At 38.7% G+C, this 55,847-nt stretch carries 71 protein-coding genes, 2 tRNA genes and 1 pseudogene (2 of these 74 cut by a window edge); 15 read left to right on the plus strand and 59 right to left on the minus strand.

The features are described from left to right. A protein-coding gene (gene leuS / locus IC007_RS07460; protein ID WP_054845004.1) for a leucine--tRNA ligase crosses the window boundary here: on the plus strand, window positions 1–191 show its 3' end. It extends 2,647 nt beyond the left edge of the window; 191 of the gene's 2,838 nt are visible here — the last part of the coding sequence; its start codon lies beyond the left edge, outside the window; it ends in the stop codon at window positions 189–191. 10 nt (window positions 192–201) lie between these two features. Here leuS and IC007_RS14200 read toward each other — a convergent pair whose 3' ends face one another. Then, on the minus strand, window positions 202–477 hold the full coding sequence (locus IC007_RS14200; protein ID WP_149528570.1) for a zinc ribbon domain-containing protein: 276 nt from the start codon (window positions 475–477) through the stop codon (window positions 202–204). Between IC007_RS14200 and IC007_RS07470 the strand changes: the two genes are divergently transcribed. Then, window positions 478–1,404, plus strand: a complete 927-nt coding sequence (locus IC007_RS07470) for a nucleoside hydrolase (RefSeq protein ID WP_054845003.1) — start codon at window positions 478–480, stop codon at window positions 1,402–1,404. It abuts the gene before it with no gap. Here the strand turns inward: IC007_RS07470 and IC007_RS07475 are convergent, their stop codons facing one another. The 3 genes from IC007_RS07475 to IC007_RS07485 all read right to left on the minus strand — a co-directional run bounded on the left by IC007_RS07475 (window position 1,405) and on the right by IC007_RS07485 (window position 4,734). Next, on the minus strand, window positions 1,405–1,563 hold the full coding sequence (locus tag IC007_RS07475; RefSeq protein WP_054845002.1) for an AbrB/MazE/SpoVT family DNA-binding domain-containing protein: 159 nt from the start codon (window positions 1,561–1,563) through the stop codon (window positions 1,405–1,407). It lies immediately after the preceding gene. Window positions 1,564–1,642: 79 nt separating this feature from the next. Beyond that, a complete protein-coding gene (locus IC007_RS07480) occupies window positions 1,643–3,631 on the minus strand; it encodes an acetate--CoA ligase family protein (RefSeq protein ID WP_054845001.1) in 1,989 nt (662 codons plus the stop codon). Window positions 3,632–3,768: 137 nt separating this feature from the next. Continuing rightward, window positions 3,769–4,734, minus strand: a complete 966-nt coding sequence (locus IC007_RS07485; protein ID WP_149528571.1) for a hypothetical protein — start codon at window positions 4,732–4,734, stop codon at window positions 3,769–3,771. Window positions 4,735–4,809: 75 nt separating this feature from the next. Here IC007_RS07485 and IC007_RS07490 point away from each other — a divergent pair, with 75 nt between their 5' ends. From IC007_RS07490 to IC007_RS07500, 3 genes are read left to right on the plus strand one after another with little or no spacing between them, the layout of a single operon-like run. Then, the gene (locus tag IC007_RS07490; RefSeq protein WP_054844998.1) at window positions 4,810–5,127 is read left to right on the plus strand and encodes a hypothetical protein; all 318 of its coding nucleotides are present in this window, start codon (window positions 4,810–4,812) and stop codon (window positions 5,125–5,127) included. A gap of 40 nt (window positions 5,128–5,167) precedes the next feature. Continuing rightward, window positions 5,168–5,527, plus strand: coding sequence for a hypothetical protein (locus IC007_RS07495; RefSeq protein ID WP_054844997.1), 360 nt, complete (start codon window positions 5,168–5,170; stop codon window positions 5,525–5,527). A gap of 45 nt (window positions 5,528–5,572) precedes the next feature. Then, window positions 5,573–6,121 carry a hypothetical protein gene (locus IC007_RS07500; protein WP_156303715.1) on the plus strand — a complete coding sequence of 183 codons (549 nt, stop codon included), beginning with the start codon at window positions 5,573–5,575 and terminating at the stop codon, window positions 6,119–6,121. A gap of 20 nt (window positions 6,122–6,141) precedes the next feature. On the opposite strand, the gene IC007_RS07505 is transcribed toward IC007_RS07500, so the two are convergent. From IC007_RS07505 to IC007_RS07515, 3 genes are all read right to left on the minus strand, one after another. Then, window positions 6,142–6,342 carry a hypothetical protein gene (locus tag IC007_RS07505; protein WP_054844995.1) on the minus strand — a complete coding sequence of 67 codons (201 nt, stop codon included), beginning with the start codon at window positions 6,340–6,342 and terminating at the stop codon, window positions 6,142–6,144. Between the two features lie 81 nt (window positions 6,343–6,423). After that, entirely contained in the window at window positions 6,424–6,858 is a 435-nt protein-coding gene (priX, locus tag IC007_RS07510) for a DNA primase noncatalytic subunit PriX (protein WP_149528572.1), read from the minus strand. Window positions 6,859–6,869: 11 nt separating this feature from the next. Continuing rightward, complete coding sequence (locus tag IC007_RS07515; RefSeq protein WP_054844993.1) at window positions 6,870–7,820, minus strand: TIGR00269 family protein; 951 nt, start codon at window positions 7,818–7,820, stop codon at window positions 6,870–6,872. 60 nt (window positions 7,821–7,880) lie between these two features. On the opposite strand from IC007_RS07515, the gene IC007_RS07520 reads away from it, so the two are divergent. Beyond that, window positions 7,881–8,579: a hypothetical protein gene (locus tag IC007_RS07520; protein ID WP_054844992.1), complete on the plus strand. Its 699-nt coding sequence runs from the start codon at window positions 7,881–7,883 to the stop codon at window positions 8,577–8,579. Window positions 8,580–8,844: 265 nt separating this feature from the next. Here IC007_RS07520 and IC007_RS07525 read toward each other — a convergent pair whose 3' ends face one another. The 4 genes from IC007_RS07525 to IC007_RS07540 all read right to left on the minus strand — a co-directional run bounded on the left by IC007_RS07525 (window position 8,845) and on the right by IC007_RS07540 (window position 11,562). Further along, complete coding sequence (locus tag IC007_RS07525; protein WP_149528573.1) at window positions 8,845–10,566, minus strand: hypothetical protein; 1,722 nt, start codon at window positions 10,564–10,566, stop codon at window positions 8,845–8,847. A 240-nt stretch (window positions 10,567–10,806) separates the two neighbouring features. Further along, window positions 10,807–10,929, minus strand: a complete 123-nt coding sequence (locus tag IC007_RS14080; protein WP_256202471.1) for a hypothetical protein — start codon at window positions 10,927–10,929, stop codon at window positions 10,807–10,809. A 242-nt stretch (window positions 10,930–11,171) separates the two neighbouring features. Continuing rightward, a tRNA-Glu gene (locus tag IC007_RS07535) sits at window positions 11,172–11,272 on the minus strand. A 44-nt stretch (window positions 11,273–11,316) separates the two neighbouring features. Beyond that, window positions 11,317–11,562, minus strand: coding sequence for a hypothetical protein (locus IC007_RS07540; RefSeq protein ID WP_054844990.1), 246 nt, complete (start codon window positions 11,560–11,562; stop codon window positions 11,317–11,319). Window positions 11,563–11,669: 107 nt separating this feature from the next. Here IC007_RS07540 and IC007_RS07545 point away from each other — a divergent pair, with 107 nt between their 5' ends. After that, entirely contained in the window at window positions 11,670–12,875 is a 1,206-nt protein-coding gene (locus IC007_RS07545) for a hypothetical protein (protein ID WP_149528574.1), read from the plus strand. A gap of 113 nt (window positions 12,876–12,988) precedes the next feature. Here the strand turns inward: IC007_RS07545 and IC007_RS07550 are convergent, their stop codons facing one another. The 3 genes from IC007_RS07550 to IC007_RS07560 are packed head-to-tail and all read right to left on the minus strand — an operon-like array spanning window position 12,989 to window position 14,716. After that, entirely contained in the window at window positions 12,989–13,342 is a 354-nt protein-coding gene (locus tag IC007_RS07550) for a PaREP1 family protein (RefSeq protein ID WP_149528575.1), read from the minus strand. Window positions 13,343–13,353: 11 nt separating this feature from the next. Further along, entirely contained in the window at window positions 13,354–13,890 is a 537-nt protein-coding gene (gene rfbC, locus IC007_RS07555; RefSeq protein WP_054844987.1) for a dTDP-4-dehydrorhamnose 3,5-epimerase, read from the minus strand. A 1-nt stretch (window position 13,891) separates the two neighbouring features. Continuing rightward, window positions 13,892–14,716 carry an SDR family oxidoreductase gene (locus IC007_RS07560; RefSeq protein ID WP_054844986.1) on the minus strand — a complete coding sequence of 275 codons (825 nt, stop codon included), beginning with the start codon at window positions 14,714–14,716 and terminating at the stop codon, window positions 13,892–13,894. A gap of 200 nt (window positions 14,717–14,916) precedes the next feature. Between IC007_RS07560 and IC007_RS07565 the strand changes: the two genes are divergently transcribed. The 3 genes from IC007_RS07565 to IC007_RS07575 are packed head-to-tail and all read left to right on the plus strand — an operon-like array spanning window position 14,917 to window position 16,849. Beyond that, a complete protein-coding gene (locus tag IC007_RS07565; RefSeq protein ID WP_054844985.1) occupies window positions 14,917–15,441 on the plus strand; it encodes a helix-turn-helix domain-containing protein in 525 nt (174 codons plus the stop codon). After that, window positions 15,438–16,403: an aminotransferase class I/II-fold pyridoxal phosphate-dependent enzyme gene (locus IC007_RS07570; RefSeq protein ID WP_054844984.1), complete on the plus strand. Its 966-nt coding sequence runs from the start codon at window positions 15,438–15,440 to the stop codon at window positions 16,401–16,403. The genes IC007_RS07565 and IC007_RS07570 overlap by 4 nt, the downstream gene beginning before the upstream one ends. 11 nt (window positions 16,404–16,414) lie before the next feature. Further along, on the plus strand, window positions 16,415–16,849 hold the full coding sequence (locus tag IC007_RS07575) for a GtrA family protein (RefSeq protein ID WP_232048872.1): 435 nt from the start codon (window positions 16,415–16,417) through the stop codon (window positions 16,847–16,849). Here IC007_RS07575 and alaXM read toward each other — a convergent pair. The 3 genes from alaXM to IC007_RS07590 all read right to left on the minus strand — a co-directional run bounded on the left by alaXM (window position 16,846) and on the right by IC007_RS07590 (window position 20,058). Continuing rightward, complete coding sequence (gene alaXM / locus IC007_RS07580) at window positions 16,846–17,538, minus strand: alanyl-tRNA editing protein AlaXM (protein ID WP_054844983.1); 693 nt, start codon at window positions 17,536–17,538, stop codon at window positions 16,846–16,848. The genes IC007_RS07575 and alaXM overlap by 4 nt on opposite strands. Window positions 17,539–17,654: 116 nt before the next feature. After that, window positions 17,655–19,364 carry an ATP-binding protein gene (locus IC007_RS07585; protein ID WP_149528576.1) on the minus strand — a complete coding sequence of 570 codons (1,710 nt, stop codon included), beginning with the start codon at window positions 19,362–19,364 and terminating at the stop codon, window positions 17,655–17,657. A gap of 1 nt (window position 19,365) precedes the next feature. Beyond that, window positions 19,366–20,058, minus strand: a complete 693-nt coding sequence (locus IC007_RS07590) for a DNA double-strand break repair nuclease NurA (protein ID WP_054844982.1) — start codon at window positions 20,056–20,058, stop codon at window positions 19,366–19,368. Here IC007_RS07590 and IC007_RS07595 point away from each other — a divergent pair. Beyond that, entirely contained in the window at window positions 20,058–20,969 is a 912-nt protein-coding gene (locus IC007_RS07595; protein ID WP_054844981.1) for a thiamine-phosphate synthase family protein, read from the plus strand. The genes IC007_RS07590 and IC007_RS07595 overlap by 1 nt on opposite strands. Here IC007_RS07595 and IC007_RS07600 read toward each other — a convergent pair. Beyond that, complete coding sequence (locus IC007_RS07600) at window positions 20,947–23,421, minus strand: MMPL family transporter (RefSeq protein ID WP_054844980.1); 2,475 nt, start codon at window positions 23,419–23,421, stop codon at window positions 20,947–20,949. The genes IC007_RS07595 and IC007_RS07600 overlap by 23 nt on opposite strands. A gap of 326 nt (window positions 23,422–23,747) precedes the next feature. On the opposite strand from IC007_RS07600, the gene IC007_RS07605 reads away from it, so the two are divergent. Beyond that, a complete protein-coding gene (locus IC007_RS07605; RefSeq protein WP_149528577.1) occupies window positions 23,748–24,221 on the plus strand; it encodes a hypothetical protein in 474 nt (157 codons plus the stop codon). Between the two features lie 8 nt (window positions 24,222–24,229). On the opposite strand, the gene IC007_RS07610 is transcribed toward IC007_RS07605, so the two are convergent. The 3 genes from IC007_RS07610 to IC007_RS07620 form a co-directional block, all read right to left on the minus strand. Continuing rightward, window positions 24,230–26,062: a cation:proton antiporter gene (locus IC007_RS07610; RefSeq protein WP_054844978.1), complete on the minus strand. Its 1,833-nt coding sequence runs from the start codon at window positions 26,060–26,062 to the stop codon at window positions 24,230–24,232. 181 nt (window positions 26,063–26,243) lie between these two features. Further along, window positions 26,244–26,948 carry a phosphorylase family protein gene (locus tag IC007_RS07615; protein ID WP_149528578.1) on the minus strand — a complete coding sequence of 235 codons (705 nt, stop codon included), beginning with the start codon at window positions 26,946–26,948 and terminating at the stop codon, window positions 26,244–26,246. A 557-nt stretch (window positions 26,949–27,505) separates the two neighbouring features. Next, window positions 27,506–28,831 (minus strand): APC family permease, encoded by a 1,326-nt coding sequence (locus tag IC007_RS07620; protein WP_054844975.1) that lies wholly within the window; start codon window positions 28,829–28,831, stop codon window positions 27,506–27,508. A gap of 304 nt (window positions 28,832–29,135) precedes the next feature. Here IC007_RS07620 and IC007_RS07625 point away from each other — a divergent pair. Then, a pseudogene (locus IC007_RS07625) lies at window positions 29,136–29,258 on the plus strand (putative integrase); the annotation flags it as partial. Window positions 29,259–29,333: 75 nt separating this feature from the next. Here IC007_RS07625 and IC007_RS07630 read toward each other — a convergent pair. Continuing rightward, a tRNA-Phe gene (locus IC007_RS07630) sits at window positions 29,334–29,407 on the minus strand. Window positions 29,408–29,459: 52 nt separating this feature from the next. Here IC007_RS07630 and IC007_RS07635 point away from each other — a divergent pair. Further along, complete coding sequence (locus tag IC007_RS07635; protein WP_149528579.1) at window positions 29,460–29,975, plus strand: zinc metalloprotease; 516 nt, start codon at window positions 29,460–29,462, stop codon at window positions 29,973–29,975. On the opposite strand, the gene IC007_RS07640 is transcribed toward IC007_RS07635, so the two are convergent. From IC007_RS07640 to IC007_RS07810, 35 genes are all read right to left on the minus strand, one after another. Then, a complete protein-coding gene (locus tag IC007_RS07640) occupies window positions 29,972–30,388 on the minus strand; it encodes an archease (RefSeq protein WP_054844974.1) in 417 nt (138 codons plus the stop codon). The genes IC007_RS07635 and IC007_RS07640 overlap by 4 nt on opposite strands. A 274-nt stretch (window positions 30,389–30,662) precedes the next feature. After that, window positions 30,663–31,448, minus strand: coding sequence for a DNA import protein CedA (gene cedA, locus IC007_RS07645; protein WP_149528580.1), 786 nt, complete (start codon window positions 31,446–31,448; stop codon window positions 30,663–30,665). Window positions 31,449–31,460: 12 nt separating this feature from the next. Beyond that, window positions 31,461–31,700, minus strand: a complete 240-nt coding sequence (gene cedA1, locus IC007_RS07650; RefSeq protein ID WP_054844971.1) for a DNA import protein CedA1 — start codon at window positions 31,698–31,700, stop codon at window positions 31,461–31,463. Window positions 31,701–31,730: 30 nt separating this feature from the next. Then, window positions 31,731–32,279 (minus strand): (d)CMP kinase, encoded by a 549-nt coding sequence (cmk, locus tag IC007_RS07655; RefSeq protein ID WP_149528581.1) that lies wholly within the window; start codon window positions 32,277–32,279, stop codon window positions 31,731–31,733. Then, complete coding sequence (locus IC007_RS07660) at window positions 32,276–32,539, minus strand: 50S ribosomal protein L34e (protein ID WP_054844970.1); 264 nt, start codon at window positions 32,537–32,539, stop codon at window positions 32,276–32,278. The genes cmk and IC007_RS07660 overlap by 4 nt, the downstream gene beginning before the upstream one ends. Before the next feature lie 13 nt (window positions 32,540–32,552). Next, window positions 32,553–32,909 (minus strand): hypothetical protein, encoded by a 357-nt coding sequence (locus IC007_RS07665; protein WP_232048873.1) that lies wholly within the window; start codon window positions 32,907–32,909, stop codon window positions 32,553–32,555. Window positions 32,910–33,004: 95 nt separating this feature from the next. Continuing rightward, complete coding sequence (locus IC007_RS07670) at window positions 33,005–33,592, minus strand: adenylate kinase (protein ID WP_054844968.1); 588 nt, start codon at window positions 33,590–33,592, stop codon at window positions 33,005–33,007. 2 nt (window positions 33,593–33,594) lie between these two features. Continuing rightward, entirely contained in the window at window positions 33,595–34,992 is a 1,398-nt protein-coding gene (secY, locus tag IC007_RS07675; protein WP_054844967.1) for a preprotein translocase subunit SecY, read from the minus strand. A gap of 15 nt (window positions 34,993–35,007) precedes the next feature. Continuing rightward, the gene (locus IC007_RS07680; protein ID WP_054844966.1) at window positions 35,008–35,442 is read right to left on the minus strand and encodes an uL15 family ribosomal protein; all 435 of its coding nucleotides are present in this window, start codon (window positions 35,440–35,442) and stop codon (window positions 35,008–35,010) included. A gap of 2 nt (window positions 35,443–35,444) precedes the next feature. Beyond that, window positions 35,445–35,909, minus strand: coding sequence for a 50S ribosomal protein L30 (locus IC007_RS07685; RefSeq protein ID WP_149528582.1), 465 nt, complete (start codon window positions 35,907–35,909; stop codon window positions 35,445–35,447). 6 nt (window positions 35,910–35,915) lie between these two features. Continuing rightward, window positions 35,916–36,560 (minus strand): 30S ribosomal protein S5, encoded by a 645-nt coding sequence (locus tag IC007_RS07690; protein ID WP_054844965.1) that lies wholly within the window; start codon window positions 36,558–36,560, stop codon window positions 35,916–35,918. A 2-nt stretch (window positions 36,561–36,562) separates the two neighbouring features. Next, window positions 36,563–37,153: a 50S ribosomal protein L18 gene (locus IC007_RS07695; protein ID WP_054844964.1), complete on the minus strand. Its 591-nt coding sequence runs from the start codon at window positions 37,151–37,153 to the stop codon at window positions 36,563–36,565. Next, a complete protein-coding gene (locus tag IC007_RS07700; protein ID WP_054844963.1) occupies window positions 37,150–37,608 on the minus strand; it encodes a 50S ribosomal protein L19e in 459 nt (152 codons plus the stop codon). Before IC007_RS07700 ends, IC007_RS07695 begins: the two co-directional genes overlap by 4 nt. Then, complete coding sequence (locus tag IC007_RS07705; protein ID WP_054844962.1) at window positions 37,605–38,015, minus strand: 50S ribosomal protein L32e; 411 nt, start codon at window positions 38,013–38,015, stop codon at window positions 37,605–37,607. The genes IC007_RS07700 and IC007_RS07705 overlap by 4 nt, the downstream gene beginning before the upstream one ends. Window position 38,016: 1 nt before the next feature. Continuing rightward, window positions 38,017–38,562, minus strand: coding sequence for a 50S ribosomal protein L6 (locus tag IC007_RS07710; RefSeq protein WP_054844961.1), 546 nt, complete (start codon window positions 38,560–38,562; stop codon window positions 38,017–38,019). 12 nt (window positions 38,563–38,574) lie between these two features. Further along, entirely contained in the window at window positions 38,575–38,976 is a 402-nt protein-coding gene (locus IC007_RS07715) for a 30S ribosomal protein S8 (RefSeq protein ID WP_054845194.1), read from the minus strand. A 5-nt stretch (window positions 38,977–38,981) separates the two neighbouring features. Continuing rightward, window positions 38,982–39,146 (minus strand): 30S ribosomal protein S14, encoded by a 165-nt coding sequence (locus tag IC007_RS07720; protein WP_084739604.1) that lies wholly within the window; start codon window positions 39,144–39,146, stop codon window positions 38,982–38,984. 2 nt (window positions 39,147–39,148) lie between these two features. Next, window positions 39,149–39,694, minus strand: coding sequence for a 50S ribosomal protein L5 (locus IC007_RS07725; RefSeq protein WP_054844960.1), 546 nt, complete (start codon window positions 39,692–39,694; stop codon window positions 39,149–39,151). 2 nt (window positions 39,695–39,696) lie between these two features. Beyond that, window positions 39,697–40,416 (minus strand): 30S ribosomal protein S4e, encoded by a 720-nt coding sequence (locus IC007_RS07730; protein ID WP_054844959.1) that lies wholly within the window; start codon window positions 40,414–40,416, stop codon window positions 39,697–39,699. Window positions 40,417–40,429: 13 nt separating this feature from the next. Beyond that, window positions 40,430–40,834 (minus strand): 50S ribosomal protein L24, encoded by a 405-nt coding sequence (gene rplX, locus IC007_RS07735; protein ID WP_054844958.1) that lies wholly within the window; start codon window positions 40,832–40,834, stop codon window positions 40,430–40,432. Window positions 40,835–40,846: 12 nt separating this feature from the next. After that, window positions 40,847–41,263: a 50S ribosomal protein L14 gene (locus IC007_RS07740; RefSeq protein ID WP_054844957.1), complete on the minus strand. Its 417-nt coding sequence runs from the start codon at window positions 41,261–41,263 to the stop codon at window positions 40,847–40,849. A 5-nt stretch (window positions 41,264–41,268) separates the two neighbouring features. Further along, complete coding sequence (locus IC007_RS07745) at window positions 41,269–41,604, minus strand: 30S ribosomal protein S17 (protein WP_149528583.1); 336 nt, start codon at window positions 41,602–41,604, stop codon at window positions 41,269–41,271. Between the two features lie 6 nt (window positions 41,605–41,610). Beyond that, complete coding sequence (locus tag IC007_RS07750; protein WP_054844955.1) at window positions 41,611–41,862, minus strand: ribonuclease P protein component 1; 252 nt, start codon at window positions 41,860–41,862, stop codon at window positions 41,611–41,613. Window positions 41,863–41,991: 129 nt separating this feature from the next. Next, window positions 41,992–42,219, minus strand: coding sequence for a 50S ribosomal protein L29 (gene rpmC, locus IC007_RS07755; RefSeq protein WP_054844954.1), 228 nt, complete (start codon window positions 42,217–42,219; stop codon window positions 41,992–41,994). After that, complete coding sequence (locus tag IC007_RS07760) at window positions 42,216–42,938, minus strand: 30S ribosomal protein S3 (protein WP_054844953.1); 723 nt, start codon at window positions 42,936–42,938, stop codon at window positions 42,216–42,218. Before IC007_RS07760 ends, rpmC begins: the two co-directional genes overlap by 4 nt. A 1-nt stretch (window position 42,939) precedes the next feature. Next, window positions 42,940–43,413 carry a 50S ribosomal protein L22 gene (locus IC007_RS07765; protein WP_054844952.1) on the minus strand — a complete coding sequence of 158 codons (474 nt, stop codon included), beginning with the start codon at window positions 43,411–43,413 and terminating at the stop codon, window positions 42,940–42,942. Window positions 43,414–43,417: 4 nt separating this feature from the next. Beyond that, window positions 43,418–43,837, minus strand: a complete 420-nt coding sequence (locus tag IC007_RS07770) for a 30S ribosomal protein S19 (protein WP_054844951.1) — start codon at window positions 43,835–43,837, stop codon at window positions 43,418–43,420. A gap of 33 nt (window positions 43,838–43,870) precedes the next feature. Continuing rightward, entirely contained in the window at window positions 43,871–44,584 is a 714-nt protein-coding gene (locus IC007_RS07775) for a 50S ribosomal protein L2 (protein WP_054844950.1), read from the minus strand. Window positions 44,585–44,595: 11 nt separating this feature from the next. Continuing rightward, on the minus strand, window positions 44,596–44,847 hold the full coding sequence (locus IC007_RS07780) for a 50S ribosomal protein L23 (protein WP_149528584.1): 252 nt from the start codon (window positions 44,845–44,847) through the stop codon (window positions 44,596–44,598). Continuing rightward, complete coding sequence (gene rpl4p, locus IC007_RS07785) at window positions 44,844–45,638, minus strand: 50S ribosomal protein L4 (RefSeq protein ID WP_054844948.1); 795 nt, start codon at window positions 45,636–45,638, stop codon at window positions 44,844–44,846. The genes IC007_RS07780 and rpl4p overlap by 4 nt, the downstream gene beginning before the upstream one ends. 9 nt (window positions 45,639–45,647) lie before the next feature. After that, entirely contained in the window at window positions 45,648–46,661 is a 1,014-nt protein-coding gene (locus IC007_RS07790) for a 50S ribosomal protein L3 (RefSeq protein ID WP_054844947.1), read from the minus strand. A gap of 63 nt (window positions 46,662–46,724) precedes the next feature. Next, a complete protein-coding gene (locus tag IC007_RS07795; protein ID WP_149528585.1) occupies window positions 46,725–47,543 on the minus strand; it encodes a putative RNA uridine N3 methyltransferase in 819 nt (272 codons plus the stop codon). Beyond that, window positions 47,486–50,629: an isoleucine--tRNA ligase gene (gene ileS / locus IC007_RS07800; RefSeq protein WP_149528586.1), complete on the minus strand. Its 3,144-nt coding sequence runs from the start codon at window positions 50,627–50,629 to the stop codon at window positions 47,486–47,488. Before ileS ends, IC007_RS07795 begins: the two co-directional genes overlap by 58 nt. Window positions 50,630–50,785: 156 nt before the next feature. Further along, window positions 50,786–51,799, minus strand: coding sequence for an isocitrate/isopropylmalate family dehydrogenase (locus tag IC007_RS07805; RefSeq protein WP_149528587.1), 1,014 nt, complete (start codon window positions 51,797–51,799; stop codon window positions 50,786–50,788). A gap of 14 nt (window positions 51,800–51,813) precedes the next feature. Beyond that, window positions 51,814–52,389, minus strand: coding sequence for a DUF447 domain-containing protein (locus IC007_RS07810; RefSeq protein ID WP_149528588.1), 576 nt, complete (start codon window positions 52,387–52,389; stop codon window positions 51,814–51,816). A 7-nt stretch (window positions 52,390–52,396) separates the two neighbouring features. Here IC007_RS07810 and IC007_RS07815 point away from each other — a divergent pair, with 7 nt between their 5' ends. Next, window positions 52,397–53,860: a M28 family peptidase gene (locus tag IC007_RS07815; protein WP_149528589.1), complete on the plus strand. Its 1,464-nt coding sequence runs from the start codon at window positions 52,397–52,399 to the stop codon at window positions 53,858–53,860. Here IC007_RS07815 and IC007_RS07820 read toward each other — a convergent pair. Further along, window positions 53,843–54,568 carry an HAD family hydrolase gene (locus IC007_RS07820; protein ID WP_054844942.1) on the minus strand — a complete coding sequence of 242 codons (726 nt, stop codon included), beginning with the start codon at window positions 54,566–54,568 and terminating at the stop codon, window positions 53,843–53,845. The genes IC007_RS07815 and IC007_RS07820 overlap by 18 nt on opposite strands. Continuing rightward, a protein-coding gene (locus IC007_RS07825) for an elongation factor EF-2 (RefSeq protein WP_054844941.1) crosses the window boundary here: on the minus strand, window positions 54,569–55,847 show its 3' portion. 935 nt of this gene lie beyond the right edge of the window; the window shows 1,279 of its 2,214 coding nt (coding positions 936–2,214); the start codon falls outside the window, past its right edge; it ends in the stop codon at window positions 54,569–54,571.

Raw genomic sequence — 55,847 nt, forward strand, 5'->3', positions numbered from 1 at the left:
TAAGAGGTCTTTTAGCAAAATATGCAAACGCTAGTGAAATGGAGATTTTAACTAAAAACGTTAACTACCTCATGAGAAAACTAAACGTATCTGAAATTTCGATCTTTGATTCAAATGACCCCATGTCTCCAGACATAAAGGGAAAGAAGAGATCTGCACTACCTTTCTCTCCTGCCATTGTAATAATCTAATTCTTTTTTATTAAGCTTCATTTTCTCTAACTATTTTTATTATAGTTGGAAGTGGGACTCCGCAATTGGAACAGAATTTTGCTGTAACCTTGTTCAAGTTGCCGCATCTCTCGCACTTTATGTAGCGAGAGGGATATCCACACTGAGGACAGAAATTAAAGTCCCTAGAGTCCTCATAACTGCAGTTATAACATTTCATATTTTTACAGTTAAAGCCCCAAATTTTTAAATATAACTGAGAAGAGTATGAGATCGGTTTTATTTTTCCAGATTTAAAAGAAGACATGTGAGAAGTTTCATTATAGATTGTGATACCGCAGAGGACGATGTAGCAAGCATATTCCTCTTAGCTAAGAACAACATGAAAATAGTTGGAGTTACTGTTGTAGAGGGAAACATAGACTTCGATCAAGAAATAATAAACGCTCTATGGGCGTTAGAGAAAGCCAACGTAGACGCACCTGTTTTCCCTGGATCTAGAAGACCCATTGTGAAGGACTTCACAACAGTTGAGGAAGTTCACGGTAAATACGGTTTAGGGGAGATACACGCTACCACATCAAGGAAGCCCTCACCTAAGCATGCTGCTCAAGCTATAATAGACGCATCTAAAGAACTCGAAGGAAAACTAGAGATACTTGCGATATCTCCCCTCACAAATCTGGCTATGGCTTACCTTTTAGATCCGTCCCTCCCTAAAAGGGTAAAAAAGGTATGGGTGATGGGAGGAACTGCATTCGCTCACGGAAACATAACACCGGTAGCTGAGTACAACTTCTGGGTCGACCCAGACGCCGCGAGAATAGTTTTCAAGGCTGGCTTCAACATAACAATGGTTCCCTGGGACGTAGTTACAGAGTATACGATAAATGACCAAGAGTGGAATGAAATCTTAAACATGAAGACTCCTCTATCTGAAATCTATGTGAAGATGTTTTCCCATTACAGAAAATACGATAAGGATGTCCAGAAGTTAGATGGACATCCGCACCCTGACCTGATTACTACAGCTGTGGCGATAAACCAAGATATAGTAGAGAAAAGCAAACACGAATTTGTGATTATAGACAATTCGGACTCATTAACTAGAGGAATGACCTTAATAGACCATCTAGACTCCGACAAGCCTTGGTCGTCATCCCCAAATACAGAGATAATTTATAGAATAAAAAAGAATATTTTACTTGAAATGATCAAGAAAATGCTTTCCTGATCACACGTTTCTCAGAGGGACTATCTTCACTGCACCGTCTTTATCATCAAATATTACCTTTACTAAGTCCCCTTCTTTTACCTGAAACTTTTGCCTAATTTTTGCGGGTATGGTAACCTGATAGTTTCTTGATACTTTCACTACTTCTTCTGCTGACATTTTTATCAGGAAATAATATAGACATGTAGTTTATATGTTTTTCATAAAAGGAGCATTGTGAATAAGAAAATGCGATTTCTTATTTCAATATTAATCTTGTGTCTACTGCAAAAGCACCTCTCTCGTTCACAATTAACGGATTTATATCGAGTTCCTTTATGTCTAGATCTACCATCATCCTAGACACGGCAACAACAGTTCGTATTACACTGCCCACATCGTAACCCCTCTTTCTTGCGTTCAATATATCGTAAACCTTGCTCTCCTTTAGCATATTCAGTACTTCGTCCTCATCAACGGGGCATATACCGTAGCTCACGTTTTTCATGACTTCGACGTAGATTCCTCCGCTTCCTACAACAACAGTATGACCGAAGACTGGGTCCTTGATGCCTCCCACAAACAGTTCCAGACCGTTAAGCTGTTCCTGTAACATGACTCTCTTCGTTATTTTAGTCAATGCTTGGAAAACTTGTTTTACCTGATCTTTCTCCACATTCATGTAAACTCCCTTCATCTCCGTCTTGTGGACCGGAGTATCTGCAGAAATCTTCATGACTAGAGGATACCCTATCCTATTCGCTTCCTTTTCGGCTGAGTCTTCATCCTCTACTACGCTCCATTTCGGAGTTCTTATTCCATAGATTTCCATTATCTTCATCGATTCATAGTCCTTCAAGAAATCCTTTCCTTTGACTATTTCCAATGCCGATTCCATGGGTTGAGAAATCCTTATTTTCTTCCTAGGTGGTTCCCTAGAGGTAAGATACTTTATGGCTTTTATTGCGTCTTCAGGGAAGCTAAAGCAAGGTATGTCAGCTGAGTCCATAATTCTAGCGGAATAGTCCTCGTCTCCTCCCATGAAGACTCCGACTATTCCCTTCCCCTTGAATGGAAGTACTGCCTTAGCTACCTCTACAGTACTAAGGAAAGGTAAAGACTCAGCTATCACAACCTTAGTGCAATCTAGGTCGCTTACCAACTTGAGGGCTTCGGAGTATCTATCTTTCCCAGCATCCCCCGTCAAGTCGAGGGGATTCCTTATTGAACTCGTTGGGGGAAGTATCTTTCTTAGATCGTCCTCTATTCTGGGCGGTAAGGATATCATTCTGAGCCCGCTTCTCTCAATCGCGTCTGATGTTAAAACGCCGTGACCACCGGAGTTAGTGATTACTAAAACATCAGATTTCAGCGGTTCTGAGGACTCTACCAGTTTAGTTAAGTTGAGGAAATCCCTGAAGTCCTCAATTAATATACCTCCTGTGGACTTCACGGCTGCCTTAAAAACCTCGAATGATCCAGCCAAGCTTCCAGTGTGAGACATTGCGGCCTTAGCTCCTCTGTCAGTTATTCCACCTTTGATGAAAATTATAGGCTTCTTGCTGGCAGACTCTGGCATCGTATCTAAAAACTTTTCACCGTCCGATATCCCTTCGACATAGGCGAAGATTGCCCTAGTCTCTGGGTCTTCTGATAGGTACTGGATAACTTCGTACTCTTTCACATCAGCCTGATTTCCCATAGTGACGAGATAACTGATCCCGGTACCGCTCTTATGGGCCCAGTCAAGCATGTATGCCCCTATCCCTCCGCTTTGCACTACTAGAGCTATGTTTCCTCTCCTCATGTCAGCGAACGCAAAAGTACCGTTATAACTAGGCGATACTAGCCCCATGGTATTTGGGCCCAGGAATCTTATGGAGTATTTCGATGCGACTCGCTTGAGCTCTTCCTCTAGCTTTACTCCGTCGCCTCCAACTTCTCTGAATCCTGCAGTTATAACTATGGAGGCCTTCACCCCTTTCTCTCCGGCCTCCTCCATGACTTCTATTGATGCTTCTCTGGGCACTGATACTATAGCCAGATCAACGTCATCTTTTATGTCCTTAATTGACTTGTATGCTGTTAAACCTTCTACTGACTCTGCCTTATTGTTCACTGGGAATATTTTCCCCCTAAACGTTGAAATCAGATTTCTAGTGATCACGTTACCTACTTTCTCCTTGTTCCTAGATGCACCTATTACCGCTATGTTTTTCGGTTTGAAAAGTGAGTCTAATTCTTGCATATATATTGAAGGTAGCAGTCTGATTTAAACGTTCTTATTTAAATATGTTAATTGACTTTATTTATAAAAATAAGAGAAATCTTATTACCTATTAATTGATTTATATTCTAATATATGCACGCTTGTTTTAAATTTTACTATTTATTTTTAAATTCAATATATTTTTCATAAAATTCTACTGCCTTCCTCAAGTTGTCTACCTCGTTTTCCGTTTTTGAAAGTTCTCTGTAACCTCTAGCAAGGAAGAGCCAGTCCCCTTGTTTTTCTGCTATCCTTATAGCTTCCTTCAGAAGCGAAGATATTTTAGTTCTTTTATACATATCATATAGTATTTCCTTTTTATCGCTCTCTCCTAGCTTTTCGACCACAGAAAGGGCTTCGGGTAATCTATCCTGTTGGAAGCTGGAAAGCAAATATAAAGCCCTCGCTTCTCCCCTTACGTCACCCGTCTCTCTAAATATTGACAGAGCTTTTTCCAGAGATCGGAGGTCACCTTTTACCAGAAGGGCTTCAGCTAAGAGCTTCTTATCTCCATTTTCCTCGGCTAGCTGAAGCGCTTTTTCTATTAACTTTTTATCATGATCCTTAGCGAGAAGAATGTAAGATAGGATTAATTCCTCTACTGGCTGATCCAGACTCTCAAGGAGAGGAACTGCCTCCATCACGTAACTTAAATCTCTTTTAGAAAGTGAAAGGCATACCCTTCCGAAAAGCCGTATGAAATGAGGATCCTTCTTCTGTTTCAGTAGAGACTTAATCACAATGTATGCCTCCGACGGTCTATTGCAATTCAAGAGAGCCAATGAATAATTGAAATCAAGCATGTACTCGTCCTCGTTTTTACATACTTCCCTTGCTGAATTGAATACTTCCATCGAGTCTTCACAATTACCTAAATACATGTAACAAAGGCCTAAGTTATTGAGGACTACACAGTCCTTTTTGATAACTTGTGAGTAAAATGAAATTGACTTCCGTATTAGTTCATCCTTACGTTCCTTTAGGTAAAGTTGCAAGTAGTAATATCCAAGCTCACGGAGAGCGACATCCCTTTCCTTGGCTTTAAGCTTGGGAATCCTTGCCTCGAGCTCGCTTGGGTTCATCACTTTTAAATGGCAACGTTAAGTTATAACTTAAGCTCATGAAAGGTAATTAATCATAATGTTGTTATTTCTATTATGCTAAAATACGCGGAATACACACGACATTCCCTTACCGAGCCAATCCTTAATGTAATAGTTTACAAGAAAGTAGAAGATGGGAAAATAATTGGTGCTTTTAGATTTCTTTACTATAAAAATAATATAATAATTCTTTACGAAGATGACTCCTATAAGGGGGCAGATTTGATAGAGGTAAGTGATGCATCGTTAAACAAATTAATAGAAAGTATCAGGAGATTTTACGACGAAGAGAACGACGACATGTCTTTAATAGGCGAGAAGGCTCTGCTTGATGAAGTGGTCAGGAAGATTTATCCTGATGAGGAAGAGTAGGAAAAATAAATATTAGTATGAACTACTTACCTTTTCTTCAATGAAAAGAGATAAAATTATCAAGTTAGTAAACTCATTGTTACTCATAGTAATTCTTATCTCCCTTTTCCTATATTACGGAGGCATCAGCGGAATATCTCAATCAATAAAGCAAGGAGAGAACGACGTCCAGTCTGAGGTACCCTCTTTCTCGCTTTACGAAAATCAAAGCGGAGCTTATTTGAATGTGACCAACAATTTTGATGAACCTATCACGGTAAGCGTAGATAACAGTACTGCTAACATTGAACCGCATAACTTCGCTACTTTAAAACTTAACAAAGACATACTTGAATCTAAAGTGCTACCTTTGCAAGTTAGATATCTAAATGCTACTCTATGCTTTAATGTAACTTTGTGATTAAAAATGGATAAAAAACAGATCTTAATTATAATCTCTTCTATTATGACATTAGTAGTAGTCTCAATGCCGTTCCAATGGTGGTATACTTCTATTGGAGGTATGATCCAGATACAAGATTCCCCTTTCTTTGTCTGCATGGACGTAGCTCAGGCTAATTTAAATTATACTTTAATGCTGCCCGCGAATATTATCTTGATATCCTTCAGGATAACTGAAATTTTTACCTCTATGATCTACTTATTTTATGCCTTATTTCCGTCTGGTTCTAATAATGTAAGAAAGGTCTCCATGTTCCCATTTTACGCCTCTATTTTCTACCTTATTGACATAGTACTCTTTATGATAATAGTTTACGCAACGTCAGGTAACGTTGTAATGCCCTTGGGCTCTTTCGACGAAAGGATATCAAGCGGATCTCCAATAATTAGCTCAGTTTTATCTATGCTAGGTTTATCTAGTCCTGAATTTAGCGCCAATTTCGTCGTGCGAAACTATCCTCTGTCGATGTTCTATGTGGCTCTTGCGACAGGAATATTTAGCCTGATTACTAGAATAGTTTCTAGTGATGAGAAGAAAAACAATGATAGGTGAGTTTTCCATTCATGCACTGATTAGAACAGAACTTTACCAAACTTATGCCTCCAAAATACTCCAGCCACTCCAAATATTATAGCAAAGGCAAGCGCTATGGGAGCTATCGGCCTATATGTTGGGTTAGCATACAAAACTGAAACTACCCATATAGTGAGAGCAAAGAAAGCGACTATAGGACCTAAAAGTAGTATCCAAGTTGATATACTATACTTTTCCATATGACTCTTCTCGTTTAACGAAGTTAAAATATTATCTCTAAGAAAAAGTAATGAAGTGTACATTTGTTCATATTTTCGTTACTATGTATTGTTTATGACTTTATTTATCTCGTCATACATTTCTTTATCTATTTCCTGAATTTTTTTAAGAGACCACGGAAAAAAGCCTTTCTCCTTTACTCCCCTTAAGACAGACCTCACCCAAGCATCATAAAGCTTACCTGACCCTTTTTTGTAATAAAAATCTTCGATGAGCCTAAGGGCTTCATCCTCATCTACCTTCTTCACGTTCATCAGATAACGAGATACAACAAACAGAATAAACCTCTTCCTACAATCTCTTAAACCTCTTGACATGACTTGGTCTATCCAAGAGTAATCCCTCATCTTTGGAGGAAACCTTCCTTTAACCTCAAAGAGGAGCTCTCCCTCCTCGTCATATACCTTGGATGTCTTACCGTCATAATCTACGTAGCCACCCTCACTTCCGTCTGGATAGTAGATCTTTTCTTTCATCGTCTCGCCCATCAAGTGAGGCTCTTAACTTTCTTCATCTTTATCCTAACCGCACAGAAGGAGCAGATGTCTCTGTCTTTAGAAGTAGGCATGCCGCAGATCTTGCATTTTCCGACTTCCTCCTTTTTCAAGTACTTCTCCTCCAAGGCAGGCCTTATTTTCCTTTCAAAGCTCTCAACTAAGTTAAGCATGTATCCAGGGACCTTGTCCTCCATTTCTTCAAGATTTCTCCTGATGGAATCTTGAGTCCTACCTCCTACCCTAAATGTATTCGGACAAGAGTCCAGTATGAAAGGGATCTTCTTTAGCAAAGCATAAGTTAGGGTTTCCTTCTCATATGTCAGAAAGAGTGGCTTAATCTTCTTTATTAGGCCGTTTTCTGAAGGAGCTACACTCCTCAACCTTGACAAGTTGCTCACGTCGCCGGTGAGATACCCCATCATTATGAACTGAGCATTGTCGTTAACGTTATGACCCGTTGCTACTGTGTCCAGTCCTTCCTCTAACGCTACCCAGTTAGTGATATACCTCTTAGAAAGTCCGCAAGTGCTGCAAACGGGTCTGTGTATTCCCCTCTTCGCTTCATCTATGGAAAAACCGTATTCACGCTCTAGGTTTACTATGCGGTACTTGATACCAAGCATTTCAAAGTTCTTCAGAGCCATCTCAGTGCTCTTGGACGAATACAGCTTACCCTGGTCTATTCCGAGGTCTACGTTTATTCCTAATATTTCAATCCCCTTCTTATCGGCTATTTTCTTCATCACATGGAGAAGCGTAGTGCTGTCCTTTCCTCCAGAAACCGCAATTCCCAACCTTTTAGTTCCCTCTAACATCTTGTATTTCTCTACTGTTCTTTCAACTCTTTCTTCTAACCACTCGATGAAATGAACTGAGCAAAGACTAAGATTTGCATGAGCTATCCTGATTACTGCTTCACCGTTACATTTAGAACAATTCAAGGTTAATGGATCATTCTCTTAGCTCATAAAAAATATTACCCTCAACAAGGAGTAACCCTGATGAAAATTTTAGCTGAGATACATCCAAAAAAGAAGCTTGAGAAATTAAAAGCTCAGTTGGAGGACATACTCAACTCATTCGACGGAATAGATATACCAGACTCGCCCATGGGAGAGCCTTCCATGATGCCAGTCTCGATTGGGAGTATCGCTAGAATAGTAAGTAAAGAGGAGAAGGATATCATAATTAACCAGAGGCTGGCTGACGTGAATGAGTTATTCGTTAGGTCACTGTCAATCACCGCTCGCACATTCAACTTAGCTATAGCTTTCACCCACGGAGATCCTCCTAGGTTCGGAAGGGAAACTGGATACTTGGCCTCAGAGGAAGCCATTAAGATATCCAAGGAGTACGGAGTTTCCTCTGGCTTAATGCTAAGCTTTAACAAGGATATAGATGAAATGAAGAAAAGAGCTTTGAAGGCTAAAGAAGCTAATTTCTTCTTTTTACTCAGGGCGACAACTGAGAACGTGACGAAAATAGGAAACGAAGTTATCAGAAAAGCCATACCTTATGTCATAGTGAAAACTGAGGCAAATTCCGCTTTTATCAAAGAGATATCTCAGCCTTTCGTTGAAGAGAGAAACCTGCTAGAAGAAATAGAGACATACAGGAGGATCGGAGTTAACGTTGTGTTGATCTCAACTCTTGGAAATAATGAGTCCATGAAGGAGGTTTCTAATAAGTTGTTCCATTAACTAAAAGTGATAAAAATGAAAGGCCTTACTCTTTCTAGCGTCTTCTCACGATAGCTCGTTTTTTATGTGTCTAAGACGCTTATGAAAATACTATTCTTAGTTTATTTTGAATAAGAGCACTCTTCTTTATCATTCTACAATAGTACTGCTTTCTAAAAATTATTGTTACATTTCTTTAGTTAATTTAATATAATTATAATTTATATTATCTTAATATAAAATAAGGAAAAACAGATTATATTAAAGTAATAAAAATTCTGAATTACTAAATATTGACAACCGTATAACCTAACAGATTTCCATAGTACGCATTTATCTCGAACTGCTGAACTGGAAAATCTTCATTTTCCAGATAAGGCGTAATTTTGACAATTTCCCATTCTCCCTTAGTAAGGGAGGTAGAGTTAGATTTCCACAATAGACCATTTAATGAAAACATACCATTGTAAGGGAAGATCCTGAATAGCGGTTTTATTTCCTTCAACCCGTCTGGGTCGTTCACAAAGGATACATTTGCTAAAATGCACTTGACTACCCCCTCTTCTTCCCTAACGTGAATGACTTTCACATGAATAGCATTGTCATATGATAGAAAGCTGTAATGAAACAAAACTGCGAAGGAAATTAGAAGCAAGAAAACTGTACTAACCACTTTGGTCACCCTTACCATGTTAGCTCTTCCACCTTTGACGTTCAGGCCGAAGAAGAGGAAAGGCCAATACACGAGGTAGTTCCAAAGAGATCTATAGTTAAATAAAAAGATAAAGAAGGGAAACCCTACCCAACTGTCCTTAAAGAAATCATATTCTTTTACAAATAAATAAAACTCACTTATGAATATTATAACCATAGCTACATCGAAGAACGGCTTAAAAAGAAAGAAAAGATTTCCAGCTGAAATCTGTGATATACCATCACTTATGAGCAGGAGATTCTTGGTTTCAGGGGATATGATATCGCTAAAGTAATAGAGGGGAGATTTTACTATAAAGTAAAGGTTGAATACAAAAAAGGTAATCAGAGAATAAACAAGGAACTCAATTACATTATGTCTCTCCTTCTTCAAGTGATAAAGATAAAAAGGCAATAAAACTAGCGGAATCTGTTTTAACGACAAAGCTAAACCGTAAAATACTCCTTTCCAACTATCGTGACTCGACTGAAGCGAGAGAAAAGTAAAGAAAGTCCAGATTATGTCCGTAACTCCCCCCTCTGAGAAGTAGAGGTAATTCGTGTTAATTAGAATCGGTAACGCTAAGAAGGGAAATAGATCTTTAACTCCTCTCTTATTCAAAGAAATGTATAATGCAATGATAAAGGCAAAATAGAAGAATGTATTTACATAATTCGGGTTGAAATGAAATAAATTAGATGGAATCTGTATGAGAAATGCGAGGGCTGGGTATCCCAGACTAGTAACTACTCCTCTAGTAGTTAAGGGGGTACCATAAAGTACTGGGCTAAAGAAAGGGAAGTGGGAATATACCGACGCTGTAGTAGATGTAACATAAGGGTTCATGCCTTCAAGGAAAACATGTGCTGAGTAATAGTCTATCATCTCTTCATCAGTACCTAAACGTGCAAACGAAGAGAAGAGTAAAGAGACTACTATCAAATATATCAAAGTGAACTCTGGAACCCTATCATAGATCCTTGAGAGCAGGAAAATAGAGACAAAGAGTATTATGAACAATAATAAAGTAATTAAGAAAAATTCTTGATAGTAAAGTGGATTAATAATCTTGCTAATTATAACGCTATACCTAAAATAGAAAATCTCAAATAGAGAAAAGAAAAATTCTATATCAATTAGCAACCATGAGTTAGGCATGTTAAGTCTTGTAAATAGAAAAAATCCTGCAATTATTAAGATAATTAGATTACCTGCTATAATGAAAACATTAAGATAAGAATTATTATAAATCAACATTGATATGCTCATGAGGATCATAGAAACATTGACAGCGTTTGCTTTGCCGTAGTCCACGCCAATCTTGTTACATGAAAATTTATAGATCTATCCAAAATCCGATTGAACTAATTCGAGAGTAATCGTAATACGAGATAGCTAAGTCCATTTTTTCTATAGCCTTCTCAATATGCTTATTTTTGCTCATTATCAAGTTTGTTTACGTCAACCTTTACTTTGATAGGACAGAGTATTATTAAATGGCGAAAGTGTTGCAAAAATATCCTTCTTCGTTGTAAATACCTTATCTTTGTGAACTCACCCCGCCCTCACGGACAAGGCTTCCTGCTTCCCAGCTCCACCTTGCCAGTACCGAAGTACCGGTAGAGGGCGGAGCTCCACAGGCCCTAAGGGTCGTTCCAACCCCGATCTTGCGAACATCTCACGTGCCCGGAGTACTAATGATTGGAGCAGAAGCGTACCACATCGACCCTCGCTTTAACCAAGGCGTCTCGGTGACGCTTACTCCGTCGATCACTGTCATTAATATAGACGCGAATTTTTTCATATTTAAACTTTATAAAGGGGCTATCCATCCCCTCCCTGACGGAAGGGGTCTTCCGCCCCCTTTGAACCCCCATTAAGATAAAAAAATGTAACTTTCTTTCAATTCAAGCGAAAAATGGTGCCGCGGCCGGGATTTGAACCCGGGTCATGGGCTCGAGAGGCCCGCATACTCTCGGTGCATGCCACGACATGCTTGACCGGACTATACTACCGCGGCTCTAATAGGTGTTTAATTTGACAAGTATAAAAAGTCGTTTTTTCCTATTTCAGACAAAGTCTAACTACTTCGACTAACCTTAGTACCTCGTTAACATCTATGTTACCCACGAACACCTCCCAGCTCTCATTGAGAGATGGGAATCTTTTTATCATCTTCACTATATCTTCACATACTTTCTCATTAGTATTTATCGAAGATTCGTTATTTATTACAAAGTCCTTTAAGAAATTCATTGCAGAGAACATCCTTCCTGCTTTAGCTAGCCTTACTACATCGTCAAGTTCCATGGTGTTACATCGGATACAATTAAATACGCTTAAGCCAAATAAGTGAAGTGGTTCAAGATCCCTTTACTCTCTTGTCATACTTGATCGAACATGCCAATGAGAGTTCTATGGTGCCTCTGAAAACTTCCAAGGAAATAATGATCCTTGTAAAGGACAGCAAGTATTCATTTAGCATTTATCTCCTTGAGGGAGAAAACGTAGCTAGGATAAGGAAAGATTTCCTTCCTACTACTTTACATAAGGTAATATATGAGGTAATAGACGACTTGAAGGAGAGATTGTCTAGTGACCTCTCTGATCTAGAAATAGCAAGAGATCTAGACACAGCTAAAATGATGGAGATGTTGAACCCAAGAAGGAGGGAAAGGAAAGAGGAGAGGAAGGAGAAAGCTAAACAAAAGGAGAGAAGATCTTCCAGCGCGCTGGAGAAATTAAAGGTAAACAACAACGTGCACATTTTCCCTCTCCTAAAGGTAGGAGGGTCTTTCTTTTCCATAGTTTTAGAGACCGTATCTGGGGGAATTTTCAATATACCTGAATCCAGACCGTTCTTAATAAAGGGAGAGGAAAGGGAGCCCTACAATGTCCATAACCTGAAATCTATCTACTTGCTCTTATCACAAGTTAAGATTGATACTTTCAGAGAGGGAAATCCAATTACTGACGTGGAAATAGAAGGCGGTAAGCTGACCTTCTTTTCAGCTCTGTTCTTAAACGAAACTGAGAAGGACGAGGGAATGAAGGAATTCACGTTTATGGGAAGGAAAGCGAAAGGCCTGGAGAGGGACTACCTTTTCTTTAGACTTTCCCGTTCTGGTTCGGTTAGGGCATACACAAGGAAAGCTATTTCGGTAGCCCCAGACTTAGATGTAGGTATAGGATTCTTCTTTTGGGACGGAAAAACACTAGTTAGAACAGGGGGAATAGACATAGTTAAGTCCCATGAGGATAACATGCTTACCCTGAACGAGTATATCTTGTCCGCTTCGTTGATGATTTCGAGCTCACTATCTACTTATAGTAGGGCAATGACGGGGGTCATGAACATGGGAATTTCTAAGAGGATTCCTTCTCACTTGGTTAAAGACATAATGGAAATAGATACAAATCCTATGAGCATTAGCCCTCTTGTGGAGAGCGTTTCGAAGGATGAGATATCGTATTACGACCCAGTGGAATACTGGTACGCCGTAGAAGTCCTTGGAAAGGATGAACCTTGTCATTGTAATGAAGTATCTAACTACGTTAACCTCAGGAGAACTGCATTAAGTGAGTTGATAGCCTCAGGGTGGTTTAAAGATTTCCTAATATAAGAATTCATCGTCGGAAGGTAGAAATTTTCCCTTCTCCTCTCTTTTAAAAAGGATAAATTTGGGATCTACTTTTCGTAATAAATTACTAATAAGACTAGATTATTTTCTCACCTTCAAGTACTTCCCTTCTTTGATAGCTCCTCAGAGATCTCTATCAATTTGAGCACGTCTTTGGATAGCTCTTGGGTGAGCGCTGGAGTACCGTCGCAGTTAAGGATAACCATAGCTGAGTTCCAATATCTTCTCACATGTATCCCCCTCTCTTCGGCCTCTAGAATTACTTTAAACAAATCTTGAACCTCCCAAGTTCCCTTTTCCTTAATATCGTCCAATATGGAAGCGCCTATTCTCTCGCCTATGACCTTTACTGCCTCTACTGCTGATCTAAAGAAGATCTCGCAGGAGTCCTCCATTATCCCCTCGTTAAGAAGGTCATTGGCCAGGTTGAACAGATCTCTAGCCTTCATGAAATCACTGTTCAGATGAAGTTGATTTCGGCAGAGGATAGCTTTGGACAAAGAGCATCTTTATCGCTTAATATCCAGTTCTTCAGTGGCCAATCTATACCTATTTCCTCATCGTTCCAGTTTATGCACCTTTCATGTTGAGGAGAGTATGTAGAATGTGTAATGAAGTAAATCACAACAGAGTCCTCCATAGCTTGAAAACCGTGAGCGAAACCCGGGGGTATCCATAACATTCTCCCAGGGGTAAGCTCAGCTTTGACGAACTTACCGAAAGTGGGGGAGCTTCTCCTTATGTCTACGGCTACGTCCAAAATTCTCCCATTAGCTACTGTGACCAGCTTCCCCTGAGGAAACGGATTGATCTGATAGTGCAACCCTCTTATTACACCTGCTACTGAAAAGCTCATGTTACCCTGAACGAAATTAGGTATACCTTTCATCTGATTCTCCTTAAATAGCTCCACGAAAAATCCCCTCCTGTCATCGAACTTTCTTGTTTCTACTAACAACACTCCTTCTATCTCGGTTTTCTTGAACTCAAACGGCATCCTAGACACCCATCATAAGGTTCTTCTCTGTGTCATAAAAATCGAAAGAAATGATCGACTTTGCCCTGCTTATATCTAAAGATGAGTCTCTGGGCCTTCTTGCCTTCCATTTCATTTCACTGTCTGGAACTACCGAAATCAAATTTTCCGCACCTAACTTCCTAGCTATCATCAAGGCTAAATCTTCTCTTGATATTCTTTCTCCTGCTATGTTCAATATCCCTGTTCTCCTCTGTGGGAGTATCTCTACTATTGCCTTAGCTAACATCTTTGCGTGAATAGGGGAATAAATCGACCTGACCACTTTTACAGGATTGCCCCTCTTTAAGTTCTCCATTACGAATGTTGGAAAGTTAGATTTGCTACCAAATACTCCAGATGTCCTAATCACTAAAGATAAATCGTAAGAGAGAACGTATGTTTCGCCTAAGAGTTTCGTTAACCCATAATAGTTCACTGGATTTGGTAAGTCGTCTTCCTTATACATCCCCTTCTCACCATCAAAGACGTAATCCGTAGATATATGAACTAGATAAGCCCCAACCACAGATGCAGACCTAGTTATGAATTTTGCAGAGACTGCATTGACTTTATACGCTAGCTCCCTGTCTTCTTCACATTTATCCACGTTAGTTATGGCTGATGTGTTTATTATGACGTCCGGCCTGTTCTTTAAAATGAAGTCACTCACTTGAAGTTCATTGGATACATCTAGCTTCACCCCAGAGGGTATTGGAGTAGAATTGTAAGTCAATAAAGAACCTGGAACTAAAGATGCGATTTCCCTTCCTAGCTGTCCTGAGGCCCCGATTATAATTACCTTCACTGCAAATAATGATACGAGCAATCCATATATAAAAACATCTACTTTTACATTAATTGTATAGAGACTTCAAATTAAACCCGGAAAACCCAGATTGGGATCACCAATTGAAAATAAGGATAAGAATCCTCAGAGGGAAGAAATGAGCAATGATACTATATGCTACCATTAAAACACCTTTCATTTTCAGTTTTGACAGTAACATGAAGGGAGATTTCATCATACTAGATGTTAAATCAAACGACAGGATATGCAGAATATTACTTGAAGTCAGAAGTGATCAAGCTGTAGTTGAGAAGGTATGCAACACTTTCTCCAAGGTAGGAAAGGAGACTTTCCTGTGCACTATGACCACAGACTCACCTATAGCAAAAATTGTGTCTTCATACTCTATCCTAACAGGATCCATGCTAGCTGATTCCGTTGTATGGACTTTCATCCTTGAAGGGTATTCTGAACTCAAACATGTCCTCAAGGATTTACTCAGCGTAACTAAGGGAGTAAAGGTCATAAAAGTAAAGAAGATCCTTAACAACGAACCGTTAACTGCGAAACAGGAACAAATACTCAGGATAGCTCTCGACTCCGGTTTCTACGATTTCCCAAGGAAGGTAACAGAGAGGGAACTAGCCAAGAGGCTCAACATAAGCCAATCGTCGCTTAGTGAAGTGCTAAGACGAGCTGAGAAAAACGTTATAATAGATTACTTTAGGAAGAGAGGTTTATGACTCACGGCGGTTTTCCGTGGCGCAACGGGAAACCTTCTGAAATAGTGGACCTAAGCGTTAACCTCAACCCGTTAGGAGTTCCAGAAGCTGTGAAGGAACTTGTGGAGGAAGCTGTCAAGAAAGAAGTCTACAGATATTATCCTCAAATTGATTATTTATGCCTCAAAGAGAACATAGCTGAAATACTCGACGTAAATCCTTCCCTTATAGAAGTTTACAACGGGGTCTCAGAGTTCCTTTCATATTTACCTAATGATTACTCATGTCCCCAGCCCAATTACTCAGAATACCCCTGTAGATCCTCTTACATGGCGAAGGAGAACGATACCTCGTTTAGTTACTATTTAAAGGGAGACAAAGTGATAACGAGTTACCCAGTGAACCCTACTGGATCGACGATAGATGAAAAGGAGATTTTAGACTTCCTTGAATCAAAAAGAGAATTAATACTGGACGAGTCTTTCATAGATATGAGTGACCTCAAGAGCTTTCGCAGGCTGGTAGAGGAATATGAAGAACTTACTGTGATCTCGTCCTTCACGAAATCACTATCAATCCCAGGTCTTAGAATAGGATTTTCCATCTCGAGAAAGAAGGTACGTTTGCCCCCATGGAGGGTAAATTCCATAGCCAGTTATGTATTCTCCAACGTTGACCCTAAGGAGATAAGGAAATTCTTGTATAAGAGCAAAAACGAGGTTAAAAGACTATTAGAAGAGTTTAGAAGGAAAATCAAGGCTAAGACATACGAAAGCCACGCGCCTTTCGTTTTAGTAGAATTACCTGTACCCACTGTTGAGATAAATAAGACGTTGGAAAGTTACGGTTATCATATAAGGGAACCCAACGGCTTCATAGGACTGAGAGAAACTCATGCTAGAATTTCGGTTAGAGAAGAGTCCCTGAAATTGGCAGACATCATCAACTCTATATCTCCAAAAACTTTTAAATTGAATGATTAAAAAAGTAGCATGTGTCAAGGCTACTGAAGTTCATGATAGTCGGAGGACTAGGCACGATAGTCAATGAGGGAGTATATATAACTTCAGCTAGGTTAATCCCTATAGCTGCAGCCTTACTCCTTGGCATCGAGATTTCAATAATATTTAATTTCTTCCTTAACGATTGGTGGACTTTCAAGGGGATGGGAGTAGGAACTTCGACTCCGATGAGATTAATAAAGTTCCACGTATCCTCTGCCATGGGCGGAGCTGTGCAATACTTTGCAACTATAGTATTTTTAATAGAGTTCCTTCATTTCACTACCTTCTCAGAAATCTTTATTTATCTATTTGTATATAACTATCTCAATAGTTCTTCATTCACGCTTCTCTTTACTAACTTTCTAGGGATAGTCTCAAGTTTCGCTGTAAGGTTTATAACCAGCATTAAGTATGTGTGGTCTTAGACAGTGTAGTAAACTCTCTTTCTGTTCTTACCCTTGTTTTCAACCTTTAGTAGCTTTATCTGTCCTATCTCCGCTGTGTTCCTTACATGAGGCCCTCCATCTGCCTGAATATCTATGCCCTCTATTTCCACTATCCTCCATACAGGAAGGTCTGGAGGACTTCTCCCTGCAAGCTTCACTATTGCAGGTATCTTCATGGCTTCTTCCTTAGGTAAAAAGTATACCTTCACGTTGATTCCCCTCTTTATTATTTCATTAGCTTCGCTTACTATTTCGTTTATCTGATCTTTTGATTCTAAAGAGAAATCGTCCTTAGCTTGCTCTGGCGTTATGTTCCCTCCGGTCACTAGAGCGTTGAACTTTGAAAGGGCTACCGCAGCCATCACATGAGATGCTGTATGGAGTCTCATCATCCTGTATCTCCTTTCCCAATCTATTTCACAGCGGACAGTATCTCCTTCCTTGACGTCTAGGGGAGAACTTAAAACGTGAAATATTTCTCTTCCTTCATCTCTCTTCACGTCTATGACATCTGCTCCTTCTATCTTTCCATGATCCTTTTCTAAACCTCCTCCACCAGGATAGAATATAGTCTCGTCTAGAAAGAGGATCTTTCCGTCCTCAACCCTGGTTACTTTCGCCTCATGGTTCTTTATATAAGAATCGTATTGAAAGACCTCCTTTGTCATCCATATTAACTTATAAAATCCATTTTTTAAAGATATAGATGAAATGCTACTCGCCAAGATAATAAAAAATAATGAGTAAGTATTTTTTATTATTTTCTATAAATACATATATATTATTAAACTAAATTCTTTTTGAGTAGATCTAAATTATTCTCAGCTTCGAAGAACACTGGGACGTCATGAGGGAGAGCCGCCTTAAAGCTTACCAACAACCATTGACCTGACTCCAGATCAAGAGTTCTATCAAGAAGAGAATCATTTATTCCGAAAGTTTCCGCTACAAGCTGTCTGTCATAAGGTCTGGGAAGGGTACTAATGAAGTAGGTGTGAAGCTGTTGAAGTACGTTGGTATTAAGGTATGCTAGCCTTTGCGTGCTTATGAGTGCATTCAAGTAATACTTTCTTCCGTGTCTAAGTAATTTCTCTATTGTTGCGCTAGAGGTCTCGCTGTTACCTTTAGCTCTGGTATCATATGGTATGAACTCCTGAGCCTCGTCTATCACAAACAGGACCTTTGGATCCGTTGAGTAAGACCTTTTCCTCCTGCTGTAGATATTCTCCACTAACGACGAAACTATCTGCCTACCCTCATCTAGGTTCGGAAGTTCAAAAACGAAAAGTCTAGGAGAGCCCTGTGAGTTGTCCAATATCTCAATTGAGGCTTTCTCGACGTCATAATCGTCGCTTTCAGTCACTTCGGTCGAGATGTAAGACCTAAGGGAAGAGATGAAAGTGAAAATTGAAGCGTTATCTCTAGCGTGTGAGTCCTTAGCTAACTTTTCGACATCGTCCAAAAGGCTAGATATCCTATCGTCTACGAGATCTTCTCTTGTAAGTTTGTTCTCTCTCATAAACTTATCTAAATAGGCTAACATAGAATAGAAAATTGGCTTCAGCGAGACTGCTGTATACTTATCCTCTGCCTGAGCTCTAACCTGCTCTACTAAATCTCCGTAGGCCATCTGTATGTGACCTTGAGGGGGAACGTAAAGTTGCTTTACCTTCCCTTCATTGAAGGACTTCCCTACGTTCTCTAACATTTTAGCCTTTAGGTCTAGAATCTCCTCTGGCCATACGTGACTTCTGAGAAATCTCCTTTTAAATTCCTGTTCTGATTTGGGTACCCTATCGGTAGTTATCACCCTGGAGTTATACATACTTATGAGATCATTTAAAAGAACTGAATACTCCATGGAGACATCAAAGACTACAACCTTAGTGTCGGGACAGTTCGAAAGAATCTTCCTGACCAGCAAAGAGGATAAGTTAGACTTACCTGAGCCTGTGAATGCAAAGACTCCTATATGATATCTGATTGCTCTTCTAAGATCAACGTTGAGCTCCATTTCCTCTCCATAGATCTTGCCTATGGAAGGACCTCCTTCATGACATACAAACTTCCTATAGGAGTCATCGCCAAGTATCCTGACTTCTGAACCTGGAAGAGGGGGTAAATAACCCTTCGTGAATCCAGAAGATGACATAACGTAACCTATAGGATATGCGTAAACATCTATCCACGCCTCTGTTGAATCTTCAGTGTTCCAGCTCTCCTCTACGCCCTTCATAATCTCGTTCCTTATGCCCAGAGGGATTGTAGGATCTAAGTTTATCATACCGTAATGAAAAGGTTGAAAGTCTGCTATCTCAAGAAGTAAATATTTATCCTTCTCTATTGTAGGGACGTAAAGCAATCTACCTATATTAAACTTTGACCTGGAGAAAGGGAATTCTATCACATATGACCTAAATGACACAGACCCTCTACCGTCAGCAGTGGGCCTACTTATAATTCTGACCTCCCTAAGTTTCCCAGTTATTTCCATTTTAGAAAAATCTCCTTACTCTTCTTAAATGTTCAACTTCCCCTCTGAAGTCCCTATACCTTGAAGGTGATAGCTCCAGCTCTATACCTTTATACTCTTTATCCCTATAGTATTTTACTAGTTTATCAGCTAAGAATAGAGGATAATTATAACCCAACGATTCAGGTATCGGGACTCTACCTAAACTAATTAAAATATCTAAAATGTCCTCCGAATAAACGTTAGTCTCAAACATGAACACCCAGGAATTAGGAAATAACCTAAAGAAACCAGAGGTTAATTTGTCAGTGTTGTTTTCCACCTTGATCCATGGAGCTTTCACGTCCTCTTGTAAGCTTCTTCTCTTTATTGGATCAAAATCTTTCACTACAGCAATGAATCTCTCTGGGGGGATCACTTTAAACGTCATGTCGAAGGAAACTTTCCTGTCCATGAGGACTACGTCTGCATGTGATTTCCTAGCTTGTTCGTACTCTGCAATTCTCATTACGTCTTCGCCCTTATTTTCCGAAATTTGCCTCGCAAGGTTTATCCCAGTGATTGTTATGGTGTTGCCGTTAAGCTCTCCTTGTACTTCTCCCACCACGATGAAGGTCTTAATTCCTTCTTCAGTGAATATTTCATGAAATGTTCCATCTATTGCTGAAAACTTCAGAGAGAAGTTATTATCATGCTTAGAATTAACTTCTACCAATGCTGAAGTCACCACTCTCGCTGATAACTGATCATCTACTCCCTTCTCTTAGGGTTCTCGAGGCTAAAAAACTTAGGGAGCAAGGAATGAGCCAGACCAAGATAGCTTCGCTATTAGGCGTAACTCAGCCTGCAGTTAAACAGTACCTAGAGGAAGATGAGAGAACATATAGGAAAAAGCTAGTATCCATGGGAATTCAGGAAAAAGAAATAGATGATCTACTTTATTCCCTTTCTGAAATACTAGTAAGAGAAGATGTAAAGGAGGCAATGTCGTTCGTAACTACAAGGTCGCTCATCTTCTTGAGTGGCCTTAGGTTCTGTAAGTTCCATAGGAATATAGACAAGGATATACCAATAGACTGCAACATTTGTGCTAGCTTTTACAGGGAAAATGACGAAAGTTTGCTTTACAGTGCTCTAGGGATGCTCCAAAACCCCTTGATTTCCGCCCTCATCCCACAAGTTCTAAGCAACATCGCGTTTGCAAGACGTGGAGCTTCAAGTTGTAACGACGTTTTAGCGATCCCAGGGAGAATAGCTAACGTAAGAGGAATACCGATGGCCGCATCTAGGCCACAGTGGGGAGGAAGTAGGCATCTGTCCAAGGTTATCATAACAGTAATGAAAGTATGCTCCGATGTCAGGTCAGTGATGGACATAAAATACGATAGCTCTGTGGAAGGTGCAGTGGAGAAGAGCAAATTGAAGTACTCTAGAGTAGGCCCTCAGGACTTCGCTGACGATGAGTCAATAGCAGATGCTATAAAATCTGTATTTGACTGTTCTACCGATGTAGTATTTCATAGGGGGGGTAAGGGACTAGAACCCGTGACCTATGTCTTCGGTAAAGATCCTCTGGAAGTTGCTGAAAAAGTGGTCACGATAGCTAAGTTCTATGCCTCAAATTAGGCCACCAGTTGAGTTTCTTCAGAACACTGAGGATTGCTGGGACTAAGATAGGTCTAACAACGAACGTATCAAACAAAACTGAAACTCCTACTGCAAAGCCTATTTCCTGAAGGAACCTTAGATCTGATACTGTAAGAGAGAAGAAAGCGCCTGACAAGATCATTCCAGCCGCAGTCACAACTAAACCGGTCTTCTTAATAGAGAAGATGATCCTTTTGTTCCAGTCTTCCTCCTTGGTCTCTATCAAACGGAGTATAATAAAAAGGTCATAGTCTATCCCTAGACCGAAGAGTAAAGCGAAGACAACCAGAGGAGTTATCCAATAGACTGAACCAAATACAAGGTACATCATAGCGACGCCGAACAGAGAGCTTATTCCTATTGTCGCTGCTAGTCTTAATGGAATTGAAAGAGATCCAAGTACTAGGAAAAGATAAACTACAATTCCTATTATAGTAAATATTAAAGTAAAATGAAAATATACAAACTCGGAATTGTTGATGATTACTAACCTCTGAGCGTTAGATCCACCTACCAGCCAGCCGGTACCTATGAGATAGTTAGTCATATTTATTGCACCTTTAGAGAAGACCGGATATGGAACGTAAACTAGAAGGAGAGTATAACCTCCTGCATAAAAGTAATCCGTGAGAGACGTAGGTTTATTCAAAACGTAATTACCTATGGAAGCTGGACCGTAAACTATAGCTCCTTCCCTTTCCAAGGATTTCGTTACGTTGAGTATTTTTGAGTAGCTAGCGTTCGGATTTCCCTTAAAGATCGCATAATCTAGACTGTAGTTGTAGAGATGCGTTAACTGACTTTCTGCCTTCAATGACGATGCGTATGAGGGTATTATCTCATCTATATTGCCGTTAGTGGTATGCGTAAGAGACACACCTAAAGAAAGTGCAAAGAGGAAAAACATGCCTATAATTACAACTTTTCTATTCTTTACTGAAAAGTTTGCAGCTCTCTCGAGATATCCTTCCCTTGCATCCTCACTCCTCGGGACATCTTTCCTCGGGAAGCCGAGTTTGTTTACAGGAATAATAGAAATCATCGTATATGTGAGAAATACAGCGACGAAAACCGATGAAAGTGACGATATAACTAAAGCCAAGCCTATGTTTTCGAGTAAAGAGGATGGGGATACAAGAAATCCCGCAAAACCGACCACTATTGAAATACCGCTGAATATTGCCCCTTTACCTGCTGTTTTAAATGCGGCATTCAGAGAAGGTTCCTTCTCCATATTGTTTTTCCTAAGTTCCTCAAAATATCTATAGAGGAAAAGTATGGCATAGTCTATAGATATTCCAAATACTATTGGTGGAGTGACTAGACCAGAGATATAATAAATTTTGTAGCCGAGCAAAGACGCAGCGTATACTAGACCGTAAGATAGAACTACTCCAGCCCCAGCGTCAAGGACTAGAATAACTATCGGTATAAGAGCCCTCAGCAGGAGAGCCAGAAGAATTCCTACAAGAGCTACTGTAGTAACGTCGATTATTTCAATATTGGATTGAGTGTAATAAGCCGATTGAGCATAGAAAGGTAGATGACCAGTTACAGATGCGCCATTAAGAGAAGACATGAATCTCTCTACGTTATCCAGACTCTCGTTGTTAGGGACCTCAACCAGGAAAAGCCAGGAGTTGTTCCTATGAAAATTAGAGATAGATACAGGAGGTGGGGGAATCCTTTTCTCGACTTGAGAGAGTGCAAATTCTTTAGGATTCTTAAGCTCTAGAGATGAGATGTTAACTCCAGTTAAGTCTCTGATTATGAGCTTATAGTTAGGATTATTAAGTACTTTTCCTATCAAAGAAATATTAGTGAAATTTGAGGGACCGAAACATAACACAAATGGGTCTTTGAAAACATGAATAGAAGCGTTCCTCTCTCTTTGTATTAATGTGCCATTAGAGTAATTAAAATAACTCAGAAACTCCTGTATTGCTTTATCACTACTTTGATCCAAATGAAGAGGAACCCAGTAGGTTATGTTTAGTTCCTCTGCGAAAAGTGAGGTATTTTCTAAGAGATAGTTACGCAATAGAGTCAGGTTGACGTAAAGTTCATGCAAAGAGGTCAAGTTTTTGCAATAAATATCAAGAATTGGTCTAATATAACTCTCATATTCTTTCATTGTATTATTAATATAGTTATATGGAGTAATTAAATGAGCATCCCTTAAGAGATATATGTTTTGATATATCTCATTTAGACCCTTTTCATATGAACCGTTATAGATAACATATATAGTATCATTACTACTAAAATTGAAATATTTTAAGGCGATTTGCTTAGCTTGTACGCTCTCTAGATTACTAGAGAGGAAAGGTGAATCAGAGTAAACGAAATAGCTGGATATAGTAGCTGCAAACGGAGCTAAAATTCCAAGCAGAACTATCCATAGGATCAACTGTACCCATATTTTACGCATCGGATGTATATAGCTTGTAGAACTAAAATGATTTTAGAAACTATAATTTCATATTGATTATCAATTTCTACTATAAACCTCTGGATATATGAGTTAAACCTTGAAAGCTCTCATTCATCGCCCATTTTCCTGAAAGAAAAACTTATATTAAGCATCAAATTTCGTATTACTTTAAAAAGGTAGGGGAGGCAGTTTATTGTCGAATAAACATTATCCCTCTGAGGTTTTAGCATTAGTTATATCTTCACTTCATGAAAGGAACTATTTAAATAAATACGTTGAGAAGTTTGTTTATGTCGTATGCTTACAGAGTAGGAAAGACAATCATGGATTTAGCATCGATGTCAAGGAATCGAGATTATCTAAAGCACATGAAAAGGGCTATTGATCTATATATTCAGGAAAGCAATAGATATACAATTCTTCACCCTATGAGCAAGGAGAGCTTCCTAGGGGAGTTGCTGCTAAATATATCTGAAAATATACCTATTATTCTTAATTTTAAGTTAAAAAAAGAATATTTCATAAAAATATTGGAGAAGATGAATTTACCTGATTTTATTGATAAATCTAAGTTAATTTCAAGTAAAATAGAGTTTTTTGTAATGATGAAACTAGAGTCTCGTAAGATCGAGATTAAGATCATCATTAAGAGCGACAATCTTTCAATGAGGTTAGATCAACCATTTGAAAGCGACGAGATACATGAACTAATATGTAAAAAGAGAGTCAGGAAGAGCCCAATAAATACTATAATAAGCCAGGCCATGTCAGGACTTTCATCAGTTTTAATCAACTAGATTTTGATTTACAATTTAGGCACAACGTCCTCTATTTTGTTTGCAAACTTTGTTCTGATCTGTTCATTCGTGACTCTTTTCCGGCTTTTCTTTATAGAGTAAATAGTAATCTTCACCACCTTCCTCTTTGAAGGTGGCTTGTTTATTATGCTTGAGTCTATCTTGTAAGGTACCTTTACTGTGGAAAAATAAACTATCGAAGCTAAGCCGACCAACAATAGAAACGGAGCTAAACTGATGGCGAATCCGTTTGAAAGCAGGGAGCTACCTAGGTCCAATGTCCAAAATATAGCTCCAGTAATTAAAAGGTAGAACCTCTGTCCTATATATACTGGGCTTAAAACAAGCTTCCAAAAGTCCCTCAGCCATTTTGCCTTAGTTTTCATCAAACTCAGTATTATAGTGTTATAGAATGTATAATAAATCTTTGATATTTGAAATGAAAATGCTACAAATATAACTAAAGCAAAGATCAAATCCACGCTAGACATAAAAATATCAATTAACGAAGGGCCTAAAATCGGATCTATTAAGGTACTTATGAAGCTGTTAAGCTTCGAGAAAAGAAAGATTGGCAAAATTAGGTACCCTACAACAAGGATGAAACTCTTGAACAAGTTAGACCTTGCAATTGGGGACAAACTTTTGATAGCGTTTCTGTTAACCCAAAGGAAAGCTGAGTCTACAAGTCTCAGAGTGTAAGACTTGCTGTAAATATAAGATATAAGATTTTCAATTTTATTTATATTAATATCAATAATTGATACAATAATTGACGAAATGATTACTACAGTTACTGATAAGTAGTAAATCGGATATAGATCTAGACCCTCACTTATTGCGTCTATACTTACTATTATACCGAATTCGCTTATAGCTATCATGTAGAATCCGTTTCCAAACGCTCTCTTGAATGGGGATCCTGTAACCCATGAGGCAACACTGAATGAGAAATACTTTATTACCAAAACTAAAAGACCAATTACAAAGAACTCTATTAAAGATATAGATATTTTCAAATAACCACCAACGGAGAGGAAGAAGAATATCAGAGCTAAATCTCGTATAGGAGAACTCAACTTGAACACCTTGTTGCTCGAAGAGATTGAGGAGAACGCTATACCAGCAAGTATCATAGAAAGTGTAGTTGGTATCCCGACGGAAGTAGAGACGAACTCAAACACGAAGACTAAGGTGACGGGTATCAGAACCGTAAGACCTTGGTCGTCTATCCTTATAATGTTCTCCACAAAACGATTGACGAAGAATTTTGCAATACCGTAAATCAGGATAGATGCTACTATAATTTCTATTAGCACAGATATTACAGTAAGCAGCCTAAATGACCCATTTAATGCTACAAAGAAAGAGTAGAGAAAGAAAACCTCCACGTCCTCTATTGATGCTACTGCTATCAGAACGTCCTTGTCGTCTATGTTTTTCTTTTCAAAGAGTTTGTAAAGAATGGAGGTACTGGTATCTAAAGAAGCCAAAACTAAGAAGGTAGAAACGAAAGGTGAGAAATGAAGTATGTATATTCCAGCTAAATAGGAAAATGTAGTTATCAGAGTTAGCTCTACTAATGCTATAGTGATGGATTTTCTCATTAGAGAACCTATGTTGGATACATTGAAACCAGCCCCTATCTCGAACGAGAGCAAGTTAAGCGCCAGGAAAGTGAGGATAGAGAAGTAAGAAGAATTAAAGTTTATACTAAGGAAAGAAGTTCCTATAACTCCTCCTAAAAGATATGCCACAATAGGATTTATCTTAATCCTGGTTAGAGCATAGGCTAACATTAAAGTGAAAATCAATGTAAGGCTAAGGTACTCATAGTTCATTAGAACTACTTTCTACTCCTCCTAATTATTTTAAAATATTCATGAACCTTATCGTGCCAGTAAAGGACATGGATACATGTGCCCTCTTTTCTTTGCCACAAGAAGGAAAAAAACTAGAAATATAAAAATATTAAAAAAAGATCTTGCTTCCTTATAAAGCGTAGGAAATATGCTTAGAAAGCTAACTAGTTATCGTGTCTAGAATTACCTTAGCTATCTCCTTCTCGGATTTACTTATATCCTCCTTGTTCATCGAGTTCTTCGTTACCACGTTTCTGTAAATAAGATGGACAGAAGCCACATTGATACCGAGTCTTACTCCCTCAAAATACAGTCCAGCACCTTCTAGATCTATTGCAAGATGGTTTAAGGACTTCCATTTCTGGAACATCTTCTCGTCATGAGAGTGGATTGAATCGCTAGTAAACATAGCACCAGTCACTGACTTAATACCAGATTTGTTTAGTCTATCGCTAAGATCATGAATTAAACTTACATCACCTACCGCAGCGAAGTTGACTAATTCTCCTAATTCTTGCAATGCAAAGCCTCCTATGTTAAACGAGTAGCCTGTTGGTATTACAACTGTTCCCGCGTCTGCCTTCTCGCTTATACCAGTAGCGGAACCGAATCTAACTATTGTCTTAGCCCCTAGACTGCCTAGGTCATTAACTATAAGAGATAATGAAGAATTTCCTATGCCATGGAAAGTAACTGTGACTTTTTGGTCTCTGTAGGTACCAGTGTAAGTATAGTATCCAGCGAATTCGTTAACGGACTCTGCGTTAGATAAAAGTGAAGTTACAGTCTTCATTCTTTCCAAATTACCCACTATTATTGCTTTATCTCCTATCTTTCCTTCCTTGCCTGCTAAGATTATCGCCATAATAGGTCAGCAAGTTATCTATTACGTTAACTAAAAATTCGACCTTCAACTATCTCACCAACTAATTGATAATGCCATACCTTTCTTTAGTTGAGATCTTGCTTAAACAAAATCTTACCTCGAACCTTAAAACTAGATCAGGAAATGATGTTTAATTAATTATTTTAGAATAAGGTAATTGATAAATAAAAGTTAAGGGTAGATAAATTATAGAAAAGTATATATATGAGATAAGAGATAGTAAAATCAATGTTCTTCTCTAAAGACGTTAGATGCAATGCATTTTTTGTAAAAATGAGTTTAAAAACAAGAGGGCAATGAAAATACATCAGGAGTTAGAGAGGATACCTGACTGTCCAATCTGCGGTTGGAAAAACAGGAGAGGAACAATAGGTAGTTTACTTAGGCATTTGAAAATGAGGAAAGACCAGAAGCATAAGGAGCTATTGAGCAGTTTACAATAGATCCTAAATATTAATAACTATTAAACGAAACAGCAAATTAATAATCTCTAGATAAGTAATCTTTTTTAAAACTTAATAATTTCATATTTTAACTTATTCTTTTTCTTCTGGACTTTTTCTTATAATATCAAGACTCTCTAGGTAGAAAAATCCCAGAACCATCCATCCTAAAAAAGCATAAACCACATAAGGTTGCACTTGTGATAAACTGTTCAGAAGAAGATAGGTAGACAGGATTACTGCTATTCCTCCAATCCCCACTTCTACTAACTTTCTAAGCTTGAAACGCTTAGAAGAAATTCTTAACAATGAAACATTAGATGACATATGAATGAATAAATTGAAGATACCTGAAATTGCACCGACGTAACCTAATGCTTCATATATTCCGCTTAAATATGTAGGAATAATAACCAGTAAAAATATTCCTATTATAGAACTTATCTCGGATATAATAGGCTTATTTCTTCTAACTAAGGAGAGCGTCCTATGAAGGAAACCGTCTTTAGACATGTTATAAATTACACGTGATGTAGCAGTGAGAAACGAGATACCACCTAAAATTCCGTCTGAGATGGCAACTAATGAGATGAGAATTTCCCCCATGAGACCGAACTTCAGTACAAGAAATTGTGTTAAGTTGCCCTCAAATCCTATATCATCTAGCGAATAAAAGAAGAATGTTGCTAAGAGACCCCCAGTGAGTATGGCTGATATTGCTACCCTACCTACAGTTTTTTTGGCGTCCTTCACCTCATCCGTTAGAGGAGTTATTGAACCGTAGCCCGTAGGTATTCCAAGACCGTATAATGCACCTAGCCATATAGAAGAAAAGTCATTTAATGACGCAGAAAAGAAGGGATCGTATAACTTGAAATCAGAAAGGTATAGCAAATAGAAAGCTATCAGCCCTAATATGATGAGCTCTGCTCCAGCGAATACCTCAGCGAACTTAGAGGAAACGTTTACTCCTCCGACAACAAGGGCTCCTGCTACTACGATGATAATAAGTATAGAATACAATGGGGATAAACCAGTCACAAGATTGAAAATATACCCGCTTCCAAGCATCAGCGAACCTCCGTAACTTAAAGAATAAACTACGTACATCCAACCTGTTTCGAAGCCCATACGTTGAGAGAGCCCGTAAAGTCCGTATGTGTAATAACCTCCTCCTGATGAAAATCGCCTAGACAGAAAGTAGATTACTAAACCATTTAAAAGGACTATGATTGTCGCAGTCATCATTGAAATCACCGCGAATTTCCCCGCTATAGAAAGCATCACAGTACCAAACGCTATCAGGGAGATGAAGGGACCTTGACCACCGATGGACAGAAAAAACAAGTCCTTGAATGATAACGTCCTTTTCAACTTTTTAGTATCAGACCTCCCTGTGCTCCTGTCAGCATTTTCCATACTATAATTTTTGTATATAATTTAAAAAGTATAGAGTAGGTTTATTTTAGCAGAAAACAGTTATAAAAACTAATATACACTAAATAGACATGAATTACCTATCAGCCAATTCATTAAAAAGCTATTTAATATAAGCTATATCAATTAAAATACCTATTCAGCAAAAATCATGTAAGAATATTACTAAATTATGGTATACATGAAATTTCTCTTGCAAATATGGAATCTTTATCACTACTTTTCAACGCATGTATTGATATGATAATTATCATCACTCTTAAACTAGCGTATCAATAATAAGGTAATGGGTAATAAAACTTTCACATTTGGTGATATTAGAATAAGGGAATTGAATGGGAAGTATTACCTTTGCACGATAGAGAATGACTTGAGTGGTAAGAGAAGGGATCATTACGTAGGACCTTTAGCCGACGTAGTTGAGACATACGAGAAAGTGAAAGAGGATAGCAGTGGGGGTCTTAGGAGGTACTCCCTAAGAGGATGCCGTCACGGGGACTTGAACCCCGGACAACCCGGTCTTCAGCCGGGCGCTCTCCCGGGCTGAGCTACGACGGCAAATTATGTTATACTAATAGCTTTAAAACTTTAACCCTAACAAATCTTTTTTATGGGGCTTGGCGACACCCTTCGAGAACCCTACTTGGGAATCAGTGAAAAAGGGTCTCCAGAAGCCCCAACAAAAGTTCTTATATCATTGCTAAACACAGTTGATAGAGAAAAATTAATAAGGATAAATCAATTCATAAATGAAGAATTTAAGCTACAGACATTCACTAAACTAGAAAAGGAATTTCTTCCAATATCAGCGTTTGACTGGAAAGAATTAAAGTATAATGAAGAATTGATTCTAAAGAGACTGGATGATCGCATTGCTTCCATAAGAGATAATTTTTTAGCAATAATATTTATAGGAGAATTAAACTTAATTAAACCAGATAATTCGAGAGATTATATATATATCGTAAGTACTAACACGCCTGAAGATAACGCCCTTAAAGAGATTGGAAGGAAATTGGGGAGTAAGTTAGGCTTATCTAGTTGCGATCACGAATGCTTAATGAATCCTACTTCCTCAAGCTTAACTTTATGTAATTCTTGTAAATCTAAATTAAAAAAAGGTTAAATGTCGACTACGAATGTTATAATATAACGCCCATTTCTCTTTATTTCGAGCTCATGATATGTCATAGCCTTAACAACTGTTCTCCTCTCATGAATTTTGGGATCAAATCTTTCTCCGTAAGCTGCACCATTCAGTCTGAGGTTATCTTGATCAATCTTAACTTGAAACCTGCTGAACAACGTTAGCGAATAGTCATACTCTGCCAATAGTGACTCTATCCACTTATATAGTAAATTTTCCATGTCTAACCCATCTATCTCGACTTTGAATTCCCTTTCCGCTTTGACCTTCGACGTGTCCGTCATCAATTCAAAGACTGCCAATGCAGAGTTCTCAAAGGCTTCCTCTAGAGTATCGCCGAAAGCCCTTACTCCTACATCGGAAGTATGATCAAAGAACTCGAAATTTCTCATAAACTTTTTTTATTCTGATAGGTAATTAACGTTAGTGATACAATGGGAGGAAGACAGAGAACTACCCTTTTTGAAATGAAGGAATTCAGGAGAGAAAAGAAACAACCTAGCTCTCAGCAGGCCTCAAAATGAGCCTTGGAAGAGCAAATAATATTAGAGATACACTTAAACCCAAGATCAAGACAAAATAATTTTTAACATAATAAAAAGTTATAATTGTATTAAAAGCCATTAGGAATGATAGAAAATCGTATGACTTCATGTAAGATATCACCTAAAATATCTCTACGGGTATCGGAAGCTTCTGAGAACCTCCTATAGCATACGATAATCCCATGGAAAGCCCAGATAAAATTCCAAGGTAGACTAGAGGCATTATGAGCAAAGAGGTCATTGCGGTCGGTATCAATATGGTAGTCATGTAAGTTAAAGCGTTGTTTAGCTGCGCAGATGTTGGCATGCCTAGCTCTATATCGAGAGGATTCATTCCAAGACCCTGGAGGAAGTTGGGTAAATAAGGTAAGCCTGCCTCAAATACGATTGAGAAGGAAATCAAGGAAGCTCCTATTCCTCTTCCAACTCTGAAAGGAATGCTCATTAGACCTATTCCTAGGGCTATGAAAAGACCATAGTAGTTGTTTATTATAAAAGCTAGTACCAAAAAAGTTTCAGTAGCAGTAATTATACCAGTTAAGATTGAAATTACATAAGAAAGCGGTGCAAAGAAAATTGCAATTGCAGGGTCTAAGGACGAGAACAGACCACTGAAGGCCCTAACAAAAGTGTAAATTGAAATCTCTTCGGAAATTACTGTTTCTATCCATGTGCCGAAGTTGGCCCAGCTTACACCTAAGGCCTGAGAGATCTCTTGTATCAAGTACAATATCCCTCCATAGACGTTAACCAGGACAGCCGAGTAGATAGAGTCCCCTATTAATCTAGGACCCCATTTCTTTAAGCCGTGAATAGGAATAGGTAATGCCATTATCATTGCCCCTATAGTGTATGTCAAAACAGAGAGGTTCATAGCAACATAAAGATAAAAGAAAGGAGAGAACACCGTCTTCTCACCTCAGATCTGTCCTGCAATATACGATATGAATGAGAACACTGTGGATCCTACAGCTATCCAGAACGCTGCCAATATGGCGTCTTCTATGAAATCCTGTCCAGTTCTCTTTACCCTAAATATAGGTATAGGAGAACCTCTTATGGCCCATCCAGCAGCCCATGAAAGAATGAAAAGCGCCCATGCTGCAGCTGTCACATCGCTTGTAGTAGTATTTATTAAGGTTACGATACTATTTCCCATACCTTATCATGAAAATAAAGGTTTTTCATTTCAGGCTGTCTTGAGTGAAAGTGAAATGAAATTTTCTATCAAGCTGGCTATCTCTTCGGGCTTCATACTTTTCGTGTTAATCGATAGATCAAAGAGTGAAATGTCGGTGATATCTATTCCATAGTAATGCATGAACCTAGTGTAATGGCTGAACTCTCTTCTGAAAATTTCCAAAAGTGCCTCATTAAAAGATATCTTGTCTCTGATAGATATTCTCCTTGCCCTTTCTTGCACTGGTGCGTTCAAATAAATGGAGAAAGTGGAATACTCTCTAAGGAGCCATCCAGCTATATGAGATTCAACTATCACGTTCCGATTTTCGTCCCTCGCTTCTAAAACCATCCTAAGGATTTCACTATCAAGTTTACTATCGATAGAAAAGTCGCTTTCTGCCTTTCTATTCAATTCCACTACACTTATACCTATGTCACTAGCTATCTTCCTAAAAAAAGATCCAGCAGAAATCAAATCTGCAGAAAGATGCCGAGCCACTAACCTTGCCACACTAGTCTTTCCGCTTCCAGGGGGACCGCTTATAGTAATAATCATAAGCTTCCTCTAGAGGTCTGCTTTATGAGTCTCTCGAGACATGAGTGACAAAGAACTCCCGCGAAAGGTCTGCTTGGTCTCCTTTCAGATTTAGAAAACTTGGATAACTTATTTGTCTTTGCACCATGGAGGGGCTTACCGCAGAAGTGACAAGTAGAAGACGAATTTCTCTTGTCTTCATAATGCGTAGCTATATTTCCAGAAGGAAGCTTAACTCTCTTTCTAGACAGGGATCTCGATCTGAGGAAGGGTTTTGGCATAAAATAAATGATCTTAGAACCTTTTTAAGTTTGATCTGAGGGATAGTGCAGTAAATATGAAGTATGAACCTATGAATTCCCACAGCGAGCCATCGGGAATTATTACTTTAGAATTATGATAGACCGTTATAAATGGTATGTAAAATGGAAAATACATATCGAAGTAAAAGTAACCGAATATTACAAATAAATCTATTATATATAAAATAACTAATAAGAGAGACTGCATCATTACGTAGCTCCTCAGTGTAGATGTATAGCTATCTATTTCCTTGGAGATCTTCTTCGCAACCCTTTCCTTCCTTTTAGGAGATGAGATCTCGTTTACCCTTTCCTCATAGGATTTAATTTTCTCAAGAAGTATATCCATTCTCTTTTTCAAGAACTTTTTATAAACAAGATACAGGACAAAATTAGAAAGAAATGAAATTAGAAAAATTGCAGTTATGCCTTCTAAACCTTGAATCATAACATTGAACCTACTATGTCGTTAGCGGCCTTGACACAGTTTCCTTCTTCATTGATTACTATCTTAACTGAAGCTCCGACAAGGACCGCAGACGACATCGCGGCGAACCTCGCAAAACTTATTACCTCATTTATCGTCGCTTCAGAGCTATAATCAGACCTAGATCTTGATTGATCCCTCTTCTGTCTATCCAATATAGCCTTAGGATCTGCTTCTAAAAGAAATATCACATTAGGATTTATTATCTCTATAACATATTTTGGAAGACCTGGCAAATATCCTGCTGGAGTCCTTATGACCGCATGTGTATCCACTAATCCAACTCCTTTCTCACCAAGTGAAGAGAAATCCTCGACTATCCTCCTAGATGCTAAGGTCTGTAGTTCCTTTTGTTTTTCTATAGGAAGCTTTCTCATCTCGTCCCTGTTTTGAACATATTTCTCCTTTATAGCGGTGTTTAACATATAATCACCATAATTCGCTATTTTGTAAGGAACGCCTTTCTCCCCCAATATTTTTGAAGCTCTGGAAATTACTGTTGTCTTTCCTACACCAGGTATTCCTGTTACTATTCCTATTTTCATGTTCACTCCCCTAATATTCTCTTTAATAAAGGATACATCTCTAATGACCTTTCATAGGCTAATAAATTATAGTATTGAACAGCTATAACTACAGCTAGAAGTATACCCACTCCTGTACCATACGAGCCTAGTAATGTTGCTGCAACTGCTATTACACCAACTATTATGGAGCTGAAGAAAGCTAACGGGTATATGTACTTTGCGAGTATCGCTTCCATTATCTTTGGGTTACTTCTCATTCCTGGGATCTCTACCCCTGCGTCTGCTAATTGTCTTGCCTGAGTCGCTGGATCTAAGCCTGCAACGTCAACCCAAAGAATTCCAAATATAACACAAAGTACTATGAACACTATAGAATATTCTAGAGCACCTAGAGGATCAAGGACAACAGAATATATGCTGTGAGGTATATTCGTGTTGGGCGGCGGGAAGAAAAACAAGGAATCTATGCTGCTCAATATTCCAGCCACTGATGGAGAAACATAAGACGAGATAGAAGAGAATAACTCTATATCTGAACCAAGAACGCTAACGAAGATCACTGGTATGCTGCTGACATAAAGGAAATTAAGAGGTATAGTTCTCCTTATTCCCCTCAGCTTCTGTGAAGTTACAGGTATTTCTATAACTATTGTAGTCAAATAAACAATAAGGAATATCAATGATATAGTGGTAATCAGTCCCACCAAATCTGGCTGAAAAGGTTTCGTTGTATCTACTATTACATTAAGTAAGTTTCCTCCAGAAGCTAGAGTAGTCACAAGAGTGGGGAAGAAGCCTACAGGCAAGTTCTGTGAACTGACGTTCACTATTCCAAACATGTCCCAGAACATTATCTTAAGTACTCCAGCCATTATGAATAGACTGACGCCAGAACCTAGTCCCCATCCCTTCTGAACTAACTCGTCAAGCATCAAAATTATGTAAGTGGCTATTATTAGCTGAGCAGTTACTGCTGAAACTACCACAAGAAGGGAACCTGAAATTGTAGAGCTCCTCGTTAAAACGTATCCGAACAGTAAAGACTCAATAATTATGAATATGAATGCAAGCCCTTTCTGGGCTTCTGTGAACTTTGCTTTATCATCCTCGTTGTTTAGATTTATATTTATTAGCTTAGAACCTACCAATATTTGCATTATCAGACCAGCCGTTATTATAGGTCCTATACCTAGCTGTGCCAAAGTACCAGTGGTTGATGCAAAAATTACTTGCTCCAGCAAGAAATTATTGAAGCTTGTAGCTTGTATACCATAAAGCGGTGTTGAAGCCATTACCAAATATATTACAACCGCAACTATGGTCCAAAGTAACTTTTGACTTAAAGATGGCTTTAATTTAGGCTTACTTGTAGCAGGCAAATATTGACCTAATGTAGCAAGCGCGTCCACAAAAGACATGAAACTCAAAAAAAGTTATGAGGTAGTACCTAATATTACTTGTCCCCCTATTTTCTCGACTTTCTCTTTGGCTTTACCTGATGACATTTGGACTTGTATAACTAAGGGTTGAGAAAGCGTTCCTCCTCCCAATAGTTTATCATAACCGTAAGACGAAAGGTCAACTACCTTTCTACCGTCCTTTTCGACCGGCTTTATTTTACCATTCCTTACGTATTCATCAAGCTGCCTTATAGTTATTGCGTTAATTCTGACTGAAGTAGGATTAACGAAGCCATGTTTTCCATACCAGTCCTTTGCATATTTGACTACCCACGACCATTTATCCTTGCTCATGCCAATTTGTCTTCCTCCTTCAACACCCCTGTCCCTATGCTGTCCACGAAGACCCCAACCCATAGTTCTAGATCCTCTTAACTTTCTGCTTTTTTTACTTACTCTTACTGTCATCTTTACACCATCCTCTTAAGTAACTCATTAATTTTTTGCCCCCTGTAACCGAACTCACCTTCATCTTTAAAGGGCTTCTTAACGCTGCCCTTGAACCCTCCTCTAGGTGGATGAAGTGTCAAAGGAAGTTTGAACTCCTCATCTAACTTATGGAAAGCTAATTTCCCTTCTAATATAGAGACTCTCAGCGAGTCCAGGTCAGATGCTCCTAAACTCTTTAACGCTTCCTCCATGGATTTACCTTTTGGCTTTAATCTTTTCAGAAGGTTGGACAGTCCTTCTTCAGAAACCTCCCCCCATGTCACATATGGTTGTACCTTTATCAGCATTCCTCTTAGAGAACTTGAATCTGGATATACCATTGCATTAAATACTCTCTTCAGCCTCAAGGTTTCTAGAGCCTCTTCTATGAACCATGGGGACCCTGCCGAACCTCTGAGCCTAATGATTAACATCAAGTTTTCCATTTCTTATCACCTTCTCCTAGGCCAGTCTGTAGACGTAACGAAGTTATAAGTGTTGTAAAGAGCAGCGTAGCCTGCTCTTATGAAGTTCTCGGTAGTTCTAGTTTCCCCGCTAGAGAAAGACCATGCGTCCTTTATCCCAGCATAGCTCAGAAGTATGCTTAACGTCTTTCCTACTACTAGGCCAGTACCTTTTGGAGCTGGAAGTAAACTTACGCTAACACTCCCAGCTTTACCCTTAACCCTGAAGGGAAGACTATGTGATTCGCCACAAGTACACTCCCAACTACCACATCCCCTTCTTACTGGAATGATGTTGAGCTTACCATCTCTTACCGCCTTCTGTATTGCGACTCTCAGTTGTTTCGCCTTTCCTAGACCTATTCCTACATAACCATCATTGTTACCCATCACTACTAATACTTTATACTTAGAAATCTCTCCTGCATCAGTTTGCTTCTGTACCATCTTGATATCTACTACCTCATATTTCAACTTAGGCAGTAATGCTTCAATTATTTCTGGCTCAGTTATTTTATAGTTCCCATCAAAAACTTCCTTAATTGAAGATATTTTCCCTTCCTTCACTAATTGGCCCAGTTTTGTCCTGGGAGTCCATTCATCCAAATTTGAAACTGGTACTTCTTCAGCCATTTTCACGCACCGTTCTCCTTTATCTTATTAAAAACTTCCTCAAAATGAGAAGGAAGATCCTTAGGATTTAACCCTCTTTTAAGATATCTTGAAAATATCTTATTAAATAGCTCAGGGTTCTCTTCCTCTAGTTTTTCAGCGTATTCCGAAATATGTTCACCTTTTATTCTCTCCTCTATTATCTGAACTTCGCCTAATGGAATCTGAATTCCCGCATCTACTGAACCTTTTACGGCATAGAATATTCGTGAACCAGTTATTGGCTTAAACATTCCTATATCGACTACTGCCTCATTTATGCCTGCTTTGAGAGCTCTCTTGCCCGCTAGATATCCTGTCAGATATGTGGCAGAGGTATTATCAGTATCTCCTTTCCAGCCGAACTTCTTGACTAATTCTATTGAATGTGCTGCAGCTATTGTCTTGTCTCCTTTCTCCTCTATCTGGTAAAACTGAACTATTACATGCTGATTTGTAAGCCTTACTACCTCTCTTACAGCATCAGTAGTAACGTAAATGTAGCGCCTATAATAGTTGGTCTTACCTTCAACTCTCCTCCTGAATTTTAAATTATAATTTGCGCCTTTGCTCACTTCTCTTCACCTTTTAGTAGACCTTGTTGTTTTAAGGTTGACCTGACATCAGCCAGACTCCTGAAAACTCCTCCCTTAGCCTTCAAGTAGTATTTTCTGTAGGTGTGATTATCGATAACTCCATTATCTCTTAGCCACCTCAGATACCTTCTTATCTTTCTTATCTTGTTGACCCATTGATCTTCAACTCTTGCTCCTTTCCTACCTTTTCTACTGCCGTAACCTTTTCCCTCACTTTTTCTGTGTTTCTTCTGATTTCTTAACTTCTTTCTACCAGAGCTAACCCCTTTCTTGTTTTCTATAATTATCTTACCGTCTTTTATCAAGGCCCTTATATCAGACCTAGTTAGAGATTCGGCTACCTCATCAGCAAAGTCTGGAAGAATTTTAACCCTGCTAGTGCCTGCTCCAGTTATGCTTGAAGCTATCCTTTTTTGTACCTTTAAATTAGTCATAAATCTCCACCATTAGAAAGTCTTATACCTAACTCTTTAGCCCTCTTAATGATCTCAAGTCTCTTTTTAAGTCCAACGCTTCCTGCAATTATAGCTATAACCTCACTAGATCTAGGCTCAAGCGCCTCTAACTCCTTCACGTTATTAACCACGACCGGATGAAGAGCGCTGGGATGAAGATATCTTACGGATTTCGGCTTTCTATAACCCGGTTGCGCTATGAATGGGAATCCTCTTATCTTAAGTCTGGACTTGTTATCCCTTCCTCTTGGTCTTCTCCAAGACTCCTGTCTTTCTAGCCTAAAGTATTTATCCGCATCGTACCTAACAAAATCAGGAATTTTAGATCTAGACTTAGACATTATTCTTTGAGTTTTTCTTTTTAGTGATAGAACTTTAGACTGCATTTCAACTTAACACCTCTTTGTTATAGATAAATACACCGTCAGAAAACACTCTCTTATCGAAACCTCTTATCTTGGACTTCGTCTCTATATTAGCAGCTACTTGAGAAACTTTTTCTAAATCTATTCCTTCAACTGTTATGTCTTCTCCCTTTACAGTGACTTTAACTCCTGGGTAAATTTTTATCCTTCTTATGTTCTTTTCTCCTATTAGATTTGTAATCTGTACTTCATCTCCGACTACTTTAACGTTCATAGGGAAATGGGTAGAAATTATCTTGAGATAATACCTATATCCCTTAGTTGCTCCATCAATCATATTCATCAGATGCCTTCTGACAGAGTACACCAGTGCCTTATCTTTCCTCTTCAGGAATGTTGAAGTCAAAATTATCTTGTTATCAAGGAGAGAGATCTCAACTCCCTTGGCGAAAGAGAAGTCCCTCTCTAATTGGCCTTTCTTTCCTTTTACAGTTACTTTCTTACCTTCTACTTTAACCTCAACTCCAGAAGGGATCTCTACTTCCTCTTTTACAACTATGGCCTGCACATAATCCACCCCTTAAAATACATAACCTAAAGCTACTCCGCCCAATCTATTGGCGGCAGCTAACTTATGAGACATTACTCCTTTAGACGTAGATACTATTATTATACCTATTTCCTTTGATGGCAAATACTTTCTAACATGATCTGGAAGGCTAATCATGTCCCTATAAGATAGTGAATATCTAGGTGTTACTGGACCGCACTTGTTCACACGACCTAACAATTGCACTACGACTTTACTCCATCTACCGTCATCTATTTGCTCAAACTCTCCTATGTATCCTTCCTTCTGCATTACTTTTAAAACGTTAATGACCAACTTAGAACCTGGTATTATTATAGCCTGATTATGCCTTCTTGCTTCATTATTGTATATTGTGGTAAGTGCATTTGAAAGTGGATTTACCATTACCATTCTGATCACCAATATTTCTTAAAACCCAGATCCGAAGACACTTCCCTAAAGCATTGCCTGCATAGATAAATGCCATATTTCTGTATCACTGAATCAGTACTTCCACATCTACGGCAGTACTGAACCCCTCTTCCGTATTTCCTTTCTGTTGGAGGCTTAAACTTTCCCATGATCATTCACCAGATATTATTGTAATGCCAAAGTTCTGCTTTAAATAATCTATTACTTCGTCTCTTGTTACCCTATGTCTCTTAGGAATCCTAGTAGCTTTACGTTGTCTTTTTGAGACTCTATATCCTGGCCTTGTGAAAGTTACTGCAACATCGAGCCCAAAAATACCTATATCAGGATCATAATGTGTACCAGGTATAACTACGTGTTCTGAAATACCGAAAGCTACATTACCATACTTATCAAAGCTAGTGATCTTTATTCTGTTGTTTATAGCCGGAAGAACTTTATTCAGAAATTCCTCGGCTTTCTTACCTCTTAAAGTAGCAGCTACACCGATAGTAGCACCTTTCCTTACGTCAAATTCCTTTATTGATTTCTTTGCCTTGGTGTACACCGGTTTCACTCCGGTTAACTCTTGTACCAACTGATACGCTTTCTGTAGCCTCTCTCCAGATTCTCCTAGTCCTATGTTTACGGTTACCTTCTCTAGCTTTATTTGCCTCATTTTATTATTTTTATTATTCTGAACTTGTAACTCGCTCATTTTCAATCAAGCCTTATTTCTGGGTTTTCTCCACCTATTACCATTACGTTCTTCAAATTCGTCTCATATTTATATCCTGCTGAATTTTGTATAGTAACTAACGAGTAAATCTCTGCTTTGTATTGAGATTTCTTAATAGAAGTTATTTTGCCATGTGCGCCAACGTTCTTTCCTCCAGTTATTATTCCGTATGCACCTTCCTTCATTTCCAAAACACTGACAAGGTTCTGCTTAGGTATCTCAATCTTGAGAGTACTTCTGGTAGGAATAGCCTTAGCTTGCTCAGAATCCACAATCATGTTTCTTCCATCACTTAAGTTCAGTTGAACTTTAGATGCGCTCAAAACTGTTTTATTAACTATTTTTGCAAATTTATATTTAGCCTCTTCAGAATCAATTTTTACTAGGGTAATATAATCAGTCAAATGGGGAACTACCCTAAAATATAGTGATGATGAAGGCATGGAGACCACATCCATTATACCTACTGGATATTTGTAATCCTTTCTCGTCTTACCGTCAACTTGAACTTTCCCTTCTGAGAGTATTGCTTTCACTTCCTTTAAGGACGTAGCAAACCCTAACTTATCTCTCAGCACTATTGCCAAAGGAAGACTAAACCTAGCCTTATGTGGACCCGGAGATACCCTTACAACCCATTTGTATTCCTTTTTGTTGATGGGAAGGAAACCAGGAGCTTCAAATCTAGTATAGTGAACCACTTACATCCCCTTTTTAACTCGTAGAAGTGCTCTGCGTCCTTTCTAAAGTTTTCTTTCTCTCGGCTGCCTTTCTTTCTATTGATTCCCTTCTCTTGTTATCACCTAAATCCAACTTTGTTATAACTACCTTAGAGGAATGTACCATGACATAAACTGGAGTTCCATCTACTTTCTTCCTGGAAAGTCCTTCTATTCCAATCCTTCCTGTCTTAGTATCTATTACTGCCACTTTACCCTCAGTACCTATATGCTCTCCTCTGACTACCTTTACAGTATCTCCTTTCTTTACATTTATCCTGCTGATACCTTGCTGGGACTTTATATCGTCTGCAACTGGTGCTACTAGAAAGTTCTTTCTCAGATGCTTAGGCGCATGTCTAAGGAGATTTCTCTGTTTAGAAGGTTTAGAAGACACCATCTCAAACGCACCTCAAATTACTATCGTAGCTTGACTTGCTATTTTTGGCCATCTCTCAGCTGCCTCTCTAGCTACTGGCCCTCTTATCTCAGTACCTTTCGGCGTTCCGTCTGGATTAACTATAACAACAGCATTGTCCTCGAAGGATATCCATGTACCGTCTGGTCTTCTGAAAGGCATACGTTGCCTAATTACGACAGCCTTGAATTTCTGTTTCCTCACTTCAGGAGATCCTTTCTTAACCGAAACCATTATCAAATCTGCTATGTTGGCAAAGGGAACTCTTCTCAGAACTCCATGATACCCATATACGCCGATCACCATAGCTAGTTTGCCTCCGCTATTATCTGCAACAGTTACTTCCGACATATGCTGCAATGCCGGAGTAAGACCTTTTCTCGCACCTAATACTTGTAGTTTCTCTGACATTCAACTCACCTTTTTCCTACAACAACAAAAGAAACTGACTTCGCCAACTGTCTAGTCTCTCCGATTATAACTTTATCCCCTTCTTTTACATCTAAGCATGGAGGAATGTGAGCGTGGATCTTGCTTCTTCTCTTTTCATAACGTTTATACTTACTATTATAGAATAGGTACTCCCTTTCTACAACTCCCATGTTCTTAGCTCTATATTTGACTAGAATACCTTCATCTACCATTCCTCTTACTCGCAACGTACCATGGAATGGACAGTTTATATCCTCACATTTATTCTGAGGGGGAACTACTCCTGGTATCCCTACTTCCTTCACTTCTGAGAACTTCATGCAAAATCACCTAATCTTTTTCGACCTTTTCCAAGGTTTACCTAGCAGTTTGTCCCCTGGTATATTATAAGATTTTCCTTGCAACGAAAGAAGGAACACTCCGTTAGGTTTGTAGACCATTATCTCTCTTCCGTTTTCTTTTTTTATAACTAAAAATTTCTGTGTTTCATATATTACTTTCCCTGTTATACCTTGAATAGACTTATCAGTATAAGACAACACTTTTATGTTAGCCCCTATTAAGTCGAGAAACTTCATGACATATGTTATAAGTAAATAAAAACTTATAGAATTGTTCCATACTTAGAACTAACATAAAATTACAAAACATGCATAATAAATGAAACAACAATAGAAATAAAATGCACAGAATATAAATCAAATATTTTAGGTCTTATTAGAATTAGCGGAGCTTGGCTTCTCGCGTTCTTTCCGTATCTTTATAGTAAGAAGTCTAGCTATATCCTTCTTGGTGTTCCTTATAGACGCAGTATTCTTTAATGTACCGATCTTAGATTGAAGCCTGAGTTTCAAAAGCTCCATCTGCAGCTCGTTTATCTTCTTGTCTATCTCCTCAATTTCCATCTTCTCAATTTCCTTAGCCTTTAACGTCATGACTGATCACCCTTTTCTGTTTCACTTTTTGATTCTGTGGCTCCTTCATCCATGAATGACACGTTAGTAACAGTTATTGCACCCTGAGATTGAGTGGGTGTCTCTCCCTCTTGGTTTATCTTAACCTCTTCGTTAAGGCTTATCTTGTCTATAGGCTTCTGTGGCTTAGTAATTACAACTTCCACTCCAAATATTCCAGGTTTCAATGTAGCTATTGCAATAGCTCTGTCGACCATATAGTCTAGACTTTGACCGCTCTTATAAACTGTGCCCTCTTTAAGTTTCTCATATCTAGCTCTTTCGGAGCTAAGTTTTCCGCTTATTACTACCTCAGTACCTAAAGCGCCTGCATTCATTATTTTCCTAACTGTAATAAATGCTGCACGCCTGAAATGATAACCCTTTTCTAAAGTTATTGCTAATCTAAAAGCCATAAGTCTGGCATCAAGTTCAGGTTTCTCCACATTGGTGACAGTGATTTGCGGGTTCTCTATTTGATAATACTTTTCCAATATCTGGGCAAGCTGTTTTATTGTTCTTCCTTGCTTACCTATTATCATAGCTGGCCTACCGGCATAAATTATTACACGAGTGCCGATAGGGCTTCTATTTATTTCAACGCCTGAATATTCAGCGTTATAAAACTGCTTAGCTAAGTACTGGTCTACCATAACTCTTGTCATATATTTTTGAAGGAAATATTTCCTTACATTTACCATCTTAATCCACCTCAGCTACTACTGCCTCAATATTTGAGGTGTATCTATATTTCTTCGAAGACCTTCCAAATGCACGTGGAATAAACCTCTTTAGTGTCAGTCCTTTATGAGCTGCAATATGAACTATCTTTAATTTCTCAGTGTCTAGCCCCTTAGAACTTGCATTGACTTCTAAATTGTCTAGGAGCTTTAACACATATTTAGCTGCCTTACGAGGATATCTACCTGATTTTATACCCCAACGTTCTTCTAGATTTGATTTATGAGAAGCACCAGTGTTATACCTCCAATAAGGTACAGCCTCTTTCATGTCTATCACATTTTGCAAGTATGATTTCGCTTGAGTTAACTTCATCCCTCTGACCGCTTTACATACGTTATATAAATCTCTTATAGAAACTGGAGCCTCCCTCACTACAGCCTTAGCTACCTTTGACTCCTCGTATTTTAATTCTGGATATATCCATTTACTCATTTTATCATCCCTTCATTGCCATGAACAGACTTGACCTTGTGGCCTTCAGACCAGGCTCTCCATGTTCTACCTTCTTTGTAGTGATTGAATATTCGCCCAAGTAATGACCTATCATTTCAGGTATCACCGTGAATTCTACAAACTCTTTCCCATTGAATACAGCTAATTTAAGCCCTACCATCTCAGGTAGAATCACTAAGCTTCTAACATGCGTTTTTATTGTCTTGTTTTTCCCTTCCCTTCTATACTTCCTCATCTTCTCAAGCAGAGCACGCTGTGCATCAGTAAATCCCCTGTTAAGAGATCTTCTTTGCCTTGACGGTAAAAGTCTTATGAACTCGTCCATTGGCATTGACATTAGCTCATCCAAAGTCTTACCTCTGTATTTGAACTTTCTCCATTCAGGCAGTATTTCTAATGACATACGATTATTCACCTTTCATAGAATATTTAAAATTCACTTACTCTCCCTCCTTCCAGTTCTTCTTGCTGCTATATGTCCTACTTTTCTTCCCGGTGGTGCATTACGCGATACTGTAGATGGCCTGCTTACGCTGGCATGTAACCCTCCACCATGAGGATGATCCGCCACATTCATTGCCACTCCTCTTACATGAGGCCACTTCTTAGCTTTAGCCTTGAATCTCCAATAGTTATTTCCCGCTTTCAGTATAGGTTTCTCTGTCACACCTCCTCCTGCGACTACGCCTACAGTAGCCCTTGCATTTTGCTCTACTGCTATGATCTTATCAGATGGTAACTTTATCATTACTTTATCTTCAGACTTACCTATAACTATACCATAACTGCCAGCTACCCTAGCATACCTTCCTCCATCACCACGATTCTTCTCTATATTACATACTAAAGACCCCTCAGGTAATGAAGAGACTTCTACTATGTTACCCATGGAAGGGTTGGATGTCCCTAATTCTATTTTCTGCCCTATTCTAAGACCTTGTACAGCTTGAGTAAAGAATTTAGTTCCATCTTCTAGTTTTATTTCAGCTAAAGGAGCTGACATACCGGGGTTATGACAAATGTCAATTACTTTCCCTATCAAATGGCCTTGTATGTTTGGATATCTTGCTTTACCTACTTTCTGCCATCCCGGGTTTCTGAAATTTATATTACCTCTTCCAGCCCTCTGTTGTAATAGACTTTTACCCATTCAAACCACCTTTAGAATATACCCAACTTTCCAGCTAAATCACTGGCTTTATATTCGGATGATAGCTTAACAAATGCCTTCTTTTCACCGCGAGGAGTTATCTCAATATTTACCTTCTGAACCTTGACCTCGAAAAGTTCCTCTACCTCTTTTTTGACCTCTATTTTCGTAGCCTTTCTATCTACGATCAAAACTATTGTGTTGGCGCTTTCAATAAGCCTTATGGCTTTCTCCGCCGCCACACCACTTAAAATTACGCTCATTCCTTAGCACCAAGCCTTTTGTTTAACTCAGTAATTGAGCTCTCCGTATATATTGTTAATCTGCCTGCTAACCCCCCTGGAGCTAGATGGATTATGCTGACTTCGGACGATGTAGTAACGTCTGCACCGGCAAGATTTCTAAAAGCTCTAATTATGGGTAAATCGAAGGAATGCGTTACTAAAAGAGGACCTCTAGGCACCTTGTACTTTCTTCCCCTCATCTTACCTTTACCAGCTCGTATCGATCTTCCCTGCTTTACCCTTTCAACGTCCTGCAATACCCCTAGAGCGTCTAATAACTTCTCGATCTCAGACGCTTTAGATAACTGTGCTACATCATCCTTGATTATAATTGGCAGGTTAGAAGATGAGAACTTATGGCCTCTTTTCTTAACTAACTCCAAGTCTGTGGTAGCACTCAAAGCACTGATTACAGCCATTTTCATCTCTTTCTTATTGATATATTCGACTATCTTCTCTCTAGGAGATGGAGGAAATGAAGCCCTACCTCCGACAGTATTAGGTGCCAACGCTGCGTCTCCGCTAATCTTTACTCTAGGAACTCTGGCCATTCCTAAATTTATTCCAAAACTTTCTGCGGAAGTTCTTCTTCCAGCGTTAGGATCTCTTCCTTTGGGTTGAAGCCCACTAGTAAATGAGGCATGAAAAGCTCTCCTTATTAGATCTTCTCTCAAGGGATAGCTGAATATCAATGGAAGGCTTATTTCGTTCTCCGTCTTCCCCTCTCTAGAAAATACTTGGGCCTTCTTTTGTGATAGTTCCAGATACATCATTCTATCTCACCCTTGTTTACTGAAAATGTCTATATATGTAACTTGTGGAGCCTCTGCAGGGATCTGGAACGGCCTTATAGGATACCTCAGAAATAGAGGTCTCTTCTTAGATCCTTGTACAGAACCCTTAACAACTACATATTTACCGCTAACAAAGCCATAATTAACGAAACCGCCTGCAGGATTTATCTCATTTGGATCGGATGATATTTTCAGAATTCTTTTGTTGTAAGATGTTCTTCTATGGAATCCCATTTGACCAGGCTGGGGAGTATAGCTGGGAGTTCCTAGAGATGGACCTTTGGTACCTGCCTTTCTACTGCCTTTCCTATGTTTATGCCATCTAGGTAACTCCACTGTACTATACCTTTTAACAACTCCTTGGAATCCTTTCCCCTTAGTTACTCCTATTACGTCTATTAATTGTCCTACCTTGAATACAGAATCAACTTCTACAGTTTTACCTAGGATGCTCATAACGTAGTCTAATTGAGAGTTTATATTCCCTCCTCCAACTTGTATTTCAGAAACATCAGGAACCTTCTTACCTAAAGCTTTAACATTCTTTGTAATAGACCCAGCTACAATTCTGATATAACCTGCTTTCTCTATATTTTGCTTTATTTTTTCTATAGACTTATTGTTATCTTCTGCATCGACCTTAAAATGTCTCATTCTGCCTTGTAAGTTTAGGTCTTTAGGTAGGTCTTGTGCCCAATATTCTCCAATTATATTGCCCTTGGGTGTATATACCCTTAGAGCCATTGGGACAATAGGTGGAGTTTCAATTACAGTAACTGGAACAAATATCTCCTTCCCAAAAGTCTCTGACCTCTGCTTGTCATTTACCATATAAATATGTGTCATTCCTGCTTTATAGCCTATGAAACCCATCAATGTCGGAGTTTCTGAAGTCAAAGATGGCCAACTTCTAGGCGTAGGCAGAAATTCTGATGATCTTTTCCTAGGTCTTAACCCTGCAGATCCACGCCTCGGTGAAGATAATTTACGATGACCCATTAGCCTTACCTCTTACAATCCACTATTTCTTTTGCCTCTCGTTTAAAAGACTATCGTGAAGTTTCAATTTATTATTACGTTTAAAACTGATAGAGATATAGCAAGAGCCTCCTCTGCTCGTACGTCCCTAACACCCTGTTTAGGAACGAAATTATAATAATTAACATCTAAATCGTTCTTATTACTACAGTCATTAACTATTCTTATTATTTTACCTTTTGGTGGACCTATTATTAGAGTAGTACCTCCGTTATCATATTTTCTCCTTATTTGATGCAAACACTCCATGGGGTTTTCTCCATTCCTACTTCCTACTATAACGAATCCAGATAAAGATGGACAGAGGTCTTCTTTGTCGATTATCTTCTGAGTAGGACCTGAATATTGAACGTAGCTAGGATATTTAATTCCTTGTTTCTTTATAGAATCTACAATCATGATTTCACAGTCTCTGCATGGCGACGTTATTTCTAATCCAAAGTTACCTTTAGAACCAAATCTAAGTTCTCCCTCAATAGGTTCGGCTTTCCTAGGATGAGAAGGTAAGTTCAAAGGACTTAGAAGCCCCACATACTTAAGTTCCCTCCTCATTGAAAGTTCCTTCTTCAAATAAGGTGGAAGTATGGAATATTCATACAAGCTATGGATTAACCGCGTCAAACTTTCAATTCCGATGTCATTTACCCACGTTACATTAGAGACTCTAAATATACTTAATATACGGATTATAAACGAGAATTTCTCAGTTACATACCTTAAGTCTTTTTTATCAAAGATAGAAAGAAAAAGTACCACATTGAGCGGTTTCCTTCGAGGGAATGAAATCAAGACAGGTTTACCTTCCTTATTTCTATTAAGTATTGTTCGTCCTCTATATCCCACGCCTTATAATCGCTTAGTGTATCACTTATTTTGACTTCAGTAGCCCTCACCTCGTTCTTAATGTAATCCTTCCACCTCAGGATAGTTTCAGTCCTCCCCGAAGGAGGCTTTATGTTAACCTCAATAAAGTCAGTAATGTCCATGCCTCTCTCTTTCCTCATAAATTGTATTCTTCTAACTATATCCCTAATTATACCTTCCTCTTCTTCTTCCGATGATACCTCCTTATTTATCACGATCATGCCACCTTCAAATTTAGATGAGATATACCCTTCCTTAGTCTCTTCTGAAACTCTCACATGATCCTTTGTGATCCTAAACTCCGATCCTTCGATGTTCACTAGATGATAACCGTTGGACAGAATGTCCTTAGCAACGTTCTCTTGGTTCCTCTCAATATACTCAGAAATTTTCTTTGCCATATTCTTGAATTCCTTACCTATGGCAGATTTATTTGGTTCAACTTTAAAGGTACTGAAATTCGCGTAATCGGTCATGGACATGAACTGAAGGTCTTTGACATTAAGGACAGATTTCAGTATGTCAACGACCTTGAGGAGATTCTTAGATTCGCCTTCATCATTCAGAAGGACGTAGGCTTTCTTAAGTGGCCATCTCAGTTTTATCCCTGCTCTTGCCCTAGCGTTCAAACCGGATTCTTCTATCTCTTTAACTTTTAGAATAGATCTCTCCAATTCATCGTTTATGAAAGTCTTATCGACTTTAGGCAAATCTTCCATGCTTATACTTAACTTCGGGTTTACTACGAACCTTTGATATATCTCTTCTGCTATATAAGGTATCGCTACAGAAATTATTATTAAAGATCCCTTTAAAATATTATAAAGTACAGTATACATTGCTATTTTAGAGTTATCTTTTCCTTCTACCCATGCCCTCCTTCTGGCTAACCTCAGGTAGAACCTGCTTATATCCTCCTCAATGAACTGCGTGATAGCATTTGCTAGTTCATGAACCTTATAGTTCTTCATGGAAGCGTAGACGGCTTTCAACGTTCTGTTATACTTTGAGAGAATCCAAAGATCTGACGTATCAAGCCAGCCCTTTACGTCATCAATTGAGTAATTATTTGGATCGAATTCATCTATTGACATGTAAGTTGATGCGAACACAAACACGTTCCATATTACTTGAAGCTCCCTTTTTATTAGATCCATTGATGTCCACGAAAATTTAGCGTCCTCCCATGTAGTGTTTTTCAATAGCCATAGCCTAAGTATATCCCTTCCATATTTTTCTATTACAACCGATGGTTCTACGTAATTACCTAGGCTTTTATGCATCTCTCGTCCTTGTTCATCGAGCATAAAGCCATGAACTAGAACTGACTCGTAAGGGGCTCTATCCAATAATATCATTCCAGCCCTCAAGAGACTAAAGAACCATCCCCTAAGCTGATCATGACCTTCTAAAACCAGATCTACTAGTCCTGCTTCTTTCCATACCTCCTCCCAATTCTTTCCTAAACTTGCATAAAATGCTACTCCGCTATCGAACCAGACATCCGCAACGTCTGGTATTCTATACGATTCAGCTCCACATTTATTACATTTGACTACTACTTTATCTATCCATGGTCTGTGAAGGTCATCCGGAACTTCGCTAACCGCGACCCTTTTCAATTCGTCTTTGCTACCAACTACTGTAACGTTCCCACACTTAGAGCATACCCATATGGGTAATGGAGTTCCCCAGAAACGTTGTCTACTTACTACCCAATCTCTTAGATCTCTTACCATGTTCCCTATCCTGGTTTTCCCCCATTCAGGAACCCAGTTAACTTTCTCTATTTGAGAAAGCATCTCGTTTTTCATTTCTGTCACTTTTATGAACCATTGGTCTATGGCTCTAAGTATGAGAGGAGTCTTGCATCTCCAGCAGATGGGGTACCTATGGACTATCTTTGAAGAATGAAGAAGGGAATTAGTCTCCTTCAAGTCTTGAATGATCTCTTGTGACGCATCGCGTACGTATTTACCTTTATATTTACCTACTTTCTCTGTGAACTTGCCTTGGTCATCTACCAACATAATCACGGGCATTCCGTGCTTTGTCCCAACAGTGAAGTCCTCTTCTCCATGACCAGGAGCAGAGTGAACCAGACCGGTACCATCGTCAAGAGTTACTATTTCACCTCCGTCCACGACCTGATGATATTCCTCATGGTCTTTCTGGAAGCTAAGTATTTCCTTCAGTGGGTGTTCGTATTTGGTACCCAACAGCTTTTCTCCTTTATATTCAGATAAAATTTCATATTTCTCTATACCAGCTTCCTTCATTACACTTTCCACTCTAGCCTTAGCGATCACATATACCTCGTTCCCTACCTTCACGTCGGCATAGTCGTAGTCCTTATTTATCATCACGAAAACGTTTGATGGTATAGTCCAAGGGGTAGTAGTCCATATTAGAAGGTATTTATTAGGTTCGCCTTTAATCTTGAACTTGACGTATATAGATGGATCTTCTATGTCTTTATATTCTGAAACCTCATAATCAGAGAGTGTAGTCTCACATCTAGGACACCAGTGAAGAACTGATACTCCCTTCTTTAAAAGACCCTTTTCGTGAGCTTTCTTAATGATAAGCCAAGAATTACTCATGTAATTTTGGTCAAGCGTTAGATAAGGATTATCCCAGTCCATGAAGACTCCGATGTTCTTGAAATTCTCAGTCATAGCTTTGACGTTGTCCAGAGCGAAAGATTTACAATATTTAACGAAGTTCTCTATGCCAACTTTCTCTATTATCTCTTGCTTATTTTTTATATTAAATTTCTTTTCTGTGGCAACTTCTATTGGTAACCCGTGCGTATCATACCCAGGCTGATCGTAGACCCTCTTACCGTTTAATCTTTCGTAACGAAGAATGCAATCTTTTATCACCTTATTCCAGATCGTGCCTATATGGGGCACTGGCGCAGAAGGATAAGGAGGCCCGTCTATGAAGAGAAACTTGCCATCTCTTTTCTTGTTTTCCTCTTTAAGTTTCTCATAAATAGAATTTATTTTCCAATACTCTATTATTTTTTGTTCAACTTCCTTTATATCCAACTTATTGTCCAACGCTCTTACTGGGGATAATTCAGCCCACCACTAGCTCTTCATAAATACAGTTTAAAAATTTGAAATCTGAAGCGTACCTGATTCTCGTGCCATAAAATGTGCTTTAAGTGAGAAACAAAGAACCCTTAGAATCTCCTATTAGGCCGAAATTGATTCTTATCTTATCTTAGAAAATATTTCTGTAGATATCTCAGATAGTGTCGATGAACCTCCTATATCAGGAGTCAATTTATTTCCGTCCAAATAGACCTTTCTAATAGATTCCTCTAATGAGGTAGCTGCCCTGGCGTATTTTTGTTCGTTAGAGATTTCACTCATACGTTGAAGCATCATTGATATAGATAAAAGGAAAGCGGTAGGATTTACTATTCCCTTTCCCGCTATGTCGAAGGCTGCACCATGTACGGGTTCAAACATAGATTTCTCGTCCCCTATATTGGCTGAAGGGGCTATACCTAGGCTTCCAGCTATCTGGCTTGCCTCGTCGCTTAAAATGTCTCCATAAACGTTTGTAGTTACGATAACATCGAAATAAGAAGGTTTCCTCACTAAATTCGCGGCTGCAGCATCAACATACATTTCTTCGAAATCGACTTTACCTTTTAGAATTTCTTTACAAGAAGAGGCAAATAGTCCATCGGTAACTCTCATTACGTTCGCCTTATGGACGCAGGTCACCTTGTTTCTCCTCTTCTTTGCATAGGATAATGCTACGTTAGCGATCCTTCTCGACGCGAAATCAGTTATAACTTTCATTGCAACCGCTGTGCCCTTAGAAGGGACGAACTCGTAACCTTTATACAAGTCTTCAGTGTTCTCTCTCACTATCAGGATGTCAACATCCTTATAAAGGGAGCTGACATTAGGCAATGACTTTGCGGGTCTGATGTTAGCATACATATCGTACATTTGTCTTAACCTTACTACAACGTCCATTGCAGACTCTCCGACTGGACCTTTGAGTATCATATCAGCCTTAGATATGACATTAATTGTATCTTTGGGAAGTGCCTCACCATATTTAGCTAAAGCCGAGTCGCCTGCCTCCACTTCAACTAGATCTAAATCTAATGAGTATATCTCCTTTAGTTTGGCTATTATTTTCTTAGATTCAGAATATATTTCAGGACCGACTCCATCTCCAGGTAGAACTGCTACAGTGAAATGCATAGATAGAGAAAATACTACCTTAGCTTATAACCTTTTGACTCTATCTCTTTTCTGATTTCAGATGTTATCTTGGATAATTCAGGCGAAGTCTTTTCTATTACGCCTATCTCGTAATCGATAATCGTAAGCAACCTATAGAGCTCTGATCCAGAATAAACGTTTATTCTGCTGAAGTTTACTAGTAAATCTAACAGGAGCCCATCTCCACGTCTCTTAAGCTCCCATGAATAAGGAGATTTCTTGACCTCAATTATATCAATATCTACCTCTACTGGATCCTTATCTAGAGTTGATAATGAACACCTAGCTATTAAATATCTCTGTAAAACTGGAACTCCCATATATAGGGTAAATGGAACTTCATCTCTAAATGAATACCAAAAGTTTTCTGGTTCTGTAAAATTGATAGAACATGTATCATTTAATTGAAGATTTCTAAGAGTTAAAGTACCTTTATAAATTTTGGCTTTGAGGTTGCCATCCTTCTTTATAATTCCTATAGGTCTAACGATAGGTTTGACGCCGTTAGTTCCTAGAAGAACTTCATAGATACCGTCCTTATCAAAAATTAAATCCTCGTTGGTCTTCATTTATACTGTGTTAAACAAGAACGATATTTATTCCTTAGCGAATTACGGTGAAGTAGTAGCGGGATCCGATGATGAAAAAAGGATAAGTCATAAAATAATATCTTTAATGGAAGAAATTGTAGATGAAGTGAGAGTTGAGGAAATACGAGTGATGAATTGGAAGATACGTGATGGAAAGATTTCATTGGACGGAAAAGAAGCGGAAAAATGCTCTTACGTAATTTTACCTTATTCTCCAAGTTACCATGAAGAGGGACTTGTGAATAAGGATTTCATGTTTGAGGAAGTGAGCACGTTATCTCAGATACCCTTTGTCTATGAGAGGTGTCTTAAAAACGAGAACTGCAAAGCACTCTTTGTTACACTTGATGAAAGATTAAGAAAATTTGTAATAAAGACTCCGCCGTTGTTACAACGAGGACCTAGTATGCCTCCTCCAAAGCCTGTCGTATACGTTAAGAGAAACTTCTTCGATATGTTCAGAAGATCCTCTAGATTGTGTTTGGACGTTGATACTACTTTCACACCTTATTCAACTGGAACAATAATAGAAGGAATACTAAATGGTCAGGATGATCACAAAGCTTTCTACATTTCTGCTCATCATGACCACTGGTTCCACGGTTTTCGTGACAATATGTCGTCTATAGCCGCTTTACTCGGAGTTAAACGAGGGAAGTATGAAAGACACTTGTTAAGCTTCACAGCAGAGGAATCAGGATCTCCCCATTTTTCAAGCTGGTCTTGGTCTTATGGATCTCACGTGTTTACCAAAATGAGAGAAAGTGAACTTGAAAGGGCAGTTTTGAACATAAATCTAGACAATATAGACATAGGTACTCTAGAAACAATATATACTCCAGGTCTCTCTTTGCTCACTAAAAGCATCGAAAACAGTAAACCAGGTTTCGATCCATATAACGATGGCTACTCGTTCGTGAAAGCAGGAATACCTTCAATAATGATAGAGAGCCGAAACAATCCGGTATACCACAGCGAAGATGACGTCCTAAATGAGGGCATACTTTCTTACGTTACTGAAAGTTTACCTTCTTTAATAAATAGAATGCTGAACAATGCAGAAGACGTCAATACCCTAGATAGAGATGAGATATCTAATTTCATCAAAGATACATATACATATATAAACACAGAAATGAAATCATATTTAACGAATTTTCTTAGAGCAATAGAATCTAACATAAACGTTTTCAGGGGTATCTTAAAGATGATCGGTACCACATCTTCAGTTCAAGAAAACGGTAAGGTTAGCCTTTTCCCTGTGCTCTATGCAATAAAGAACAGTTCAAAAGAAGCTATTGATGTTGAGGACTTCGGAAGAATAGATAAAATAAAGGATAATGGATACGGATTAGCGAGAGAATATCTAATTTATTTGGATTCAATAAAGGAGAAAATTTCTGAGATATATATTGATGAGATCTATAACTCACTAAAGGAGTTCTTCTAAGTCTACAAGTTTATATGTTACAAAATCTGCATAAAGTTCTGGAAACTTTACCTTATTAGATCTGTCTACTAAAATCGCATTATAACCTGCTTTCTTAGAAGCCAAACAGTCTTTAACTGGATCGTCTCCGATCATAACACATTTATCTGGAGATAGACTGGCTTTTTCGCAAGCTATAATAAAAGGATCTATATTAGGTTTAGGTTTAATTCCATCTTCCCCTCCAATTATTACAACATTAAATACATTATAAAGAGGAAATTTACTTATCCTTTTCTTCTTGTTACCTCCTTCACCATCACTGTTGGTTATCATCCCTATCACGTATCTCTTGTTTACTAGATAGTCTAAGAATTGAAGTGCGTCAGGGAAAGGTTCACTTTGAGAGGCTATAGACCAATAAAGGTTTGTCCAATCATAAAACTGCGATCTGTCTACTCCTTTTATTCCAAGAGCGTCCAAAGACGAAGACCACCACGTATTCCTGTCCACCACACCTTCTTCATCTAATTTATTTGAAGTATCAAAAACTACTTGCTTTATTTTACTTAAGGAAATATCTTCTTTCGCTTCATCTATAAGGTAATCACGAATCTCAGCTGAGACTTTATCTAAAGCCTTGATAGAACTGGACTGAAAATCCACTAATGTATTATCATAATCAAAAAACACAGCTTTTGCAGCGGAGAAAGGTCTTGACAATTCAATTCACGACAGAAAATCTTCGATCTTAGGCATCTGCTTCGGCATACCTTTCCTTTCTCTTATCTTTAGCACTATGTCTTGAAGCAAGCTATCTGGTACTGGAGCCCATCTGCTGAACTCTGTACCCCAGAAAGCCTTTCCTCCTGTCGCACCTCTAAGCTCACTTGCCATCTCATAGGACTCAGATACGGGTACTTCAGCAGTTATCCTTGCTACACTTCCTGAATCTACAACGTTAATGACTTTACCTCTCTTCCTCGTTATGACTCCAGTCACATTGCCTATAAGATCCATTGGAACTCTTATATCAAGCTTTTGAATTGGCTCCAGCAATGTAGGTCTGGCGTCAAGGAAAGCTGCAAATATTGCGTTTCTCACTGCCGGGAACAACTGAGCTGGACCTCTGTGCGCGGGGTCTTCGTGAACAGTAGCGTCGTGAAGTATGACCTTCGTCCCTCTTATAGGCTCGCGTGCTAGAGGACCTTCTTTCATAGCTAGTCTGTAGCCCTGAAGTACAGTATCCATAATTTCCCTGAGGTGCTGAACACCGCTTGTCATGTCAACGAATACGTTATCGTTCTCATCAATAGCAATTATCTTCTTCGCTTCGTCATAGTCCCAGTCGGCTTGCTCTTTCAGTATTTTAGCCATCTCCTTCGGATCCATATCCTCCTTAATGGTACCATTAGCTATGAGTTCTACTGACTTATCGTTAAGAGGCGCTATACTCATGTAGAATTTGTTATGCTTGTTAGGTGATTTACCTTCGAAGATCCTCTTGCTAGGCTCCCTTATACTTTCTCTATATACTACTATAGGCGGAGAAGTCTGAACATCTATTCCGTAGTTTTCTCTTAATAGTTGAAGTGAAACTTCTAAATGAAGGAATCCCATTCCTGATAGTAAATACTCTCCAGTTTCTTCATTTATCTTAACTACTAGATTTGGATCTTCTATACTCAGCTTCCTGAGAGAATCAATCATCTTAGTTAAGTCCTTCGGGTTCTTAGGTTCTATGGCTATTGTCACGACTGGTTCTGAGACATAGTGGAGAGTCTCGAAGCTACCTTGTACGTCCTTGAAGCGAGGATCTATAGCTGTTTCTCCAGATCTAGCCTTATCCAGACCCAATACTCCAGCTATGTTACCTGCTGGAATCTCCTCAGCTAACTCCCTAGTTGAGCCCATATAAAGGCTTACTTGCAGTGTCTTTTGTGAACTCTTGGCATTAACTAACCAAACTTCCTCTCCAGATCTCAGAGTTCCTGAAAATACCCTTCCA

It is taken from the genome of Sulfuracidifex tepidarius (genome assembly GCF_008326425.1).
GTDB classification, from domain to species: domain Archaea; phylum Thermoproteota; class Thermoprotei_A; order Sulfolobales; family Sulfolobaceae; genus Sulfuracidifex; species Sulfuracidifex tepidarius.

Coding starts and splice junctions, on each gene's coding strand:
- IC007_RS07765 (WP_054844952.1), bottom strand. CDS start 43,413: ATGAGTAAATGGATATATCCAGAATTAAAATACGAGGAGTCAAAGGTA.
- IC007_RS07670 (WP_054844968.1), bottom strand. CDS start 33,592: ATGAAAATAGGAATAGTAACAGGAATACCTGGTGTAGGAAAGACAACA.
- IC007_RS07705 (WP_054844962.1), bottom strand. CDS start 38,015: ATGCAGTCTAAAGTTCTATCACTAAAAAGAAAAACTCAAAGAATAATG.
- IC007_RS07725 (WP_054844960.1), bottom strand. CDS start 39,694: ATGAGCGAGTTACAAGTTCAGAATAATAAAAATAATAAAATGAGGCAA.
- IC007_RS07615 (WP_149528578.1), bottom strand. CDS start 26,948: ATGGCGATAATCTTAGCAGGCAAGGAAGGAAAGATAGGAGATAAAGCA.
- IC007_RS07750 (WP_054844955.1), bottom strand. CDS start 41,862: ATGAAGTTTCTCGACTTAATAGGGGCTAACATAAAAGTGTTGTCTTAT.
- IC007_RS07770 (WP_054844951.1), bottom strand. CDS start 43,837: ATGTCATTAGAAATACTGCCTGAATGGAGAAAGTTCAAATACAGAGGT.
- IC007_RS07790 (WP_054844947.1), bottom strand. CDS start 46,661: ATGGGTCATCGTAAATTATCTTCACCGAGGCGTGGATCTGCAGGGTTA.
- IC007_RS14080 (WP_256202471.1), bottom strand. CDS start 10,929: ATGTTCGCAAGATCGGGGTTGGAACGACCCTTAGGGCCTGTGGAGCTC.
- IC007_RS07745 (WP_149528583.1), bottom strand. CDS start 41,604: ATGAAGTTCTCAGAAGTGAAGGAAGTAGGGATACCAGGAGTAGTTCCC.
- rplX (WP_054844958.1), bottom strand. CDS start 40,834: ATGGTGTCTTCTAAACCTTCTAAACAGAGAAATCTCCTTAGACATGCG.
- cedA1 (WP_054844971.1), bottom strand. CDS start 31,700: ATGGGAAATAGTATCGTAACCTTAATAAATACTACTACAAGCGATGTG.
- rpmC (WP_054844954.1), bottom strand. CDS start 42,219: ATGACGTTAAAGGCTAAGGAAATTGAGAAGATGGAAATTGAGGAGATA.
- IC007_RS07685 (WP_149528582.1), bottom strand. CDS start 35,909: ATGGAAAACTTGATGTTAATCATTAGGCTCAGAGGTTCGGCAGGGTCC.
- IC007_RS07605 (WP_149528577.1), top strand. CDS start 23,748: ATGGATTTAGCATCGATGTCAAGGAATCGAGATTATCTAAAGCACATG.
- alaXM (WP_054844983.1), bottom strand. CDS start 17,538: ATGACAAAGGAGGTCTTTCAATACGATTCTTATATAAAGAACCATGAG.
- IC007_RS07680 (WP_054844966.1), bottom strand. CDS start 35,442: ATGACAGTAAGAGTAAGTAAAAAAAGCAGAAAGTTAAGAGGATCTAGA.
- IC007_RS07760 (WP_054844953.1), bottom strand. CDS start 42,938: ATGGTAAATGTAAGGAAATATTTCCTTCAAAAATATATGACAAGAGTT.
- IC007_RS07550 (WP_149528575.1), bottom strand. CDS start 13,342: ATGAAGGCTAGAGATCTGTTCAACCTGGCCAATGACCTTCTTAACGAG.
- IC007_RS07740 (WP_054844957.1), bottom strand. CDS start 41,263: ATGTCAGAGAAACTACAAGTATTAGGTGCGAGAAAAGGTCTTACTCCG.
- rfbC (WP_054844987.1), bottom strand. CDS start 13,890: ATGCCGTTTGAGTTCAAGAAAACCGAGATAGAAGGAGTGTTGTTAGTA.
- IC007_RS07660 (WP_054844970.1), bottom strand. CDS start 32,539: ATGCCAAAACCCTTCCTCAGATCGAGATCCCTGTCTAGAAAGAGAGTT.
- IC007_RS07545 (WP_149528574.1), top strand. CDS start 11,670: ATGGTGCCTCTGAAAACTTCCAAGGAAATAATGATCCTTGTAAAGGAC.
- IC007_RS07665 (WP_232048873.1), bottom strand. CDS start 32,909: ATGGATATACTTCTTGAGAAAATTAAATCCTATGAGGAAAGGGTAAAC.
- IC007_RS07620 (WP_054844975.1), bottom strand. CDS start 28,831: ATGGAAAATGCTGACAGGAGCACAGGGAGGTCTGATACTAAAAAGTTG.
- IC007_RS07610 (WP_054844978.1), bottom strand. CDS start 26,062: ATGAACTATGAGTACCTTAGCCTTACATTGATTTTCACTTTAATGTTA.
- IC007_RS07805 (WP_149528587.1), bottom strand. CDS start 51,799: ATGCATTTCACTGTAGCAGTTCTACCTGGAGATGGAGTCGGTCCTGAA.
- IC007_RS07495 (WP_054844997.1), top strand. CDS start 5,168: ATGAAAAGAGATAAAATTATCAAGTTAGTAAACTCATTGTTACTCATA.
- IC007_RS07540 (WP_054844990.1), bottom strand. CDS start 11,562: ATGGAACTTGACGATGTAGTAAGGCTAGCTAAAGCAGGAAGGATGTTC.
- IC007_RS07490 (WP_054844998.1), top strand. CDS start 4,810: ATGCTAAAATACGCGGAATACACACGACATTCCCTTACCGAGCCAATC.
- IC007_RS07780 (WP_149528584.1), bottom strand. CDS start 44,847: ATGAGCGTAATTTTAAGTGGTGTGGCGGCGGAGAAAGCCATAAGGCTT.
- IC007_RS07595 (WP_054844981.1), top strand. CDS start 20,058: ATGCTGAAGTCACCACTCTCGCTGATAACTGATCATCTACTCCCTTCT.
- rpl4p (WP_054844948.1), bottom strand. CDS start 45,638: ATGTATCTGGAACTATCACAAAAGAAGGCCCAAGTATTTTCTAGAGAG.
- IC007_RS14200 (WP_149528570.1), bottom strand. CDS start 477: ATGTCTTCTTTTAAATCTGGAAAAATAAAACCGATCTCATACTCTTCT.
- IC007_RS07475 (WP_054845002.1), bottom strand. CDS start 1,563: ATGTCAGCAGAAGAAGTAGTGAAAGTATCAAGAAACTATCAGGTTACC.
- IC007_RS07640 (WP_054844974.1), bottom strand. CDS start 30,388: ATGAGAAATTTCGAGTTCTTTGATCATACTTCCGATGTAGGAGTAAGG.
- IC007_RS07635 (WP_149528579.1), top strand. CDS start 29,460: ATGGGGCTTGGCGACACCCTTCGAGAACCCTACTTGGGAATCAGTGAA.
- secY (WP_054844967.1), bottom strand. CDS start 34,992: ATGTCTTTTGTGGACGCGCTTGCTACATTAGGTCAATATTTGCCTGCT.
- IC007_RS07720 (WP_084739604.1), bottom strand. CDS start 39,146: ATGGGAAAGTTTAAGCCTCCAACAGAAAGGAAATACGGAAGAGGGGTT.
- IC007_RS07700 (WP_054844963.1), bottom strand. CDS start 37,608: ATGACTAATTTAAAGGTACAAAAAAGGATAGCTTCAAGCATAACTGGA.
- IC007_RS07505 (WP_054844995.1), bottom strand. CDS start 6,342: ATGGAAAAGTATAGTATATCAACTTGGATACTACTTTTAGGTCCTATA.
- IC007_RS07565 (WP_054844985.1), top strand. CDS start 14,917: ATGAAGGGAGATTTCATCATACTAGATGTTAAATCAAACGACAGGATA.
- IC007_RS07480 (WP_054845001.1), bottom strand. CDS start 3,631: ATGCAAGAATTAGACTCACTTTTCAAACCGAAAAACATAGCGGTAATA.
- IC007_RS07600 (WP_054844980.1), bottom strand. CDS start 23,421: ATGCGTAAAATATGGGTACAGTTGATCCTATGGATAGTTCTGCTTGGA.
- IC007_RS07570 (WP_054844984.1), top strand. CDS start 15,438: ATGACTCACGGCGGTTTTCCGTGGCGCAACGGGAAACCTTCTGAAATA.
- priX (WP_149528572.1), bottom strand. CDS start 6,858: ATGAAAGAAAAGATCTACTATCCAGACGGAAGTGAGGGTGGCTACGTA.
- IC007_RS07715 (WP_054845194.1), bottom strand. CDS start 38,976: ATGGTAATGGTAAATCCACTTTCAAATGCACTTACCACAATATACAAT.
- IC007_RS07690 (WP_054844965.1), bottom strand. CDS start 36,560: ATGGCTGAAGAAGTACCAGTTTCAAATTTGGATGAATGGACTCCCAGG.
- IC007_RS07520 (WP_054844992.1), top strand. CDS start 7,881: ATGAAAATTTTAGCTGAGATACATCCAAAAAAGAAGCTTGAGAAATTA.
- IC007_RS07810 (WP_149528588.1), bottom strand. CDS start 52,389: ATGAAGACCAACGAGGATTTAATTTTTGATAAGGACGGTATCTATGAA.
- IC007_RS07500 (WP_156303715.1), top strand. CDS start 5,573: ATGACATTAGTAGTAGTCTCAATGCCGTTCCAATGGTGGTATACTTCT.
- IC007_RS07775 (WP_054844950.1), bottom strand. CDS start 44,584: ATGGGTAAAAGTCTATTACAACAGAGGGCTGGAAGAGGTAATATAAAT.
- cmk (WP_149528581.1), bottom strand. CDS start 32,279: ATGATTATTACTATAAGCGGTCCCCCTGGAAGCGGAAAGACTAGTGTG.
- IC007_RS07485 (WP_149528571.1), bottom strand. CDS start 4,734: ATGAACCCAAGCGAGCTCGAGGCAAGGATTCCCAAGCTTAAAGCCAAG.
- IC007_RS07585 (WP_149528576.1), bottom strand. CDS start 19,364: ATGGAAATAACTGGGAAACTTAGGGAGGTCAGAATTATAAGTAGGCCC.